At 43.2% G+C, this 57,671-nt stretch carries 52 protein-coding genes and 1 other annotated feature (1 of these 53 running past the window's edge); of the genes, 35 read left to right on the top strand and 17 right to left on the bottom strand.

Translation table 11 applies throughout. From position 1 onward, the window contains the following. The first annotated feature begins 196 nt into the window (after window positions 1-196). Entirely contained in the window at window positions 197-1,642 is a 1,446-nt protein-coding gene (gene cls, locus ACI3E5_RS14060; RefSeq protein ID WP_005228785.1) for a cardiolipin synthase, read from the top strand. 64 nt (window positions 1,643-1,706) lie between these two features. On the opposite strand, the gene ACI3E5_RS14065 is transcribed toward cls, so the two are convergent. Continuing rightward, window positions 1,707-1,826: a DUF4044 domain-containing protein gene (locus tag ACI3E5_RS14065; RefSeq protein WP_005237290.1), complete on the bottom strand. Its 120-nt coding sequence runs from the start codon at window positions 1,824-1,826 to the stop codon at window positions 1,707-1,709. A gap of 332 nt (window positions 1,827-2,158) precedes the next feature. Here ACI3E5_RS14065 and ACI3E5_RS14070 point away from each other — a divergent pair, with 332 nt between their 5' ends. From ACI3E5_RS14070 to ACI3E5_RS14160, 19 genes are all read left to right on the top strand, one after another. Then, window positions 2,159-2,527 carry a DUF3397 domain-containing protein gene (locus ACI3E5_RS14070; protein ID WP_005228786.1) on the top strand — a complete coding sequence of 123 codons (369 nt, stop codon included), beginning with the start codon at window positions 2,159-2,161 and terminating at the stop codon, window positions 2,525-2,527. Between the two features lie 198 nt (window positions 2,528-2,725). Beyond that, window positions 2,726-3,157 (top strand): division/cell wall cluster transcriptional repressor MraZ, encoded by a 432-nt coding sequence (gene mraZ, locus ACI3E5_RS14075; protein ID WP_005228792.1) that lies wholly within the window; start codon window positions 2,726-2,728, stop codon window positions 3,155-3,157. 25 nt (window positions 3,158-3,182) lie between these two features. Next, window positions 3,183-4,142 (top strand): 16S rRNA (cytosine(1402)-N(4))-methyltransferase RsmH, encoded by a 960-nt coding sequence (rsmH, locus tag ACI3E5_RS14080; protein ID WP_005228794.1) that lies wholly within the window; start codon window positions 3,183-3,185, stop codon window positions 4,140-4,142. Between the two features lie 5 nt (window positions 4,143-4,147). Next, window positions 4,148-4,567 (top strand): cell division protein FtsL, encoded by a 420-nt coding sequence (gene ftsL / locus ACI3E5_RS14085; protein WP_005228796.1) that lies wholly within the window; start codon window positions 4,148-4,150, stop codon window positions 4,565-4,567. Beyond that, entirely contained in the window at window positions 4,568-6,763 is a 2,196-nt protein-coding gene (locus ACI3E5_RS14090; protein ID WP_087627818.1) for a penicillin-binding transpeptidase domain-containing protein, read from the top strand. 19 nt (window positions 6,764-6,782) lie between these two features. Further along, window positions 6,783-7,745: a phospho-N-acetylmuramoyl-pentapeptide-transferase gene (mraY, locus tag ACI3E5_RS14095; protein ID WP_010749769.1), complete on the top strand. Its 963-nt coding sequence runs from the start codon at window positions 6,783-6,785 to the stop codon at window positions 7,743-7,745. A gap of 12 nt (window positions 7,746-7,757) precedes the next feature. Continuing rightward, window positions 7,758-9,116: a UDP-N-acetylmuramoyl-L-alanine--D-glutamate ligase gene (gene murD, locus ACI3E5_RS14100; protein ID WP_142964654.1), complete on the top strand. Its 1,359-nt coding sequence runs from the start codon at window positions 7,758-7,760 to the stop codon at window positions 9,114-9,116. Between the two features lie 15 nt (window positions 9,117-9,131). Next, window positions 9,132-10,226 carry an undecaprenyldiphospho-muramoylpentapeptide beta-N-acetylglucosaminyltransferase gene (gene murG / locus ACI3E5_RS14105; protein ID WP_010749767.1) on the top strand — a complete coding sequence of 365 codons (1,095 nt, stop codon included), beginning with the start codon at window positions 9,132-9,134 and terminating at the stop codon, window positions 10,224-10,226. Window positions 10,227-10,312: 86 nt separating this feature from the next. After that, window positions 10,313-11,296: a cell division protein FtsQ/DivIB gene (locus ACI3E5_RS14110; protein ID WP_221693226.1), complete on the top strand. Its 984-nt coding sequence runs from the start codon at window positions 10,313-10,315 to the stop codon at window positions 11,294-11,296. Window positions 11,297-11,449: 153 nt separating this feature from the next. Further along, entirely contained in the window at window positions 11,450-12,772 is a 1,323-nt protein-coding gene (ftsA, locus tag ACI3E5_RS14115; RefSeq protein ID WP_005228814.1) for a cell division protein FtsA, read from the top strand. 31 nt (window positions 12,773-12,803) lie between these two features. Beyond that, the gene (ftsZ, locus tag ACI3E5_RS14120; protein ID WP_005228816.1) at window positions 12,804-14,048 is read left to right on the top strand and encodes a cell division protein FtsZ; all 1,245 of its coding nucleotides are present in this window, start codon (window positions 12,804-12,806) and stop codon (window positions 14,046-14,048) included. Between the two features lie 12 nt (window positions 14,049-14,060). Then, window positions 14,061-14,732, top strand: coding sequence for a YggS family pyridoxal phosphate-dependent enzyme (locus tag ACI3E5_RS14125; protein ID WP_074536072.1), 672 nt, complete (start codon window positions 14,061-14,063; stop codon window positions 14,730-14,732). Between the two features lie 16 nt (window positions 14,733-14,748). Further along, a complete protein-coding gene (locus ACI3E5_RS14130) occupies window positions 14,749-15,402 on the top strand; it encodes a cell division protein SepF (protein WP_221693224.1) in 654 nt (217 codons plus the stop codon). 26 nt (window positions 15,403-15,428) lie between these two features. Continuing rightward, entirely contained in the window at window positions 15,429-15,692 is a 264-nt protein-coding gene (locus ACI3E5_RS14135) for a YggT family protein (protein WP_005228822.1), read from the top strand. 18 nt (window positions 15,693-15,710) lie between these two features. Next, entirely contained in the window at window positions 15,711-16,493 is a 783-nt protein-coding gene (locus ACI3E5_RS14140; protein ID WP_010749763.1) for a YlmH family RNA-binding protein, read from the top strand. A gap of 20 nt (window positions 16,494-16,513) precedes the next feature. Next, a complete protein-coding gene (locus tag ACI3E5_RS14145) occupies window positions 16,514-17,269 on the top strand; it encodes a DivIVA domain-containing protein (protein WP_121260852.1) in 756 nt (251 codons plus the stop codon). Next, window positions 17,265-17,493 (top strand) — a binding site (T-box leader). Its footprint overlaps the gene before it by 5 nt. A 358-nt stretch (window positions 17,494-17,851) precedes the next feature. Then, window positions 17,852-20,647 carry an isoleucine--tRNA ligase gene (ileS, locus tag ACI3E5_RS14150; protein WP_498821961.1) on the top strand — a complete coding sequence of 932 codons (2,796 nt, stop codon included), beginning with the start codon at window positions 17,852-17,854 and terminating at the stop codon, window positions 20,645-20,647. A 366-nt stretch (window positions 20,648-21,013) separates the two neighbouring features. Then, complete coding sequence (gene gltB, locus ACI3E5_RS14155; RefSeq protein WP_325815952.1) at window positions 21,014-25,519, top strand: glutamate synthase large subunit; 4,506 nt, start codon at window positions 21,014-21,016, stop codon at window positions 25,517-25,519. 1 nt (window position 25,520) lies between these two features. Continuing rightward, window positions 25,521-26,960 carry a glutamate synthase subunit beta gene (locus ACI3E5_RS14160; RefSeq protein WP_121260856.1) on the top strand — a complete coding sequence of 480 codons (1,440 nt, stop codon included), beginning with the start codon at window positions 25,521-25,523 and terminating at the stop codon, window positions 26,958-26,960. An 83-nt stretch (window positions 26,961-27,043) separates the two neighbouring features. On the opposite strand, the gene vanS is transcribed toward ACI3E5_RS14160, so the two are convergent. From vanS to ACI3E5_RS14215, 11 genes are all read right to left on the bottom strand, one after another. Next, window positions 27,044-28,174 carry a vancomycin resistance histidine kinase VanS gene (gene vanS, locus ACI3E5_RS14165; RefSeq protein ID WP_325815951.1) on the bottom strand — a complete coding sequence of 377 codons (1,131 nt, stop codon included), beginning with the start codon at window positions 28,172-28,174 and terminating at the stop codon, window positions 27,044-27,046. Then, window positions 28,164-28,859 (bottom strand): vancomycin resistance response regulator transcription factor VanR-C, encoded by a 696-nt coding sequence (gene vanR-C, locus ACI3E5_RS14170; protein WP_005228837.1) that lies wholly within the window; start codon window positions 28,857-28,859, stop codon window positions 28,164-28,166. Before vanR-C ends, vanS begins: the two co-directional genes overlap by 11 nt. Before the next feature lie 98 nt (window positions 28,860-28,957). Continuing rightward, window positions 28,958-31,060, bottom strand: a complete 2,103-nt coding sequence (gene vanT, locus ACI3E5_RS14175) for a membrane-bound serine racemase VanT (RefSeq protein ID WP_498821964.1) — start codon at window positions 31,058-31,060, stop codon at window positions 28,958-28,960. Further along, the gene (vanXY, locus tag ACI3E5_RS14180; RefSeq protein WP_325815948.1) at window positions 31,057-31,629 is read right to left on the bottom strand and encodes a D,D-carboxypeptidase/D,D-dipeptidase VanXY; all 573 of its coding nucleotides are present in this window, start codon (window positions 31,627-31,629) and stop codon (window positions 31,057-31,059) included. Before vanXY ends, vanT begins: the two co-directional genes overlap by 4 nt. Beyond that, window positions 31,626-32,678, bottom strand: coding sequence for a D-alanine--D-serine ligase VanC (vanC, locus tag ACI3E5_RS14185; RefSeq protein WP_074536066.1), 1,053 nt, complete (start codon window positions 32,676-32,678; stop codon window positions 31,626-31,628). Before vanC ends, vanXY begins: the two co-directional genes overlap by 4 nt. Before the next feature lie 339 nt (window positions 32,679-33,017). Beyond that, the gene (locus ACI3E5_RS14190) at window positions 33,018-33,566 is read right to left on the bottom strand and encodes a TIGR01440 family protein (RefSeq protein ID WP_015510154.1); all 549 of its coding nucleotides are present in this window, start codon (window positions 33,564-33,566) and stop codon (window positions 33,018-33,020) included. 5 nt (window positions 33,567-33,571) lie between these two features. Continuing rightward, a complete protein-coding gene (locus ACI3E5_RS14195; RefSeq protein ID WP_015510153.1) occupies window positions 33,572-34,051 on the bottom strand; it encodes an ECF transporter S component in 480 nt (159 codons plus the stop codon). Then, window positions 34,048-34,836, bottom strand: a complete 789-nt coding sequence (locus ACI3E5_RS14200) for a bifunctional hydroxymethylpyrimidine kinase/phosphomethylpyrimidine kinase (protein WP_005237263.1) — start codon at window positions 34,834-34,836, stop codon at window positions 34,048-34,050. Before ACI3E5_RS14200 ends, ACI3E5_RS14195 begins: the two co-directional genes overlap by 4 nt. A 103-nt stretch (window positions 34,837-34,939) precedes the next feature. Then, complete coding sequence (gene zwf, locus ACI3E5_RS14205; RefSeq protein ID WP_395997429.1) at window positions 34,940-36,466, bottom strand: glucose-6-phosphate dehydrogenase; 1,527 nt, start codon at window positions 36,464-36,466, stop codon at window positions 34,940-34,942. A 9-nt stretch (window positions 36,467-36,475) separates the two neighbouring features. Then, a complete protein-coding gene (efaR, locus tag ACI3E5_RS14210; RefSeq protein WP_015510150.1) occupies window positions 36,476-37,123 on the bottom strand; it encodes a transcriptional regulator EfaR in 648 nt (215 codons plus the stop codon). Between the two features lie 143 nt (window positions 37,124-37,266). Further along, complete coding sequence (locus tag ACI3E5_RS14215) at window positions 37,267-38,502, bottom strand: aminopeptidase (RefSeq protein WP_015510149.1); 1,236 nt, start codon at window positions 38,500-38,502, stop codon at window positions 37,267-37,269. Window positions 38,503-38,733: 231 nt separating this feature from the next. On the opposite strand from ACI3E5_RS14215, the gene ACI3E5_RS14220 reads away from it, so the two are divergent. Continuing rightward, window positions 38,734-39,309 carry a TetR/AcrR family transcriptional regulator gene (locus ACI3E5_RS14220; RefSeq protein WP_005228861.1) on the top strand — a complete coding sequence of 192 codons (576 nt, stop codon included), beginning with the start codon at window positions 38,734-38,736 and terminating at the stop codon, window positions 39,307-39,309. A 55-nt stretch (window positions 39,310-39,364) separates the two neighbouring features. Here ACI3E5_RS14220 and ACI3E5_RS14225 read toward each other — a convergent pair whose 3' ends face one another. Beyond that, the gene (locus ACI3E5_RS14225) at window positions 39,365-39,811 is read right to left on the bottom strand and encodes a flavodoxin (RefSeq protein ID WP_015510148.1); all 447 of its coding nucleotides are present in this window, start codon (window positions 39,809-39,811) and stop codon (window positions 39,365-39,367) included. A 176-nt stretch (window positions 39,812-39,987) separates the two neighbouring features. Between ACI3E5_RS14225 and map the strand changes: the two genes are divergently transcribed. The 8 genes from map to ACI3E5_RS14265 all read left to right on the top strand — a co-directional run bounded on the left by map (window position 39,988) and on the right by ACI3E5_RS14265 (window position 48,285). After that, a complete protein-coding gene (map, locus tag ACI3E5_RS14230) occupies window positions 39,988-40,752 on the top strand; it encodes a type I methionyl aminopeptidase (RefSeq protein WP_005228863.1) in 765 nt (254 codons plus the stop codon). A gap of 79 nt (window positions 40,753-40,831) precedes the next feature. Beyond that, entirely contained in the window at window positions 40,832-41,755 is a 924-nt protein-coding gene (locus ACI3E5_RS14235) for a YihY/virulence factor BrkB family protein (RefSeq protein ID WP_498821971.1), read from the top strand. A gap of 19 nt (window positions 41,756-41,774) precedes the next feature. Continuing rightward, window positions 41,775-42,995, top strand: a complete 1,221-nt coding sequence (locus ACI3E5_RS14240; protein WP_311953028.1) for a glycosyltransferase family 4 protein — start codon at window positions 41,775-41,777, stop codon at window positions 42,993-42,995. Window positions 42,996-43,269: 274 nt separating this feature from the next. Continuing rightward, window positions 43,270-44,256 (top strand): aldose epimerase family protein, encoded by a 987-nt coding sequence (locus ACI3E5_RS14245; protein ID WP_498821973.1) that lies wholly within the window; start codon window positions 43,270-43,272, stop codon window positions 44,254-44,256. Between the two features lie 141 nt (window positions 44,257-44,397). Continuing rightward, a complete protein-coding gene (locus ACI3E5_RS14250) occupies window positions 44,398-44,844 on the top strand; it encodes a CopY/TcrY family copper transport repressor (RefSeq protein WP_008377382.1) in 447 nt (148 codons plus the stop codon). Between the two features lie 37 nt (window positions 44,845-44,881). Then, window positions 44,882-45,091, top strand: a complete 210-nt coding sequence (gene copZ / locus ACI3E5_RS14255; protein WP_005228873.1) for a copper chaperone CopZ — start codon at window positions 44,882-44,884, stop codon at window positions 45,089-45,091. A gap of 126 nt (window positions 45,092-45,217) precedes the next feature. Further along, window positions 45,218-47,656 carry a heavy metal translocating P-type ATPase gene (locus ACI3E5_RS14260; protein WP_498821975.1) on the top strand — a complete coding sequence of 813 codons (2,439 nt, stop codon included), beginning with the start codon at window positions 45,218-45,220 and terminating at the stop codon, window positions 47,654-47,656. A gap of 101 nt (window positions 47,657-47,757) precedes the next feature. Then, on the top strand, window positions 47,758-48,285 hold the full coding sequence (locus ACI3E5_RS14265) for a hypothetical protein (protein ID WP_010749742.1): 528 nt from the start codon (window positions 47,758-47,760) through the stop codon (window positions 48,283-48,285). 163 nt (window positions 48,286-48,448) lie between these two features. Here ACI3E5_RS14265 and ACI3E5_RS14270 read toward each other — a convergent pair whose 3' ends face one another. After that, complete coding sequence (locus ACI3E5_RS14270) at window positions 48,449-49,168, bottom strand: DUF2087 domain-containing protein (RefSeq protein WP_395997426.1); 720 nt, start codon at window positions 49,166-49,168, stop codon at window positions 48,449-48,451. A 178-nt stretch (window positions 49,169-49,346) separates the two neighbouring features. Between ACI3E5_RS14270 and ACI3E5_RS14275 the strand changes: the two genes are divergently transcribed. Further along, window positions 49,347-50,516 carry a pyridoxal phosphate-dependent aminotransferase gene (locus tag ACI3E5_RS14275; protein ID WP_081116389.1) on the top strand — a complete coding sequence of 390 codons (1,170 nt, stop codon included), beginning with the start codon at window positions 49,347-49,349 and terminating at the stop codon, window positions 50,514-50,516. A gap of 194 nt (window positions 50,517-50,710) precedes the next feature. Then, a complete protein-coding gene (locus ACI3E5_RS14280) occupies window positions 50,711-51,619 on the top strand; it encodes a phosphate ABC transporter substrate-binding protein PstS family protein (RefSeq protein WP_016608721.1) in 909 nt (302 codons plus the stop codon). A gap of 146 nt (window positions 51,620-51,765) precedes the next feature. On the opposite strand, the gene pnpS is transcribed toward ACI3E5_RS14280, so the two are convergent. Together pnpS and ACI3E5_RS14290 are read right to left on the bottom strand one after the other, a co-directional pair. Further along, window positions 51,766-53,502 (bottom strand): two-component system histidine kinase PnpS, encoded by a 1,737-nt coding sequence (gene pnpS / locus ACI3E5_RS14285; protein WP_395997424.1) that lies wholly within the window; start codon window positions 53,500-53,502, stop codon window positions 51,766-51,768. Then, window positions 53,499-54,206 (bottom strand): response regulator transcription factor, encoded by a 708-nt coding sequence (locus ACI3E5_RS14290; RefSeq protein ID WP_005228895.1) that lies wholly within the window; start codon window positions 54,204-54,206, stop codon window positions 53,499-53,501. Before ACI3E5_RS14290 ends, pnpS begins: the two co-directional genes overlap by 4 nt. Window positions 54,207-54,356: 150 nt before the next feature. Here ACI3E5_RS14290 and ACI3E5_RS14295 point away from each other — a divergent pair, with 150 nt between their 5' ends. The 4 genes from ACI3E5_RS14295 to ACI3E5_RS14310 all read left to right on the top strand — a co-directional run bounded on the left by ACI3E5_RS14295 (window position 54,357) and on the right by ACI3E5_RS14310 (window position 57,185). After that, window positions 54,357-54,830 carry a 2-thiouracil desulfurase family protein gene (locus ACI3E5_RS14295; protein ID WP_325844571.1) on the top strand — a complete coding sequence of 158 codons (474 nt, stop codon included), beginning with the start codon at window positions 54,357-54,359 and terminating at the stop codon, window positions 54,828-54,830. Continuing rightward, window positions 54,820-55,158, top strand: coding sequence for a putative DNA-binding protein (locus tag ACI3E5_RS14300; protein ID WP_005228897.1), 339 nt, complete (start codon window positions 54,820-54,822; stop codon window positions 55,156-55,158). Before ACI3E5_RS14295 ends, ACI3E5_RS14300 begins: the two co-directional genes overlap by 11 nt. A gap of 14 nt (window positions 55,159-55,172) precedes the next feature. Then, a complete protein-coding gene (ffh, locus tag ACI3E5_RS14305) occupies window positions 55,173-56,591 on the top strand; it encodes a signal recognition particle protein (protein WP_005228902.1) in 1,419 nt (472 codons plus the stop codon). Window positions 56,592-56,984: 393 nt separating this feature from the next. Next, the gene (locus ACI3E5_RS14310) at window positions 56,985-57,185 is read left to right on the top strand and encodes a CsbD family protein (protein WP_005228904.1); all 201 of its coding nucleotides are present in this window, start codon (window positions 56,985-56,987) and stop codon (window positions 57,183-57,185) included. A gap of 46 nt (window positions 57,186-57,231) precedes the next feature. Here the strand turns inward: ACI3E5_RS14310 and ACI3E5_RS14315 are convergent, their stop codons facing one another. Beyond that, on the bottom strand, window positions 57,232-57,671 hold the end of the coding sequence (locus ACI3E5_RS14315) for an ABC transporter permease (protein WP_325844570.1). The gene runs 721 nt beyond the window's last position; 440 of the gene's 1,161 nt are visible here — the last part of the coding sequence; its start codon lies beyond the right edge, outside the window; the stop codon is at window positions 57,232-57,234.

Below are 57,671 nucleotides of genomic sequence, written 5' to 3' on the forward strand. Positions count from 1 at the left end.
TTTGCTATCTTTTTTTATAAAAAAAGTGTCAGTAGAAAATCCGTAGATTTTCCACCAACACTAAATATTGTAGAACCTGTTTTCTTAAAGTCGATCGTCAAGATCGGCTTTTTTTGTTTCATCACAGTGTTTCTTTACTTTAGGTACTATTTTTTGATATGCTTTAGTAGCGGGAAATCGGGGAAGAGGTGGAGAAATGGTTGTAATGGATAATTTGGTAACCATTTTATTTATAGTCAATATTTTGTTATCAATCATTATCATTTTCAGAGAAAGGCGGCAGACTGCTCAAACGTGGGCCTGGCTTTTGGTCTTGATGTTCATTCCAATCGTTGGCTTTGTGCTTTACTTTTTCTTTGGTAGAGGGATCTCTAAGGAAAAGATCTTTGATATGCGCTCACAGGCAAAGGTGGGGCTGAATGTTGAATTAGAAGAACAAAAGCAAGCCCTCGCTCGTCAGCTGTTTCCGCATCCGCCGACCGCGCAGGTAGAAGTGCAGCAGCTGGTCTACCTGTTGACAGTCTTTGGGCAATCCCTGTATACGACAGCGAATAGTATGACGCTTTATACCGACGGACGGCAGAAATTTGATGCCTTGATCGCGGATATCGAACAGGCAAAAAATCACATTCATATGGAATATTACATTTATCGCAGTGATACATTGGGAAATGAAGTCAAAGAGGCACTGGTGCGCGCGGCGAAGCGGGGCGTAAAAGTAAGAGTCTTATTAGATGCTTGGGGCAGCACCCAAGTATCATTGAAGTTTTTTGATGAGTTGCGTCTACATGGCGGTCAAATTGCCTTCTTCTTTCCTTTATTCGTTCCTTATGTCAATCCGCGAATCAATTATCGAAATCATCGGAAAATCGTGGTGATCGATGGAGAAATTGGCTATACAGGCGGTTTTAATGTGGGAGATGAATATCTAGGGCAAGTGGAAAAATTCGGTTATTGGCGAGACAATCACTTGCGAATTGCCGGTTCAGCTGTCTATTCGCTGCAAAATCGGTTTTTGATGGATTGGAATTCACAACATGCGTTGGAGATCAAATATGATCCTTCCTTGTTTCCTGAAATTAAACAAGTCGGGACAGTTGCAGCCCAAGTCATCACGAGTGGTCCTGATACGGAACATGAAGAAATCAAAATGACCTATCTGAAAATGATCAACTTAGCCAAAAAGGAAATCTTGATCCAAACACCTTATTATATTCCGGATGAAGCCATTCACAATGCCTTGAAATTGGCACTGCTTTCTGGGGTGAAAGTTCATATACAAATCCCTAACAAACCGGATCATCCCTTGGTATATTGGGCGACCTATTCCTTTGCGGCTGAGCTACTGCATTTTGGGGCAGTCATCGAAACCTATGAGAAAGGGTTTATGCATGCAAAAACGATGATCATTGACAGTGGGCTCGTTTCGATTGGTTCAGCAAATATCGATGTCCGATCGTTTCGTTTAGACTTTGAGGTCAATACGATCATCTACGATGCACAACTCGCGACGCAAACGAAAGAAGCGTTTCTGGCGGATTCGATCGATTCTAAGCACTTAACGATCGAAGCGTATCAGCAAAGAAAGCTGACGATCAAAATCAAAGAAGGCTTGGCACGCCTTGTGTCACCCTTGCTGTAAAAAAAGTGCCCTTTTCCAAAAGATGGAAGCCATCATTTTGGAAAAGGGCACTTTTTTAATAGGATTAACCCATAATACTTGTGTATGCTGCTAAGAAAATCGAGCCAACAGTGAGAATAAGCATAGTCCAGATCACGACTTGCGTGATTTTTGCAAAGGTACTTTTTGGTTTTTTCTCGTTCATTCTAATCCACCTTTTAGAGTTATTCTAGTGACAGTTTACCCTCAAATACACAAGAACTCAAGTTGAACCAAGGAGAAATTAAGAAATTTTCAATTTCAGGACAAAAAAAATCATTAGAATGGCAAGATAGACTTGTTGAAGATACGCCCTTCTGTTTTAATAGGTAAAGAAATGCATTCTTCAAGACTTTCAAAAGTCAGCTGGTGAACAAAGAGGCTCCTTAAAAAATTTCATGACTGTCTTATTCCAGCTCAGATTTTTAAAAGAACTGAAACACGGATGTAAAGAAAATAAAGTATAGTGACACTAGTTGTTAGAAAGGATTTTGCTGTATGTCTGGATTTAATCCAATCGTTTTGTTTTGGTATATCTTCCCTGTGCTCGTCTATTTCGCCTGTCGGTTCATTGTTTCCGCGTTGTCCTTGAATGATCGTTACCACGTGAAGGCACCGGATTTAGCAGTACCGTTTTTGATGGTCGGGATTCATCAATTATCAAAGTATACTTTTGATCAAGCGATCACATTGTACTATTTGATCTCCATTTTTTTATTAGGGATTCTGCTGGCAGTTTTTCAGGCATATTACTATGAGGAGATCCAATATGGTCGCTATTTAAAGATGTATTGGCGTAGTATTTTTCTATTTACGATCATTTTTCATGTCGTTTTGATCATTCTAAATATTGTTAGTTACTTATAGTGTTTTGACTCTTGATAAACGCCCATTTTTTCACTTAAAGTTTTTTTAAAAACTTTAAGTAGTCGGTTTTCCTCTTTTTCCTCATTTGGTAAAGAAAAGTCAAACAACTTCCCTTTCAAATTTCATATAATTTGTGGTAGAAAGTGGGGGATTGTGGTAGACTGTGAATATCAGGTGGAGATCGGGGGTTATTTATCGATGTTTATGGGTGAATTTCAACATTCGATAGATGCAAAAGGCCGACTAATCGTCCCTTCAAAACTACGAGAAAAACTCGGAGAAAAATTTGTTGTGACACGTGGATTAGATGGCTGTTTATTTGGCTACCCCTTATCTGAATGGGAAAAACTTGAAGAAAAACTAAACGAAATGCCTTTAGCGAAAAAGGACGCTCGGACATTTGTCCGCTTCTTTTATTCTGCTGCAACAGAGTGCGAAATCGATAAACAAGGACGAATCAATATCCCTGTTACATTGAGAAATCATGCAGACCTTACCAAAAGCTGTGTGATCATCGGCGTTTCAAACCGAATCGAGATTTGGGATGAAACGCGTTGGCAAGCATTCTCTGAAGAAGCAGAAGAAAACTTTGATGAAATTGCTGAAACAATGATTGATTTTGGCTTATAGGCTTGATAGGAAGAGGAAAAAACACATGGCAGATTTTCAACACTACACCGTTATGCTACAGGAGACCGTTGATGGGTTAAAGATTCGTCCAGAAGGCGTCTATGTCGATTGTACATTAGGTGGAGCCGGTCATAGTGAATATTTATTGTCGCAACTGTCTGAAGAGGGACATCTCTTTGCTTTTGATCAAGACCAAACTGCTATCGATCATGCGAAAGAACGTTTAGCACCATATGTTGCTAAAGGAATGGTTACGTTCATTAAAAGTAATTTCCGCTATTTAAAGGAAGCATTGCATCAACACGGTGTGAGCCGAGTCGATGGGATTTTGTACGATTTAGGTGTTTCCTCACCCCAATTAGATGAAGCCGAACGCGGCTTTAGCTACCACCAAGATGCACCGCTGGATATGCGGATGGATCAAACTGCAGCATTGACTGCCTATGAAGTAGTCAATCAATTCGACTACCACCAATTAGTCAAAATCTTCTTCCGTTATGGAGAAGAAAAATTCTCGAAACAAATCGCTCGTGAAATCGAGCGGGTGCGACAAGATCATCCAATCGAAACAACGGGTGAGTTGGTCGATATCATCAAAACAGCCATTCCTGCGCCAGCAAGAAGAAAAGGCGGACACCCTGCAAAACGGGTTTTCCAAGCCATTCGCATTGCAGTCAATGATGAGCTAGGTGTGATTGAAGAATCACTTGAACAAGCGATTCATCTTTTAGCAGTCAACGGACGTGTGAGTGTCATCACGTTTCACTCTTTAGAAGATCGCATCGTGAAATCGATGTTCAAGGAATACAGCACACCGAAGGATATGCCGCCAGGTTTGCCGATGATACCAGAAGAATTCCAACCAACACTTAAACTTATAACAAGAAAACCACTACTTCCAACTGAGGAAGAAGTAGCTGAAAATAATCGTTCTCGCAGTGCGAAACTGCGAATCGCGGAAAAAATCAAGGAAAGCGAAGGGTAACAACTATGGCAGAACTAAAAGTTCATGACTATGAATTCAGAGAACCACTTGAATCACAACCTATGGAACACTCTGAACCGACAACTGAAAAACTGCCTACTGATCCCCAGCGTCCTGAGGTCATCCGCGTACCAGCATCTCCGGCTCGTCGGTTAAAAAGCATTTCTACTCTGGAAAAACTGATCGCTGCCTTTGTGATCATCTCTGTATTGACGTTGGCGATCTTGACCATCAATATTCGAACCAATATCAGTCAAGTCGAACACGATATTTCTTTGATCCAATCGGATATCAATGAAAAAACAACACAAGCAGAACAGTTGGAACAAGAGAAAAATGAACTTTCTAAAACCGAGCGCATCCAAAAGATTGCTGAGGATAATGGATTGTCGATCGATGACGGCAATTTAAGGAAAGTGGACTAAATGAAGTTAACAGATAAATTCAAGCAATACTTAAAAAAGAACAATCAAACTACAACGAACAATCGCAAAAAAGTAGGTATTATTCTCTTTGCTACGAGTATTGGATTGTTCTTTTTGTTTGTCACGCGTTTGAGCTACATCGTCATTGTCGGAGATGTCGCTGGGACTTCCTTAGCTGAAAAAACGAAAAATCTTTATGAAGGCAGTGAAGTCATCAAAGCGAAACGTGGAACGATCTATGACCGCAATGGGATTCCAATTGCTGAAGATGTGACTTCCTATTCAATTTACGCTGTTTTGAACCAAAATTACAAAGATGGCAAAAAGAATCTTTTTGCAGAAAAAGCAAACTTCAATAAATTGGGCAAAATCTTGTCGGATGTATTGTCCATCGACCAAGAAACAGCAGTCAATACATTAGAAGAAGGGCTTGAGCAACAATTATGGCGTGTTTCTTTTGGAAGCAAAGGGAACAATATTACATTAGAACAAAAGAATGCGATTGAAGATGCAATGGAAAAAGAAGGGATTGCTGGCTTTCATTTTGACAGTCATCCAGCTCGTCTTTATCCGAATGGTGTCTTTTCTTCTCACTTTATCGGGTATGCTGTTGCCAATGATGACGATACTGGTCTAGTTGGGAAAACGGGACTAGAAGCTGCGTACAATGACGTGCTTTCTGGGACCGATGGCGAGATCGTTTATCAAAAAGATAACAATCAAAATCCGTTGCCAGGAACCGTAGCCGAAACTGTTGCAGCGGTGGATGGAAAAGACGTCTATACGACCATCGATAGTCGAATCCAAAGCTACTTGGAAACGCTGATGGACAGTGTCTTTAAAGAAAACAAACCAGAAAACTTAACAGCGAACTTGATGGATGCAAAAACTGGTGAGATCGTGGCGATGGCGCAACGACCAACCTATAATCCAGAAAATTTGGATTCCATCAATGATTGGCAAAACCTATTAGTTGAGGACAACTACGAGCCAGGATCAACCATGAAGATCTTAACGACGGCAGCAGCGATCGATCAAGGGATCTTTAATGAAAACGAAACTTTTACCCCAAGCCCTGATGGAATGAAACTTTATGATGCAACCATCAACGACTGGGACTTCGGTCAAAAAGGAACACTGACGATGCGCCAAGCACTTTCATGGTCGAGTAATATTGGAATGGTGACCTTGGAACAGCGAATGGCAGATCGTTGGCAGCAATACTTAAAAGAATTTGGTTTTGGTCGCAGTACCTATTCAGGATTGCCTAACGAAAATACTGGGATCACACCAGAGGATAACCCTGTCAGCCAAGCGATGACGTCATTTGGTCAAGCGATTGGTGTGACGAATTTCCAAATGATGCAGGCCTTTACGTCGGTGGCAAATAACGGAACGATGTTGAAACCACAGTTTATTAGTAAAATCGTTGATGGCAATACAGGAGAAGAAACGGTCACACAACCAGAAGAAGTTGGCCATCCCATCACAGCAGAAGCGGCAACAAAAGTACGGGAATATATGCGTGATGTTGTCGAAAGTGAAAATTACGGAAGTGCTTATGGTGTCTATGAACTACCGGGCTACAATATTTCCGCGAAAACGGGGACAGCCCAAGTAGCCGATCCAACGACCGGTAAGTATTTGTCTGGGGGTACCAATTATCTGTATTCTGTTGTTTTGATGTTTCCTTCAGAAGAACCTGAATATATTTTGTATTTGACGATCAAATTGCCAGAGAAGCACGAAAGCACCGTGTTGGGTGAAATTGCCAATCCATTGATGAAACGAGTCATGGATCTGAAAAATTCTGCATTAGAAGATAGTACAACCTCTGGTAGTGAAACGACTGTAGGGGATTATCGTAATCTTGATACAGAATCAGCGGCAACTGACGTTCAAAAAGCTGGGTTGACCCCTGTTGTCATCGGTGATGGCGAGAAGGTCATCGCACAGTCCGTTGACAGCGGCACTTCTATCATGCCTGGCGGACGGGTACTGCTGATTACGGATAGCGACAAGTATTACATGCCTGATACGACCTCCTGGTCCAAAGCAGATTTGATCAAATTTGGCAGTCTGTTGAATGTGGACGTCAGTTTTGAAGGGGACGGCTATTGTACCAAACAGAGCGTGGAGCCTTATACTGAGTTATCGGGACAATCGATCAAGTTTACACTAAGCGAAAACGAATAGAATAATAGGAGAGAACGATATGGAATGGACAGAGATGATATTACCTTTGGCAAGCGGCTTTGCGATCGTAACAGCCGCAATGCCTTTGTTTATCGGCTATTTTCAAATGAAGAAATACGGACAGGAAATACGTGGTGACGGCCCTAAATGGCATAACGTAAAGGCTGGTACACCAACGATGGGTGGGTTTGTATTTTTGATTTCTGCAATGATCACTGCAATTTGGGTAGGGGCATGGCAAAATCAACTGACTGCTTCATTGTTCATTCTTTTGTTCATTACCTTGGTTTATGGTGCATTAGGATTTCTTGACGATTTCATCAAGATTTTCCGCAAAAGAAATATGGGCTTAAACTCGCTGCAAAAATTGATTGGACAAATTTTAGGCGGACTCGTCTTTTACTTTGTTTTTCGAGCGGAAGGCAATGCAGACGTGTTAAATTTCTTTGGGATCGATGTGCCACTGTCGATCTTTTACGGAGTGTTCGTCATCTTTTGGCTGGTCGGTTTTTCAAATGCAGTCAACTTGACCGACGGTATCGATGGTCTGGTCGCAGGACTGGGCACGATTTCTTTTTCAACTTACGCACTGATTGCTTGGCGGCAAGATCAAATTGATGTATTGATCGTTTGTCTAGCAATCATTGGCGGATTGATCGGCTTCTTTCCGTACAATCGCAAACCGGCTAAAATTTTTATGGGGGATGTCGGCTCGCTGGCTTTAGGCGGTCTGCTGGCAGCAATTTCGATTCTTTTACACCAAGAATGGACCCTCTTGCTTGTCGGACTGGTCTATGTTTGTGAAACAGCAAGCGTGATGCTGCAAGTTGCCTCATTCAAATTAACGGGCAAACGAATCTTCAAGATGTCACCCATCCACCATCATTTTGAAATGAGCGGATGGTCTGAGTGGAAGATCGACACTGTTTTTTGGTGTATTGCGTTAGGTTGCTCGTTGCTCACAATAGCCCTTGTATGGTAGGAGATGAAGAAAATGAAAAAAATTAAAACATATCAAAATAAAAAAGTTCTTGTGCTAGGATTAGCGCGTAGTGGATTCAGTGCGGCCAAATTGTTACATGATTTGGGCGCACTTGTGACCGTTAATGACGGCAAGCCATTTGCTGAAAATCCCGAAGCACAAGATCTTTTGGCGTTAGGGGTCAAAGTGATCACTGGCAGCCACCCAATCGAATTATTGGATGAAGGCTTTTCGTTAGTTGTGAAAAATCCAGGAATCCCTTATTCACAGCCCCTTGTTCAAAAAGCTTTAGAGAAAAAAATTCCTGTAATCACGGAAGTGGAGCTAGCGTATCAAATCTCTGAGGCTCCGATTATCGGCATTACTGGTACGAACGGAAAAACCACCACAACGACCATGATCGCCAATGTCTTAAACGCCGGGATGCAAAAAGGGCAGGCACTGCTTTCTGGGAACATTGGGTTTCCTGCAAGTTCCGTTGCTCAAACGGCCAAAGCGGAAGACCGATTAGTCATGGAATTGTCTAGCTTCCAATTGATGGGGATCGATACTTTGCGACCAAAAATCGCCGTGATCACCAATATTTATGAAGCCCATATCGATTACCATGGCAGTCGTCCAGAGTATGTCCTAGCAAAGTGGCGGTTGCAACAGCGAATGACTGCAGATGATTATTTGGTGATCAACTGGAACCAGCCAGAACTAGAAGCACTGTCGGCAAAATCAAACGCGCAAATCATTCCTTTTTCCACCAAGGAAAAAGTAGCAGGCGCGTACATGCTTGACGGTATCCTCTATTATAAAGAAGAAGTGATTATGGCAGCTGATGAACTTGGCGTGCCAGGAGATCATAATATTGAAAATGCATTAGCAGCGATTGCTGTCGGTAAACTTTGCGATATGCCAAACGAAGCCATTAAGCAAGCGTTACAAACCTTTACAGGCGTGCCCCATCGGACTCAGTATGTCACCACCATCAATCAGGTGAAATTTTTCAATGACTCCAAAGCAACAAACATTCTAGCCACAGAAATGGCATTAGGCGGCTTTGACAATGAGAAACTGATTTTATTGGCAGGTGGTCTGGATCGGGGGAACAGCTTTGATGACTTAGTTCCCGCACTAAAAGGGCTAAAAGCCATCGTGTTGTTTGGTGAAACAAAGGAAAAATTAGCCGCTGCTGCTCAAGCAGCAGGGGTAAAAACAATTGAAATGACAGACAATGTTGAAACAGCCGTCCCATTAGCCTTTTCTTTAAGTGCTGCTGGAGATACGATTTTATTGTCACCTGCGAATGCAAGTTGGGATCAATACCCTAATTTTGAAGTTCGCGGCGACAAATTTATGGCGGCAGTAGCAGAACTTAAATAGAAATGAGTGACGGATATGAAAATACTTGTGACTGGCGGCGGTACTGGCGGACATATTTATCCAGCGTTGTCTTTTGTCGATTATGTAAAAGAGATTGACCCGACAGCCGAATTTTTATACATTGGTGCAACAAGGGGCTTGGAAAATAAAATCGTCCCTCCAACAGGTATTCCTTTTAAAACATTAGAAATCCAAGGCTTTAAGCGTAAGTTGTCCTTCGATAATGTAAAAACGATCCAACTTTTCATGAAAAGTTATTACGCAGCCAAAAAAATCATCAAGGAGTTTCAACCGGATGTGGTGATCGGCACCGGCGGCTACGTTTCTGGCGCGGTGGTCTTTGCTGCAGCGAAGTTGAAAATTCCTACAATTATTCATGAACAAAATAGTGTTCCCGGGATCACGAATAAATTTCTAACCAAATATGTGGACAAAATCGCCATTGCCTTTCACGATGCGTCCCAGTACTTTCCAGCGAAGAAAACGGTGCTGGTGGGGAATCCCAGAGGTCAAGAAGTACGCAACAGTCAAAAGTCAGCGATCTTGTCTTCCTACGATTTAAATCCGGCGAAAAAGACGGTCTTGGTTTTTGGTGGGAGTCAAGGAGCACTGAAAATCAATCAAGCGATCATTGATGCGCTGCCGCTGTTTGCTCAAAAAGAGTATCAGCTTCTCTATGCGTCAGGTGAACGGTATTACAAAGAGATCGAAGAAAAAATCGGCATGTCAAAAGATGCCTTTCCTAATATCAGTATTCGCCCTTACATTGATCAGATGGCAGAAGTGATGGCAAATAGTGATTTGTTGATTGGACGAGCAGGAGCCACATCGATCGCAGAATTCACTGCATTAGGGATTCCAGCGATTTTGATTCCTAGTCCTTATGTGACCAATGACCACCAAACGAAGAACGCCCAAAGTTTAGCCAATGCAGGAGCAGTCAAAATGATTGCCGATCATGAACTAAACAGTCAAAACCTCGTGGAAGCAGTAGACAGTATCATGCAAGATGAAGCCCTTCGTAGTAAGATGGCAAAAGCCTCAAAAGAACAAGGGATCAGCGATGCCTCAGAACGATTATTTCGACTTGTGCAAGAGGTAATCAAATAGTACAATGTGTGGGATAGAAAGGAGCGATTATCATTAGTAAAGACAAAACACCTCATGATGATCAAACCCCCTCGTCAACGGAAGAGTTGACCCCTTGGCAAAAAGAAAATCTAAAGTATTTGCAAGAAAAAGGCAATCAGCCAGCTTGGTCTTCTCCTGCTCCTGAAGAAACAGAAGATACGTCCAAAGACCATGAAGACGAGCAAGAAGAAACATTTTTTGAAGCAGATGAAGCAATGGAAGAGTCTGTTGATGAGAAGGAAGCATTGCCAGAGCCAGAAAAGAAGGCCCGCTCCTTTGCTGATCGGCTGCCTAACCTAAAGGCGTACCGCAACCAAGTGTTGATTCGCCGTTTAGCCTTGATTATTGGATTGTTGATGATTCCTTTATTGATTGTTTTGTATTTCGTTTCGCCCCTTAGTCGTTTGGCGAATGTGGTCGTCAAAGGCAATCATGAAGTATCCGCAGAAGCAATTCTCGAAAATTCGGACCTAACCGTCAATGAAGAGATGTGGCCGCAATTTTTCGAACGTAATCAAAGCGTGTCTGCCATCAAAAAAGAATTGCCACGTATAAAAAATGCCTCAATTTCTCTATCTGGTATCAATCGCTTCGATATCACTGTCACTGAATTTCAAGAAGTTGCTTTACTAGCCCAAGATGGTGGCTATGCGCCGGTTTTAGAAAATGGCGTTGTGTTAGATGAAATCAGTGAGCAGCCAGTGGAAGGATTGCCGGTTTTAGAAAATTTTTCGGCTGAAGATAAAATCAAAGCAACACTTAGTGCCTATCAAGAATTAAGTTCAGAAATTCGCGATGGCGTTTCTCAAATCAAATATACCCCCCGTGACAGCAATGATGAGCTGCTGACTCTCTTTATGAATGATGGCAATCAAGTGATCGTCAACATTTCGAATATGGTGAGTCAAATGCAGTATTATCCGCAAATTGCCAAAGATTTGACCGAGGACAGTATTGTGGATATGGAAGTTGGAATCTTTACTTACCCAATTTCAAATACACAAGAAGACGATGCAGACGAAAATCAAACAGCTGGTAGTGATTCTTAGGAAAAATTCAAGAGTTTTTTTCATTAACTTGTTTCTAAAAAGCGCCATTATATGGTAGAATTGGTAACAGTGAACAAATTATTCGAATGAACTCTAAAAACGGACTGTGATGGTTCGCTATATATCCAATTTAAGTAGGAGGGAACCCCATCCATGGCAAAAACGGGAATGTATGTTGGCCTTGATATCGGTACGACATCTGTAAAAGTTGTAGTAGCCGAATACGTTGACAGCCAAATGAATATCATTGGTGTAGGTAATGCAAAATCAGAAGGAATCAACCGTGGGATCATTGTAGATATCGATAAAACGGTACAAGCCATTCAAAGAGCAGTAAGACAAGCAGAAGAAAAAGCAGGAATTCAAATTCGCAGTGTAAGTGTTGGTGTACCAGCCAATCTTCTTGAAGTGGAAAATTGTCAAGGAATGATCGCTGTCAATAGTGAATCAAAAGAGATCACCGACGAAGACGTGCGTAATGTTGCCTCCGCAGCACTCGTTCGTTCTACCCCTCCTGAAAGACAGATCATTGCTATTTTACCGCAGGAATTTACCGTTGATGGTTTTGAAGGAATCAAAGATCCTCGTGGCATGATCGGGGTTCGCCTAGAAATGTTTGGTGTTGTGTATACAGGACCAAAAACCATCATTCACAACATTCGCAAATGTGTTGAAAAATCTGGTCTGATTGTTAATGAAGTAGTCATTACGCCATTAGCACTAACGGAATCGATTTTATCAGACGGTGAAAAAGATTTTGGTACGATCGTCATCGACATTGGTGGCGGCCAAACAACCACAGCAGCGATGCACGACAAGCAATTGAAATTCACCCATGTGAACCAAGAGGGCGGCGAATTTGTCACAAAAGACATTTCGACGGTTTTAAATACCTCTTTCAACAATGCAGAAGCATTGAAGATCAATTATGGGGATGCGTATCCTGAACGCACTTCAGCCAGTGAAGAATTTCCAGTTGATGTGATCGGGAAATCAGAACCAGTGAAAATCGATGAACGCTATTTATCAGAAATCATTGAAGCCCGTATGGAACAAATCTTCACCAAATCAAAAGAAGTCCTAGACGAAATCGATGGGCTTGATTTACCGGGTGGCGTGATCTTGACTGGTGGCGCTGCAAGTCTTCCTGGTGTCGTAGATCTTGCTCAAGAAGTATTCGAAACAAACGTCAAGCTTTACGTTCCTAATCATATGGGACTTAGAAATCCTGTTTTCACGAATGTGATCAGTATCGTTGACTATTCGGCAAACTTAAGCGAAGTGTACCAGCTTGCCAAAAGTGCGATCACTGGTGAAAAAACAGTGGCGCAACAGCCCGTTGCTATTCAACAACAAGAAGTGCATTACGAACAATATGAAGCGCCAGAAGAAACTTATGAAGAAGCAGAAGAAGAGAAAAAAGGTGAGTCGATCACAAACCGAGTAAAAGATTTCTTCTCAAATATCTTTGAATAATCTAAAACGATTCTCAGGAGGAAGATAAATTATGGAATTTTCAATTGATAATAACATCAATGACGGCGCTGTGATCAAAGTCATCGGAGTCGGTGGCGGTGGCGGCAACGCAGTCAATCGTATGATCGAAGAAAATGTCAAGGGCGTAGAATTTATTGCAGCCAACACTGACGTTCAAGCGTTAAAAAACTCAAAAGCAGAAACAGTCATTCAATTAGGCCCTAAATATACCCGCGGACTTGGTGCTGGCTCTCAACCAGAAGTTGGTCAAAAAGCAGCGGAAGAAAGTGAAGATTCTATTCGCGAATCATTAGAAGGCGCAGACATGATTTTCATTACCGCTGGTATGGGTGGCGGAACCGGAACAGGTGCTGCACCGATCGTAGCGAAAATCGCTAAAGAAATCGGCGCGTTGACAGTCGGTGTCGTTACTCGTCCGTTTACTTTTGAAGGACCAAAACGTGGCCGTTTTGCGGCTGAAGGCATCGCTAAATTAAAAGAGAATGTCGATACCTTATTGATCATCTCAAACAACCGTTTATTAGAAGTTGTTGACAAGAAAACGCCAATGCTTGAAGCATTCCGTGAAGCAGACAATGTCTTGCGTCAAGGGGTTCAAGGGATCTCAGACTTGATCACTGCACCTGGCTATGTCAACTTAGACTTCGCTGATGTGAAAACAGTAATGGAAAATCAAGGCACAGCCTTGATGGGAATCGGTGTTGCTAGCGGGGAAGAACGTGTAATCGAAGCAACGAAAAAAGCGATCTCTTCACCATTACTAGAAACGTCGATCGATGGCGCAGAACAAGTGCTATTGAACATCACTGGCGGATTGGATATGACTTTATTTGAAGCACAAGATGCTTCTGATATCGTCGCTCATGCGGCAACAGGCGACGTAAACATTATCTTAGGTACATCAATCAATGAAGACTTAGGCGATGAGATCCGTGTGACTGTCATTGCAACCGGCATTGACCCTTCAAAAAAAGAACGGGGTTCTCGCTCTAGCAGACAAAGCCAAGGTCAAATTCATTCTATCCCTCAAAAACCAACATTAGATATGGATCAAGCACGGCCAGCGCAAGCAGAAGAAAGCAATGGTTTCGGTGATTGGGATATCCGTAAAGAACAAAATGTACGACCTAAAGTAGAAGAAAACACATTTGAAAATGTAGAAAAGAAAGAATTCGATACCTTCAGCCGTGATGAAGTACGTTCGAATGATGACGACGAATTAAGCACACCACCATTTTTCCGTCGTAAACGCTAGGGGGCAGAGCACATGATTTCTGAGAACTTGCACAAGATTCAGCAAGAGATACAGGATTCCTGTGCTCTTGTTTCTAGAAATGCCAATGATGTCTGTTTGACAGCTGTGACAAAATCCGTCGATACAGAAACAACAAGAGTCCTTTTAGAAAATGGTGTGCGGGATTGTGCAGAAAATCGAGTAGAAAAACTACTTGAAAAGAAGGCAGCACTAAAGGATTATCCAGATGTCCGTTGGCATTTTATTGGCAATTTGCAACGCAGAAAGGTAAAATCAATTATAAATGAGATTGATTTTTTCCATGCGTTAGATTCAATCAAACTGGCACAAGAAATTCAAAAACGAGCAGAGCATCCGATCAACTGCTTTGTGGAAGTGAATGTTTCGCAGGAAGCAACGAAACAAGGGATTTTTGTTGAAGAGGTAATGGCTTTTATTGAAGCACTTGCTTCGTTCGACAAAATTCGTGTTGTTGGATTGATGACGATGGCCCCGCTCACTGCTTCCAAAGACGAGCAGCATCAGATTTTTAAAGAATTAAAAAGGATTCAACAACAGATCGCTGACCTGCATCTTACACATGCCCCTTGCTTAGAAACGAGTATGGGAATGAGTAATGATTTTCCCATTGCGATTCAAGAAGGTGCAACATTTATTCGTGTAGGAACAGCATTATTTCAATAAAAAAGGAGGTTGACCGATGTCGCTCAAAGAGAAACTGACCAATTTTTTTGGATTGACTGACGAAGAAGATTACTACGAAGAAACATTTGCCACGGAAGAACCGGCACGCACAGCGTCTAAACAAGCTGTGAACCAAGGAGGAGCTTTTACAGCCCCCAGAGCAACCACGAATACGTATGCATCTGGCCAAGCGGCAACACGTACAACAAGTCAACCACAAAATCAAGCCTATCAATACAGACAGCAATCACAAGCAGCTGTCTATCAACAAGCCTCAGCTGCGGCTGAACGGGTAAGACCGGTGACGAAGACGGAAGAAAAAGTCGTTTCGATGGCACAACAAAGAAGCAATACGAGAGTCAAAGAAACAAAAGCAAAAGGAACACCCGCACAAGCAGCTGGTAAAATAACGATCGTAGAGCCACGCGTCTATTCCGAAGCGATGGGGATTGCCAAGCAGGTCATCAATGGGGATGCTGTACTTGTTAATTTTCATTTAATTGAAGAGTACCAAGCTCGTCGAATAGTTGATTTTTTAACAGGAACAGTGTACGCTGAAGATGGTGATATCAAGCGTGTTGGCGATGAAATTTTTCTTTGCACGCCTAAGGGTATGGAAATTGAAGGCACTGCCCAAACATTAGCAGATACCAATTTTTTTGATATCTAAAGTGAGGAGGAACGCCAATTTTATTTTTGAGATTCGTTAAATTACTAAGTGATGCTGTTTATCTGTATACCATTTTATTAGTGATCTATGCACTTTTGTCTTGGTTTCCAGGAGGGTATCAATCCGCTTTTGGACGTTTCTTAGCAAAAGTGTGTGAACCGTATTTGAGTTTATTTGATCGATTGAAATTAAGTTTTGCTGGTATTGATTTTACGATTGCGTTTGCAATTATCGTCTTACAGCTAGCATCACAAGCATTGATATTGATCTTACAATCAATTTTATTTTAACGTAAGGGGTGGTTATCGGTGAACGCAAATGTCTATCAACATTTTCGAAACGATGAACGCCCTTTTATTGATTCCGCTCAAGGATGGATCGAACAAGTGCAAATGCAGTATGCGCCTTACTTAACTGATTTTTTAGATCCGAGACAAGCGTATATTTTAGAAAGCTTGATTCGTCAATCAACGGATTTAAGCTTCCGCTTTTTTGGTGGTTACGAAGCTGCTGAAAGACGACGTTGTTTGATTTATCCCGATTATTATGAGCCCACCACCGATGAGTTTGACATGACTTTGTTTACGATTCAATACCCGAAAAAATTTACGGTGTTGAGTCATGGAAAAGTTTTAGGCACGTTAATGGGGACTGGAGTCAAGAGGGAATACTTTGGAGACATTCTTTCCGATGGTGAAATATGGCAAGTATTCGTTGCCGCTGAAGTCAGTCATTTTATCCAACTCCAAGTGGATAAAATCGGAAACGTATCGGTGCGCTTGGAAGAAACAAAATACACCGAGTTGATCGTTCCTAAAGATGGCTGGACCGAGGAAAGAGAAACGGTTAGTTCATTGCGTCTTGATACAGTGATCTCTGCCGTATACAACATCTCACGTCAGCGTTCGAAACAGTTGATCGAATCAGGAAAAGTAAAAGTAAACTGGACAGAAGCACTACGACCAGATTTTGTTCTGGATTTACTGGATATCGTTTCAGTAAGAGGATTTGGTCGGATTCAAATACAGGGGTTAGAAGGAACCACGAAAAAAGAAAAAGTTAGATTGTTATTAGGTGTATTACGTAAATAAATCAAAGAGGTGTATAGAATATGGCATTAACTCCATTAGACATTCAAAATAAAAACTTTTCAGTAAAAATGAGAGGATACAACCAAGACGAAGTCGATGACTTTTTGGATATGATCGTCCGCGATTATGAAGAAGCGGTTCAACGCAATCGCGAGTTAGAGAAATCATTGAAACACGCCGAAGAAAAACTAGAGTATTTCAATGAACTGAAAGACGCCTTGAACCAATCCATCATCGTGGCTCAAGATACCGCGGATAAAGTAAAAACAAGCGCAAGCAAAGAATCAGAAGTGATTGTTACGTCTGCGCAAAACCGTGCGGATGAAATGGTTGCTACTGCAGAAAAACATGCCCATGCCTTGATGACCTCAGCAGAAGAAAAAGCCAAAGAGATTTTGACAGATGCAACAAATAATGCACGTCAATTGGCGACAGAAACAAATGACTTGAAGAAGAAAACCAGAGTCTTCCACAACAACTTATTGGTTATGTTACAAACCCAATTAGAACAAGTGAAGAGCCCTGAGTGGGAAGAAATTTTGGCGCCATTTTCAAGCTATGTGCAAGATTCCCATCAAGTAATCAGAGAAGTTTTATCAAAAGAACTTGACAGTGAAAATGGTTCTGGAGTAAACTCAGAAGCAGTGGACACATTTGATGTGGACGTTGTTGAATCAGATGAAAAAATCGTCGATGTAAGCGAAAGCCCTGAAGTGAAAACATTAGATGATGCAAGAAACTTATTAGACGAATTGAACAAAACAGATAACAACTAAGACACAGAACAGAAAAATTTCTTATAATTTTCAAGCGAGTTTGGGAGAGTGGAAGCCAAATAAAACCCTGTAAGAAATCAGATCATCTGTGAGTTGCGTTCTTTAAAGAGCTGACTTTTTAAAGACTCGAGTAGAGAACGACGCCTGATCCCGTTACCGATCATCAAAGAATTGTCAAATGACAATTAAATTTGGGTGGTACCACGAACACGTTCGTCCCTTGCCAGGGACGGACGTGTTTTTTGCTGTGAATCACTATGATTGGCTTGCGAAGCAAGACAGAATAGATGATGAACAGTACTAGGCGACCGCCGGGAGCGTAGTAACCTTACTAGGAATCACTAGGATTGGTCCGCAAAGCGGAACAGAGCAGATGATGAACAGTACTAGGCGACTGCTGGGAGCGTAGTAACCCTACTAGTAATCACTAGGATTGATTTTTAAAATCAGTGGGACCTAAACAAAAGAAAGTCATGGCAACCTATCCATTTTGATACGTTCAATAGAAGCAATTGATTGGTCGAGTCAATGGATTTAGAAATTATACGGAAACGTAGTGAGACGAAAAGGAGCGAAACAAGAATGAAAATGAAAGAAACACTGCATCTTGGAAAAACCGCTTTTCCAATGCGAGGCAACTTGCCGAACCGCGAAGTGGATTGGCAAAAAGAATGGGAAGAAAATCGATTGTATCAACGCCGTCAAGAATTAAATGAAGGCAAGCCAACCTTTGTCTTACACGATGGTCCTCCTTATGCAAATGGGAACATCCATATTGGACACTCATTGAACAAAATCAGTAAAGACATTATCGTACGTTCCAAATCAATGTCAGGTTTCCGTTCCCCTTATGTACCTGGTTGGGATACCCATGGTTTGCCGATCGAGCAAGTGTTGACGAATAAAGGAATCAAGCGTAAAGAAATGAGCTTGGCAGAATACCGCAAAAAATGTGAAGAATATGCTTTGACACAAGTGGATACACAAAGAGCTGACTTCAAACGTTTAGGGGTTTCTGGTGATTGGGAGCACCCATACATCACACTGACGCCCGATTATGAAGCTGCAGAAATTCGCGTTTTCGGAAAAATGGCAGAAAAAGGCTATATCTACAAAGGATTAAAACCAATCTACTGGTCACCATCTAGTGAATCATCACTAGCAGAAGCCGAGATCGAATACAAAGATGTGAAATCACCATCGATCTATGTTGCTTTCCCAGTCGCAGATGGCAAAGATCTGCTTGATTCAGATACATCTTTTGTTATCTGGACGACGACGCCATGGACCTTGCCAGCGAATCTAGGAATCTCTGTGAATCCAACCTTTGCCTATGTTCAAATCTTGGCTGATGGTCGTAAATTTGTCGTGGCAAAAGATTTATTAGAAACCGTGACGAATGAGATCGGTTGGGAATCTGTCGAAGTATTGCAAGAATTGGCAGGCGATCAATTAGAAAAAATGACGGCGCAACATCCTTTCTATGACCGTACGTCTCTGTTGATGTTAGGGGATCATGTGACATTGGATGCCGGTACTGGTTTGGTCCACACTGCACCAGGACACGGGGAAGATGACTACATCGTCAGCAAAAAATATGGGCTAGATGTCTTATCACCAGTCGATAGCCGTGGGGTCTTCACAGAAGAAGCACCAGGATTTGAAGGGGTTTTTTATGACAAAGCTAATCCAATGATCACTGAGCTTTTAGAAGAAAAAGGGGCGCTATTAAAACTAAACTTCTTTACTCACAGCTATCCACATGATTGGCGGACGAAAAAACCAGTCATCTATCGGGCAACGCCACAATGGTTTGCTTCAATTGATAAGTTCCGTCAAAACATTTTGGATGAGATCGAAAAAGTAGATTGGATCATTCCATGGGGCAAAACCCGTTTATACAATATGATTCGCGATCGTGGAGACTGGGTGATCTCTCGTCAACGTGCGTGGGGTGTACCATTGCCAATCTTTTATGCAGAAAACGGCGAAGCCATCATCACGCCTGAAACGATCGAGCATGTGGCAAACTTGTTTGCTGAACATGGTTCAACGATTTGGTTTGAAAAAGAAGCCGAAGAATTGCTGCCGGCTGGCTTTACGCATCCAGGCTCACCAAACGGTAAATTCTCGAAAGAAACTGACATCATGGATGTTTGGTTTGATTCAGGTTCTTCTCACGAAGCCGTGTTACGTCAACGTCCAGAATTGACGTTCCCAGCTGACATGTATTTGGAAGGTTCTGATCAATATCGCGGGTGGTTCAACTCAAGTATCACAACTAGTGTGGCGATCAATGAAGTCGCACCATACAAAGCCGTCTTGTCTCAAGGCTTCTCCTTAGATGGCGAAGGCCGTAAGATGAGTAAATCTCTTGGAAATACCATTGCTCCAGAAAAAGTGATCAACCAAATGGGTGCGGATATTTTGCGCCTTTGGGTCAGCAGTGTTGACTACGAAGCGGATGTTCGAGTGTCTATGGATATCTTGAATCAAGTATCAGAAGTCTATCGAAAAATTCGCAATACCATGCGTTTCTTATTGGCTAACACGAATGATTTTGATCCAGCAAAAGACAGCGTACCATTTGAAAACTTGCGTTCTGTTGATAAATACATGATGGTTCGTTTGAATCAAACGATCAAAACGATCCGAGAAGATGGTTATGAAAAATACAACTTCTTGCATATTTACCGAACAGTCATCAACTTCTTGACAGTCGATATGTCATCCTTCTATTTGGATTTTGCGAAAGATGTCGTTTATATCGAAGCTGAAAATGATTTCCAACGTCGCGCCATGCAAACCGTCTTTTATCAAACAGCGGTTGCGTTGACGAAATTACTAACGCCGATCATTCCGCATACGGCAGAAGAAATCTGGTCACATTTGAAAGAAGAAGAGGAATATGTCCAATTAGCGGAGTTCCCTGGCTATGATACATTTGCTAACCAAGAAGAGCTGCTTGATTTATGGCGTGCTTTCCTTGATTTCCGTGACAATGTCTTAAAAGCATTGGAAGAAGCGCGTAATGCAAAGCTGATCGGGAAATCGTTTGAAGCAAAAGTGACTGTCTATCCAACCGAACCGGTTGCGGCATTACTAAAAGCCATTGATTCAGATATCGCTCAGTTGCTGATCATTTCACCGGACTTCTTAACGATCAAAGAAGCAGGTGAAGCAGCACCAGAAGCGGCCTATCAATTCGAAGACGTGGCGATCTTAGTGGAAAAAGCCGAAGGTGAAGTCTGCGAACGTTGTCGTCAAGTCCGTGTGGATGTCGGTGTAGAAGAGCAGCTACCAACACTTTGCGGCCATTGCGCAGCCATTGTCAAAGAAAACTATCCTGAAGCGGTTGCAGAAGGCTTTGAAAAATAAAAAAACGGAAAAAGATGATCCTATTGTGGGTCATCTTTTTTTTGAAATCAATTAAGCTTGTTCCTTGAAAATGGGACATAAGCAGCTGTTTGTGACATCCAAATGAGAAAATCCGCGTTAATTGATAACGATTCTCATTTGTTTGCAATAATTTTACGATAGTTTATTGTATAATAAAAAAACCTTATTAGACGAAGATTCCTGCCTGTGATTTACAAGTAACTACTTGTTCAATGGATGTAAGTAACCCTTGAAGGAAGAAAGCAACGAGATCGGATCAAGTAAAAAAAACTTGCCAGATAGAAAATCAGGTTGTAAACTGTTAAAAATCGGAATATTCAGAAAATTGAAAGAAAGTGTGATTCCATGAGTGATTTAGAGATGATGAAAACAACGAACCAAACGATGTACGATACCGCTTTTGAAAAAGATGCTTGTGGGATGGGGTTCATTGCTCAGAAAAATGGTCATTATTCCCGAGAGCTCGTCCAAAATGCCTTAACGATGTTAGAACGGATGAATCATCGAGGGGGAACTGGCGCTGAACCTGACACGGGGGACGGAGCAGGAATCTTGATGGCGATGCCAGATCCTTTTTTTCAGCAGCGGGCAAAAGAGGCAGGAATCCCATTGCCTGAAAAAGACGCCTATGCTGTTGGGATGTTTTTTTTACCGAAAGAAAAGCTCCGAGCAGCACAGGTCCAAGAAGAAGTAACTAAAGACATTCAACAAATGGGTTTTACGGTTTTATGGCAGCGCGACGTTCCATATGATTATTATCAGTGTGGGCCGGGGGCGCAAAAAGTCATGCCATCTTTTGTGCAAGTCTTTATTGAAAAGCCTGTCGATGTAGCTGCTGGCCGTCCCTTTGAAGATCAGCTTTATCGGCTACGGCGTAAACTGGAAAAAACATATCATACCGATGAGCTGTCTATCTGCAGCTTGTCCAGTAAGACAGTTGTTTATAAAGGGATGCTGCATGCCTATCAAGTTGGCTTGTTTTTCAAAGATCTTCAAAGCCCAGAAATGACTTCGAGTATTGCTTTGACTCATTCTCGTTTTTCAACGAATACCTTTCCAAGCTGGAGTCGGGCGCAACCTTTTCGTTTCTTAGCCCATAATGGCGAAATCAACACGTTACGCGGGGCGGAAAATTGGATGCATGGACATCAGATCGAAGTCTACGATGACGAAAACTCCGATTCTGCGAAGCTGGAAAATTGTATGGAATACTTGTATCGTCAAGGTCGAGACATTCCCCAAGCACTGCTGATGATGGTGCCAGAAGCGTGGTCTAAAGAAGCTGGCTTGACGCCAGAACTGACGGCTTTTAATGAATACAATGCAAGCTTTATGGCTCCTTGGGATGGTCCAGCAGCTTTATGCTTTACCGATGGGGAGATGGTGGGAGCTGCCCTTGATCGTAATGGATTGCGACCATCTCGCTACTCGATCACGAAAGCTGGTTTTGTTGTCGTGGCCTCTGAGTCAGGAGTGGTGGATTTACCAGCGTCGGAAGTGATTGAAAAAGGGGTGCTTGGACCAGCAAATATGTTTTTGGTGGATACCCAAAAAGGGATGATCTTACGAAATCAAGAAATCAAAGCGCATTATGCGAATGCCCACCCTTACCAAGAGTGGCTAGCGGAACACCTATTGACACCAGAGCTGCTTCCTGGGACTGAGAAGCAGGAGGAAACAGCAGACGATGCGATCCAGACTCTTTGGAAACGAAATGGCTACACGGATGAGATCATACGCACGTTGATTTTACCAATGGCTCAAACGGGAGAAGAACCAGTGATCTCCATGGGGTTTGATTCACCCTTAGCTATTTTGAGCGAACGTCCCCAATCCTTGTTTACGTACTTCAAGCAACAATTCGCCCAAGTGACCAATCCACCCATTGATGCGATTCGCGAAAAATTAGTGATCGGTACCGAGCTGTTTTTAGGTCGAGATGGGGATGTTTCAAAGGACATCCGAATCAATTGTAATAAGCTGAAGATTGCTAGTCCTGTGTTAAAAACGAGTGAATATGAAAAGATCAAACAGTTAAATCAAAATGGTCAAAAAGCGGTTTTACAGTCGATTCTTTATGATTATGTACCAGAAAACGGGGTAGCTTTGCAACAAGCGTTAGAAGCGCTTTTTAAAGAAACGGAGCAAAAAATCGATGCTGGGGCAACGATCATCATTTTAAGTGATCGGGAAGTCATCCAAGCGCAAGAAGGAAAAGTGGCGATTCCGATTCTCTTGGCGGTATCAGGCCTGCACAATTATTTGGTGCGAAAAGGCAAACGTTCCTTGGCATCGATCGTTGCGGATACAGCGGAAGTCTGTGAGGTCCATCATTATGCCATGTTAGTCGGCTACGGAGCAAGTGGGGTTCATCCGTATGGGGCTTACCAGACATTGGCGCACTTTGAGCTTTCAGAGAAGATCGAAAGTTACCGCAAGGCATGTGAAAAGGGCATTGTCAAAATCATGTCACGAATGGGAATCTCAACGATCGCCGGTTACCACGGGGCACAATTGTTTGAAGCGGTTGGTATCTCTGAGAAAGTCATCGCTGAATATTTTACCGGCACGGTTACCCGTATCGGTGGTCTCTCGTTAGCGCAAATCGAGCAAGAATATCTGACGCGTTATGAGGCCGCATATGGTGAAAAACGAATGGATTATCTTGATTCTGGCGGTAGTTTCCAGTACAAAGCCGATGGGGAGCATCATTTGTTCAATCCAAAAACGATCTATGGGTTCCAAAAAGCCGTTCGCACAGGCAGTTATGAGCTTTATAAAGAATATGCGGCGGAAATGAATCAAGAGGCATTGGACAATCCAACGACGTTACGGTCTATGTGGACCTTTACGAACACAAGACGCAGTATTCCGTTAGCTGAGGTGGAGCCTGTCGAAACGATCGTCAAACGATTTAAAGTCGGGGCGATGTCCTACGGCTCACTAAGTGAAGAAGCGCATCGCTGTATTGCTGAAGGAATGAATGCGATCGGGGCAAAATCCAACAGTGGAGAAGGTGGCGAAAACCGAAATCGTTTCAAACCAGTGGAGGGCATTAATTATAATAGTCGCATCAAACAAGTAGCTTCTGGCCGTTTTGGTGTCAACGCCGAATATTTAATGAGTGCAGATGAACTCCAGATCAAAATGGCGCAAGGGGCGAAACCTGGAGAAGGCGGTCAATTACCAGGCAATAAAGTCTTCCCGTGGGTCGCCGAGATTCGAGGGTCCACGCCTGGTGTTCGATTGATTTCACCGCCACCACATCACGACATTTATTCGATTGAAGATCTAGCCCAGCTGATCTATGACTTAAAAGCCATCAATCCGTATGCACGGATCAATGTCAAATTGGTTTCTAGTACGGGCGTGGGTACGATCGCTACCGGTGTCGTCAAAGCTGGCGCAGACGTAGTCGTGATCTCAGGCTATGACGGTGGGACTGGTGCTTCTCCGAGAAATTCGATCCGTGATGCCGGCTTGCCTTGGGAGATGGGGCTTGCAGAAGCCCATCAAACGTTAGCTATGAATCATTTGCGGCAGCGAATGACCTTAGAGACAGATGGAAAATTGATGACGGGTCGGGACATCGCCATTGCTGCTCTTTTAGGAGCAGAAGAATATAGCTTTGCCTCTTTAGCGCTAGTTGCGATTGGTTGTGTCATGATGCGGGTATGCAGTATCAATACATGTCCTGTGGGAATTGCTACACAGAACCCAGCGTTGCGAAAATTTTTTGCTGGAAAACCTGAGCACATCATCAACACGATGTACTTTTTAGCAGAAGATCTACGGGAAACGATGGCTGAGTTAGGCTTTCGTACCATCGATGAGATGGTAGGACATGCGGAATTGTTGACACCACGCTTCGTTGCTAAAGGCAAAGCAAAATCATTAGACTTTTCGAAAATGATTGGGACGACGATCCCAATCGAACGCAAAGTGACCGATCCATTCCTTGAGAAACGTCAATGGCCAGAATTAGATGCTTTTGCACAAGCTGCTATCGACAACAATCAAGAAAGCGTGACGAATCATACGATCAATAATGTTCAACGCTCAGTCGGCGCGCGTTTAGGAGGCTGGATCGCGGAACGTTTTGGCAATTATGAAGTTACGCCAGGTCTGTTACAGTTTACGTATCGAGGTATTGCTGGACAAAGCTTTGGGGCTTTTGCCACCCAGGGCATCCAGTTGAAACTGATCGGTGAGGCCAACGATTATGTAGCCAAAGGGTTGAGCGGTGCCCGCTTGATCATTGTGCCACCTGAAGATGCCGCTTATGACGCAGAGCATTCACCAATTGTTGGTAATGTAGCGTGCTTCGGGGCAAATCGAGGCGAAGGCTATTTCCGAGGCATTGCTGGCGAACGCTTTTGTGTTCGTAACAGTGGAGCCAATGTCGTTGTCGAAGGTGTTGGCGATCATGGCTGTGAGTACATGACTGGCGGTGTCGTGGTGATATTAGGAAAAACCGGCCGCAACTTCGGTGCTGGAATGTCCGGTGGCGTGGCGTATGTTTACGACCCCGATCAAACCTTTGCCGATAAATGCAATCGGGAAATGGTTGATTTATATCGGATTGGCGAAAGCGGCGATGACCACCAACTAAAAGAGATGATCCAGCAGCATTTCGCCTATACAGATTCATTGAAGGCGGCTGAGATCCTAGAAGATTGGGAAAATCAGCAGCACCATTTCATCAAAGTCTATCCGACAGAATACCATCAGATGATCCAAGCGACGGAGACCTTGGCGGACCAAGGGTTTGTCGGAGATGAACTTGTGACGAAAGCCTTCGAAGCTGTCGTCGGTCCACAATTGACCATCCCAGGAAAGGAGCGTGACTAATATGGCAGATCCATTTGGTTTTTTAAAGTACCCAAGAGTAGAAAATCCTACCCGACCAGTGGCAGAACGAATCGAAGACTGGCAAGAATTACAGACGCCATTGCCTGAAAATGAGCGTCAAGAGCAAGCAGCACGCTGTATGAACTGCGGGATTCCTTTTTGTCATACCGGTTCTTTTTACGGGGGGCAACGAGCGGTTTCAGGTTGTCCCAATGACAACCTGATTCCTGAATGGAATGACTTGGTTTATCAAGGGCGTTTCCAAGCCGCTTTTGAGCGTCTTGCCAAAACCAACCCATTACCTGAAATGACTGGTCGTGTTTGTCCAGCTCCTTGTGAAAAAGGCTGTACCGAAGCACTGAATGGCTCAGGTGTCACGATCCACGACAATGAACGCTTTATTATCGATACTGCTTTTGAAAATGATTGGGTCAAAGCCTCGGGATTGCCTCAAGAAGCGACTGGGTTCAAAGTTGCCATCGTCGGCAGCGGACCAGCTGGTTTATCCGCTGCATGGCGCTTGAATCAACTAGGGCATCAAGTGACGGTCTATGAACGCAGTGATCGCTTTGGCGGTTTACTGATGTACGGTATTCCAAATATGAAATTAGATAAAGACGTCGTTCAGCGACGGATTGACTTGATGGCAGAGCTAGGCGTGACCTTTGTCGCTAATACGGAGATCGGTCGTGACTTGTCAGCAGAAGAATTGGCCGCTCAGTATGATCGGGTCATCTTGGCAACAGGAGCTAGTGTTCCTCGTGACTTGAAGATTCCAGGTCGTGAATTGACTGGGGTGCAATTTGCAGTCGATTATCTGACGGAAGCAACCAAAGATGTGTTAAAGCATGGCAAAGCGGCAACAAGTAAAAAACTTGCTGGCAAGCATGTTATCGTGATTGGTGGCGGCGACACTGGAAATGACTGTATTGGTTCAGCGATTCGGCAAGGAGCCGCTTCTGTGCGTCAATTGGAGATCACGCCCCAACTGCCATTGACACGGACCGACAGCAATCCTTGGCCAGAATACCCAATGACAGCTCGCACAGGATATGGGCAAGAAGAAGCGGCTGAAGTGCTACAAACACAAGTGACGTATCATGGAGTGTCCACAACGGCCTTTATCGGCGCCGAACGCGGCCAGTTGATCGCCATCGAAACGGTCTCAGTAGATCAACAGTTTCAGCCGATCCCTGGCACAGAGCAAGTGATCCAGGCGGATTTGGTCTTGCTGGCAATGGGCTTTGTTGGTGCAGAGACCCAACTCTTCGATGCCTTTGGTGTGCGAGAAGTGTACGATGATTACACGACGAACAATGAACGAGTGTTAGTCGCAGGAGATGCCAAACGAGGACCGAGTTTAGTCATCTGGGCGATTCGTGAAGGACGCTTAGCGGCAGAAAAAGTCGATCAAGCGTTACGATCGTTGGTGTATCAATAAGCAATCAATAAAAAACAACCTGAGCAGCTATTCCTCCTTCTGAATTAGAAGGGGAGCAGCGAAATGCTCAGGTTGTTTGCCTGTTAAGCGATTGGTTCAGATGGATGGGGCTTAGACAGCTGTTCATTTTTTTCCATTGCTGCCTTCGGTAGGCGAATCGAAAAGACGATGGTTTCATCACGGCTTTCCGCCCAAATCTTTCCACCTAATGCTTCAACGATTTCTTTAGCGATCGGCAAACCAAGACCCGTCCCACCCGTCGCTGTTGCTCGGGAAACATCCATGCGGTAGAAAGGCTCAAAAATCAAGCCGATCTTTTCAGCTGGGATCGTTTTTCCTTGATTGGTCAAACGAATCAGGATATCATCAGACTCGCTGATGGCTAATCGCAAAGGGGAGTTAGGATAGCTATAATTGATGGCATTGCGGATCAAGTTGTCAAAAACGCGTTCCATTTTCTCCGTATCAACGGTCGCAAAGACTTTTTTCTGTAGCTGAAGTTGCCAATGGAGATTTTTTTCTTCTAACAGCGGCAAAAATTCAAACGTCAACTGTTCCAGCATCAAGCTCAAATCCGTGGTTTCAGTTTGCAAGGCGATCGTTGTAAGATTAAAGCGGGTAATTTCGAAAAATTCGCTGATCAATAGTTCCAGCCGTTGGGCTTTTTGCAAGGCGATCTTCGTATAGCGTGCGCGTAGTTCGGTAGAAAGCTGCGGTTCCTCTTCTAAAAGCGTCAAATAGCCGATCACACTGGTCAAAGGCGTTCGTAAATCATGTGCGAGATAGACGATCAAATCATTTTTTCGTTGTTCCGCTTCTTTGGCGGCTCGTTGATCCTGTAAGTTTTTCTCTCGCAACTGGTTCATTTCTTCTTGCACATCAATCATATTGCTGGAAAGAACGATTCGCTTCGTGGGTTCGGCAATCAGTTGGTTTGTGGCTTGGATCGTTTCATTCAAATAACTGATAGCTTTACTCATATAATAAATCGTTGTGCTCACCCAAATCAGTAAGGCCCCGATGGCTAAGCAAAGAAGCCAATAGTCAGCAAAAAGTCGTAAAATTTGATAAATGGGTTCATAGCCATACCAGACCCTCATTCCAGCAACGAAGCGTACTGCGAAAGGAATGATGATCAAGATCGCCATCAAGATGCCCGTGGTGATAAAGTATTGGGTCAAGAGCTTGCGGATCAATGGACTTCTATTTTTCAATGATATAGCCGACCCCCCATACGGTTTTGATTAATTTCGGTTTGCGGGGTTGTTCGTTCAGTTTTTCCCGCAAACGGGCGATATGTGCCATCACTGTGTTATTGTTGTCTAAATACTTTTCTTTCCAAACTGCTTCAAAAAGGGTTTCCGAGGCAACGACCGATCCTTGGTGTTCAAATAAGTAAAGCAAGATTTTAAATTCGATGGGGGTCAAGAAAACCTCTTTGCCATAAAGAAAACATTGGTGGCTGTTGATTTTCAACAGTAAGCCTTCCTTTTCGTATTCTTCAATCTTCTGGGGATTCGCTGACTGGTTGTAACGCTGGTATCGCCGCAGCTGCGTTTTGACCCGAGCAACGACTTCTAAAGGATTGAAGGGCTTGGTCACATAATCATCTGCCCCAAGGCTTAGACCGGTGATTTTATCCAAGTCTTCCCCTTTTGCCGTGAGCATCAGTACTGGGAAAAAGTGGGTCTTACGAATTTGCTGCAACAGCTGGAAGCCGTCGATATCCGGCAGCATCACATCTAAAACCGCCACGTCGACCGTTTCTTTTTCAAGATAGGCCAAAGCGCTCGTTCCATCATAAAAAGGTTCTACTTGGAAGCCTTCATTCCTTAGAAACGTCGTGACTAACTCCGCGATTTCTTTTTCATCATCAACAACAATTATTTTTTCTGCCATCCTTGATTCACTCCAACTATCTACGATCATTTTTCATTTACACTACCATTTACTCTACACTCATCATACCGTAATCGGTAAGCGAATGCATTCGTTTTCTACTTTGAACTAGAGGTGATGCGGGAACCTAGGCGGCTGATCAATTCATTGGTAATGGTTTGTGCTTGATCAGCGGTAGTCGTCCAATCGCTGATTACTTCGAGCGAACTTTCGACCGCCAGTTCTGGATAGTCCGTTAAATCGATCAAGAGCATATCCATACAAACCAACCCAATCTGCGGGAGTAAAGCACCCTGATAAGAAAGTTGGAACCCTTGGTTTGATAGGGCACGTGGAACCCCGTCACAGTAGCCGATGCTAACGATCCCGATCGTGGCTGGTCGATCAAAAACAGTGCCTAATCCATAGCCGATCGCTTCACCAGCGGCAACTGTTTTTTTGTCTACCAGTAAGGCTTTGAGTGTCAAAATTGGCTGTACGTTTATCTTCTGCTTCGTTGGTTCGTTCGGGACGCTCAATGAACCAGTTAGAAGAATACCTGGACGTACATAATCATAGTGTTTCTCTGGGTAATTCAATATTCCGTAGCTGCTTTGCAGATGTGTTAGTCCATAGACGATATTTCTAGCGGATAAGCCAGCCAACAGATCATCAAAACAAGTGATTTGGGCTTGTGTCCGCAAGATACTTGTCGTATCCAGCTGATCTGAAGAGCCTAGATGGGAAAAAATGCCCGTAATCTTGAGAGATGGCAAGGCGTAAAGTCCAGTAACTGTCTCAAGATCAGGTGCAACGCCTAAGCGGTGCATACCAGTATCTACCGCTAAATGGCATTCGATCGGAATGCTTGTTTGGGCTAAAGCATGCCCATGGGCCTCACTAACGATGGTTTGAATCAAGGAATAATGTTTCAGCTCTTTGGCACGTTGGGCAGAAGTGTACCCTAAAATCAGTAAGCGACTTTTGATGCCAGCTCGCCGTAATTCAATGGCTTCTTCAAGGGTAGCAACGGCAAAGAAATCAACGCCGGCTCTTTCTAGGGTACTGGCGACCGTCTTCGCATCACAACCATAAGCATCCGCTTTAACCACCGCCATCACTTTTGTTGTTGCTGGGATCAATCGCTTGATTTCCTGCAGGTTGTGCAACAAAGCGGGGGCGGAAAATTCTTTGGCTGCGCGCTGCAATTTGGGCGGCGTTTTTTTCGAAAACGGGAACAGCTTTTGCAAAGCAAAGAGACCTTGCACCACCCCAATGGTCAGTCCTAAGACCACGAAGAAATTGATCAGATTGTTTTGCAGCAAGGGCAGCTTTTGACTAAGAAAATGGGTCACTGCAATGGTATAAGGATGGAGCAAATAGAGCCAAAGGGACAGTCGACCCGCTTGTTTCCAGATTATGGGTGCTTGCCATTGCTGGATGATCGGAAATAAAAACAACAGGACGAAGGGCAAAAAAACATACATGCTGTCATGTTTCGGCGTGGTAAAGTGATGCAAAAGGTAACTTTCCAAAAGCAAGCAAATCAGACTGATCAGCAGATAACTATAGCGATGGGGAGAAGCTGGTTTCTTGGAAAATCTTCTGGCTAGTACCCCTAAGATCAAAAACAAAGGAGCAAAGAAAATGCCGTTGCGAGTTCCATCCAATAGTTGAAAAATCAGTGAATAGAGTGGCGTAATGGGTGTTTGTGCAGCCAGGCCAGACCAACTGTCCCCACCTAAACCAACCACATACAAACCGACAGCAATGAAAAACACTTGCTTGAAAGAAAGCCGTGTCAAGAGGCCCATCACTAGTAGACTGCCGGTAATGATCGCAGGAAAATACCAAAGATGGTAAAGAATGCCAGTGACCAACAATGTTTGGATAAAGGTGCCCAGCGGCATGTTCAACCCAAGCATGCCGCTGTACCAAGCAAGCGGCAAAAAGAGCAGTGTGGCTATGAGGTAGACTTGCAGCTGCTTTTTAATAAACTGCCAGACACGCTGTCTGGCAGGATAGCTGTTTTGGGTGGCTAAGTCGCTGAACACGTAATATCCGCTGATCATAAAAAAGAAGGGGACGGCAATTCTGAAGAGCGTCAACGTGATCAGGATATCACCGTCAGGCCATAAGCGGTGAAGAGGCAGACAGTGGATCGCCACCACCATCATCGCCAAAATCACCCGGAATTGCTCGATTCCTTGATTCTTCTTCATGCGAACTGCCTCGCAGTTTGTTCAAGGTGTTGATGGTATTCTTCCAAGGTCCACTGTTGACTGGCGATGATTTGACTATGAGGCAGACCAACATAACGAAAATGCCACGGTTCATAGCCAATCCCTGTAATTTCCTGTTTGTCTGCGGGATAGCGTAAAATAAACCCATAGTTCATCATTTCCTGGGTAAATAAATCAGCGGCTGCGCTGTCACGAAATCGTGGGCAGATCAAATCATCCTGGCTGCCCTTTAAACCAACATCGATCGCTAAGCCTAACTGATGTTCACTGCAACCGGGCAACGCCACAAATTGTTTCGTATAGGCTAGCCCATTTTCTTTCAAGGAATATTCCCATAAATACCGTTGCTGCTTTTCGGTTCGGTAGCCATCTAATAAGCAGATCTCGTCTTCAAGCTTTAAAGCTTTGACGAGCCGTTCCCATTGTTTGGCTGCTTCTGGCTGCAAGTAAACCTCGTCTTCGCTGAAGGCAGCAAGGACTAAATGAGGGGGTTCTTGGTTTTTTTCTAACGGAAATTCTTTGCTAACTAACTGTAGATAGGGATTCATTTGACTTCCTCCTTTGCTAAGACAAGCAGTTTTTGTAGTAGTTCTTGATAGGATAAGCCGACCGCTGCCATCATGGCAGGATAGCGGGAGTGACTCGTAAAGCCCGGCATAGTATTGATTTCATTCAAGTATAGTTCTCCTTGATCCGTGACAAAAAAGTCGATGCGAGCAAGACCTTTAAGACCAAGACTACGATAGAGCAGCTGAGCTTGTTCTTTGACCTTGGTTTCAATCGTTTCAGGCAATGGCGCAGGGACGGTGATTTTGGCGCTGATCAGCTGGTACTTTTCTTCAAAATCGAAAAAGCCGTCTACTAATGAAATGGCGTCACAAGCACCGACAGTCAAAGAGTCGTTGCCCAAAATACCGCAACCGATCTCAACACCGGCAATATTTTTTTGTAGGAGCACTGCGGAACAATAAGTAAAGGCTTCTTTTAAGGCAGAAGCGATTTCTTCAACGCAGGTGACTTTAGTGATCCCTTTTGAGGAGCCCGCTTCATTAGGCTTAAAGAAAACTGGAAAGCCATGGGTCTGGATAAAAGCTTCGATTTGTTCTTGCTGGTTGGCTTGATTTGTCAAGAGAATCGTAGGAGCACTTTGTACGCCAATGGCTGCTGCAGCTTGATGCAGCAGCCATTTGTTCATACATAAGGCAGAGGCTGCCACCCCGCAACCTACATAAGGCAGCTTCATCAATTCAAACAATCCTTGGATACTGCCATCTTCCCCATATTTGCCATGCATAATGGGAAATAAAACATCAGGTACCAACGTTTGCTGCTCTTCACTTAGCCAAAAGCCGTTTCCTTCAAATAGCGGCTGTATTTTCTGTTTATGTTTCGTATCCAACAACCACGTGTCTTGTCGGATGTTTTCCAGTTCTCCTGTATACAAGTACCAATCCATAGCATCTGGGGCGATCCCGATCAAAGAGAGGTCGTAGTCATAGGGAGATGATTGGAGTGCTTCGATTGCGCTAGTTGCTGAAGCTAAAGAAACGGTGTATTCCGGTGAATTGCCTCCAAAAATAATGGCGATTTTTTTCATGTTTTTCTTCCTTCCGCTTTTCGATTCTTACTACATTTAGTCTATCAAGGAAAGAAAAAAGAAATTTGCGGGCTTACTGGTATCTTTCTTTTCTTTTTGTGATGAAATTCTGACGAATTTATGACAAAAGGAAAGCGACAGCTGCCGCTCCTTTTACACCAGAAAGAAACTTGCCTTTGAAGTAGAAAAAGCTGCCATAAGATGGAGTGGAAAAAATAGTGAAAAAAAAGCACTCTGAAGGAAAGGGGGAGGCAATAGCAGGAACGGTGACACAAAAAAAGCACGCAAAAGCATGCTTTTTCTTTTTGATGAGGGCTTTTCGATTATTATACGATTCGCTTATTGTGCGTAATGCGCACGAGGACCACCAATATATTTGGGCCGTGATCCCAGAGCTGTGACATGGGCAGCGCCGAGTGACTTGATAGAGGGACGGATCGGGATTTGAACATGTTTGACATGCATGCCGATTGCTGTGTCGCCAATATCGATGCCAGCTTTTGCTACTATGTGCTCCACTTCAATAGGCTCATCGAACAGCTGGAAAGCGGCAACTGAGCAAGCACCGCCTGCATGCAACTGGGGCACTACTGCGACTTCTTCTAATTGATATAGTCGAGCCGTTTCACGCTCAACAGCTAAAGCCCGATTGAGATGTTCACAGCCTTGAACGGCTAAATGAATATTTTTGGGACGCAAGATCGCTCGTAGTGTTTCAACGATAACCATGCCTACTTCTTGACTGGAATTTTTGCCAATCAAGCCGCCCACGACTTCACTTGTTGAACAACCAAGGACAAAAAGATCATTTTCACCAACATTCGCTGTCGTAATGACTTCTTCAACGATCGTAGTTAAATCCGTTTTTAATTGATTGATATCTGTCATAAGAATCACCTTTCATTTAAAGAAAACTTTTTCGTGCGGCGCAAGGCATGCGTCAGGGGTAAAGCAACGATGCTGCCAAAGACCGTTTGGATCAAATTACTTGGGATCGAGGCGATCCCAGCGCCTAAACCGAATAGCAAAACCGTTGCTGCTGCATAGCCGGCGATCATGATTAAACTGCCGACAATGACGGCTGCTAGTGGCCGATGGCTCATTCTACCTACGATCCAGCCTTGCACACCATGGATCACGATGGAAAAGAAGGCCCATTCAGGGTAACCTGATAGAAAATCAATGATGCCGCCGCTCATTCCACCGACGAAGGCACCCGCGCTAGGTCCGAACAAAAGGGCCGAGATATAGATCCCTGCTTCACATAAGGTCACAAAGCCCTTCGTTTGAGGAACAGGAATGATAAAGGTCAAAGAAAGTGCACACGTGAGTGCCGTCAGCATAGCGATCGTCGTTAGGTTTCTTACTTTCATAGGTGTTCCTCCTTTTTAAAATAGGCGAGCTGATTGACGTTGCCAGAGGTACCTAAAGGCAAACCGTCTTCAATCCCTGCCCAAACAAATGCTTTTGCGGTTTGGATAGCTGCTTCCAACGAAGTGCCTTTAGCAAGCATTGCGGCAATCGCTGATGAGAGGGTACAGCCAGCACCGTTGGTTGTGGTTCGCGTACTTTTTTCTGCCTCAAAAACGGTAAATTGTCCTTCTTGATACAAAACATCATAGGCTGTTTCCCCAGTTAGTCGACTGCCACCTTTGATCAGAACATTTGGGGCACCAAGCGCATGGATTTTTTTTGCCGCCGTTTTCATCTCTGCTAAAGAGGTAATGCTTTGTCCAGATAAGTGTTGTGCTTCGAGCAGATTAGGTGTCACTAATGCTGTGTAAGGAAACAATGAGATCAATCCTGCTTGATAGGAGTGGTTAAAGGCAGTATCTCCTTCTTTGAAGGCGAGAACGGGATCGAGCACGATCGGTCCGGTAAATGTTTGTAAAAAATCTCGCAGCAATTCAATGATGGCCGTTTGATGAAGCAGCCCGATTTTGATTGCATCTAGGGATACGACCGAGCGCAGTGAATCCAGCTGTGCTTGGATCACAGGCTCAGGGAGATCATGGAACATAAGATCATCCTTGATGGCGACCACACATGTTAATAGGGCATGGCCAAACACCCCGAATTCCTCAAATGTTTTCAAATCAGCCGTCATGCCGCCACCTGCCAAACTGTCGAGACCGGCGATCGATAAGACTTGTTTCATGTCTGCTGCTCCTTTCATTTCTCATTTCTTTCTATTATAAACAGTCGGTAAAAAAGAAAAACGGCCAATTGGATGTTTTTTCCTCATCCAATTGACCATTTGCTTATTTCTCATTTAGTAAATCTCGCTCACGATACCATTCATCGGGACGCCAGATCCATTCAAAGCCATCGGCAGCTAAGAGATCATAGGCTGCTTGGGGGCCCATCGTTCCTGCGGCATAGTTTGGAAAATCAGGTGTTTCTTGGTCCCAAGCGTGACGGATCACATCAACGATGCGCCAAGATTGGGCAACTTCATCCCAGTGGGTAAAGTTAGTGCCATCACCGTTCAAGGCATCTAGAATCAGTTTTTCGTAAGCTTCAGGGGTGTTTTCGACGATTTCAGTACTATTTCGGTAATCGAGCTTCACTGGCAATGTCTCAAACCCTTGGCCAATTTCTTTTCCGTTCAAGGAAAGAGAGAAGCCTTCCGTCGGTTGAATGTAAATCGTCAGCACATTCGGTGCCAAACTCTCGATTTGCTTTTGTTCATTTAGGTCTTGCTTAAAGACATTGACTGGGACTTGTTTAAAGACAATGTTGATGCGAGTGCCTTTTTCCGTCAACCGTTTCCCAGTGCGCACATAAAATGGTACGCCGGACCAGCGGAAGTTATCGATCAAAAATTTCCCAGCAACGAAGGTTTCCGTTGCCGATTCTTCATCCACATTGGCTTCTTCACGGTAGCCAACAAATTTCTTTTCTTCTAATTGTCCCTTATCGTATTGACCACGTACGAAGTGTTGTTTCACTTCTTCTTCGGAGTAGATACGGATCGCATTTAAGGCTTTGATTTTTTCTGTCCGTAATTCTTTTTCAGAAAAAGCCACTGGCGGTTCCATGGCTAATAAGGAAAGAATCTGCAGAATATGATTTTGGACCATATCCTTCAAGGCACCGCTCTTATCATAATAGCCGCCGCGTTCTTCTACGCCTAAGTTTTCTGCGATATTGATCTGAACATTGTCAATGTAACGATTGTTCCACATTGACTCAAAAATGTTATTGGCAAAACGAATCGCAGAAATATTTTGGATCATTTCTTTTCCTAAATAGTGATCGATTCGGTAGATTTCTTGTTCCGTAAAGACTTGATTGATCTCTTCATTCAATTCTTTTGCTGAATTATAGTCGCTTCCAAACGGTTTCTCGATGATCACCCGATGGTAGCCGTCAGTATCCAGCATTCCTTGGGATTTTAAGTGAGAAACGATCGTCCCAAAGAAATTAGGGGACATTGCTAAGTAAAAAATCTGATTGCCTTCTAAATGGTATTTCTGATCTAAGGTTTCCGCCAAATCCTTTAATGAATCATAATGGCTCGTATCTGTTACATCATGTGATTGGTAGTAGAAATGAGAAGCGAATGTCTCTGCTTGTTCTTGTGAGTCACTCAACTCTTTGATTGTACCTATCACCACTTCACGATAGTGTTCATCCGACCAAGGACGGCGTGCAGTACCAATGACTGCAAAATCTTCTTTCAAATCGCCTTTTTTGTACAACCGAAACAAAGAAGGATATAGTTTGCGTTGGGCAAGGTCGCCCGTACCGCCAAAAATCGTAAAAAGGACCTTTTTTTCCATCATCTTCACTCCTTACAGTTTATCGACAAAAATCGTGCTGGCGGCTTTGTAGCTGACAGCAATTTCTTTTGTGTCATTTTTGATCGTAATCGGACCCTCGTATGCTGCCGCATCGATGATCTCGTATTCTTCATGAATATTCAATTTGATCGAAACGAGATAATCCAGCAGTTCTCGTTCGTCAAGGACACGGGCGATACGAATCTTGGTTCCTACCGGATAAGAACTCATGGTGTTTTTTTCGCCTTCGTGAATGAGTTCTCCTTGTTCAGGAATCATTCCCCCATGTGGGCAATACCGAGGATGATCAAGGTAGGCTTCTAAGCGGCTCGCCAACGTTTCTGAGGTGACATGTTCTAAAACTTCTGCGTCATCATGAACTTCATTCCATGAATAATGCAGGTGCTCCACAAGAAAGACTTCCCATAAACGATGCTTACGAATGAGGGCACTTGCAGAAGCTAAACCAGTTTCAGTCAACTGTACCCCTTGATAAGGTGAATGTTCCACTAAGCCTTCTTTTAATAATTTTGAAATCATTTCACTTACTGAAGCTGCTGAGACGTCCAGACCTGACACGATTTGTTTGTTATTGATCTTCTTTTGGTCACCACCAAGCTCTAAGATGAGCTTTAAATAATCTTCACGATTTGGTGTCATCGGATCCATCCTCTCTTATCAAAGACTATCAAAGTAGATTTTATCAAAAAAGCCAGCTGATTACTATGAAAAAAGCCGCCGGTTCTCAATATTCTATGTAAAAAGAAGACCGAGGGGAGCTACTCCACCTCAGCCTTTTTTTATTAAGCCCAATCACCATTGCGGAAGACAGGAACTGTGGTGCCATCTTCTTTGATGCCATCGATGGACATTTGGTCAGAGCCGACCATGAAGTCTACGTGGGTTTGGCTGCGGTTTAAACCAGCCGCTGCCAGTTCTTCTTCACTCATCTCAGTGCCGCCTTGTAAGCTGAAGGCATAAGCAGAGCCTAAAGCCAAGTGGTTTGAGGCATTTTCATCAAACAACGTATTGAAGAAGATGATGCCAGATTGTGAGATAGGGGAAGGGTCAGGGACTAAAGCGACTTCACCTAAAGATTTCGCTCCTTCATCGATCGCTAGCAATTTGCCTAACACTTCTTCGCCTTGTTCTGCAGAAAAGTCCACGACTTTACCGTCTTTGAAGGTGAATTTCATGCCAGAAATAATCGTTCCTGCGTAGCTCAATGGTTTCGTACTTGAAATATAGCCATCGATGCGACGATTATCTGGGGCAGTAAAGACTTCTTCTGTCGGCATGTTCGCCATGAATTTTTCATTGCGGGTGTTGTAGCTGCCAGCACCTTCCCACAAGTGATTTTTTGGTAGGCCGATGATCAAATCGGTACCCGGTGCTGTATAGTGTAATGCGCTGAATTGTTCTTTGTTCAATTCTTCTGCCTTGACTTGCAGTGTTTCATCATGTTTTTTCCAAGCAGCAACAGGATCTTCTTCGTAGATACGCGTCGTTTTGAAAATTTGATCCCATAGCTTGTCTTGTGCTTCTTCTGGGGAAGCATCAGGGAACACTTTTTGTGCCCAATCTTGACCTGCAGCAGCAACAACGGTCCAGCTGACTTTGTTGGCTTGTGTTGCTTGACGCAGTTTCATCATCGCCTTACCAGAAGCTGCTTGGAAAGCGGCGACCCGATCTGAGTCAACGCCCGCTAACGCATCGGGATTGGCAGAAACGACACTGATGCGGCTCGCACCTTTTTCGACCCAATCTTCTGTTTGATCAATTTTGTGTTGAGGGATCGTAGACAAACGATCCTCAGCTGCATGCGCAAGAAATTCTTTTTGAACCACATCGTCGGTCCATTGAACGATTACTTCATCAGCGCCTAGCTCATACGCTTTTTTTGTCAATAGTCGAGCTAACGGTGCTTGGTCCACGGCGATTTGGATGACGATGGTGTGCCCTTTTTGGACATTCACACCAACTTCTGTGATCAGTTGGGCATATTTTTCAAGGTTCTGATTAAAGTTTGGTAAAACCATTAAAATTCCTCCATTTATTCTAAAATTATAACTGTCTTCATGATAGCACTAAGTATTTTTGAAAACAAACGAAAAAGAGAGCAAAAAAACAGAGGTCTTCAAATTGAAAAACTAGAAACACTAGGGGCAATAATTTTAAAAGTTTTTTTGCAAACTTAAAAAAACATGATACAATAAGTAAAAGGTATTTCTGAAAGCGATGTATAGCAGAATTAAGGAGATTAAAAAATTATGGCAAGAAAGAAAACTATTACTAGAGACCAGATTTTAAAAGCTGCCTATGAAGTTGTCGCAACCGAAGGATTTACACGTTTTACCGCACGCAATATCGCAGCGAAGATGAAATGTTCAACGCAACCGATCTACTTAGAATTTAAAAATATGGATGACTTAAAAAATGCATTGATCAATCAGATTTACGACTACTTAGCGACAGAAGTTTTTCCAGTTGAAAGACGGGGAGATGTCATCGTTGACTTAACGTTAAATTATATTGGCTTTGCAAATAAAGAAAAACGATTATACCGAGCGCTATACTTAGAAGAGCATGGTGGTGGGGATTCCATGCAGCAGTTTTCATTTGACCTTTTTGTGAAATCAGTAAAAAAAGAACCAAAGTATCAAGATCTATCGGACGTGAAATTACAGTCCTTGCATACTGGTGTCTGGATCGTCGCTACTGGCTTAGCGGCATTGATGTCTTCGGGGATCATTCATCCCACAGAAGATCAGATTGCTAAGCTGATGACGGAAACCACCGATAATATTTTAGCAAGAGAAACACCCATCGATATCAGTTATCATTAAGCAAACAAGAAAACCTCCGACAGAAACAAGTGATTTTGTCAGAGGTTTTCTTGTTTTATTCTGCAAATGCTTCCGCTAGCTTTTTGGCAAAGGCTTCTAAGTTTTGAATATCGTCTTCTTCCGCAGCCAAGTCGACCTTGACGCTATCTGCCCCTTTTGTTGCACCTGTCTTACTAAAGACGGCTTCAAAGTCATCGACGGACTTACAAAAGTCATCATAAAACGTATCGCCAGAGCCGCAGACCCCAAAGATTTTGCCACTTAAATCAAGTTCTTGCAAATCTTCGTAAAAATCGACGATCTCATCAGGCAATTCACCGTCACCGTATGTATAGGTTGCGACGATACAGATATCGGCGTCTTCAAACTCATCGGCATCCACTTGGGTACACTCATTCATTTCAACTTCCATGTCAAGATTTTCAAGGGCTTCAGAAACGATATCTGCAATTTCTTCCGTATTCCCCGTCATACTCGCATAGACGATTTTTGCTAAAGCCATGGGCTTTTTCCTCCAATCTCATTCCTATTCTCAAGGAAAACTCTCTTACAGATTATAGCAAATGCACGAAAGATTGAAAACAAAACTTGAAAAACTCTTTACAATGTCTGTGAATTTTGTAAAATAAGGGATTTCTATGGTAAAATAAGAGGAATTTAATTAAGGGAGACGAGAACATGATTACATTAAAATCTGCCAGAGAAATAGACCGCATGGCCGAATCCGGCGCGCTGTTAGCAGATGTCCACAAACAATTACGCAGCTTCATCAAACCTGGTATCACCAGTTGGGATATCGAAGTGTTTGTCAGAGATTATATTGAAAGCCATGGCGGAATTGCCGCCCAAATTGGTTTTGAAGATTACAAATATGCCACTTGCTGCAGTATCAACGATGAGATTTGTCACGGGTTCCCCCGAAAAAAACCATTGAAAGATGGCGATCTGATCAAAGTTGATATGTGTATTGATTTAAAAGGCGCCATTTCTGATTCTTGCTGGAGTTATGTGGTAGGAAACTCGACGCCTGAGATCGATCGTTTAATGGAAGTAACCAAAAAAGCGTTGTATCTAGGAATCGAACAAGCCCAAGTTGGCAACCGAATCGGTGACATCGGTCATGCCATTCAAACCTATGCGGAAAAAGAAGGCTACGGTGTCGTGCGCGATTTCGTAGGACACGGCATTGGCCCAACGATCCATGAAAGTCCGATGATTCCTCACTACGGAGAAGCCGGCAAAGGCTTACGTTTAAAAGAAGGAATGGTTATTACCATCGAACCTATGATCAATACAGGGACGTGGAAAATGAAAATGGATCCTAACGGCTGGACCGCCTATACTCTAGATGGTGGCTTAAGTTGCCAATACGAGCATAGTTTGGCGATCACCAAAGAAGGGCCACGCATTTTGACTTCTCAAGGAGAAGAAGGAACCTACTAAATTTTGGCGGTAGGAGACTTCTGATTGTTACGTATGACAAAGAAAAAAAGGCAGATGATTCGCTGGCGGAGGAAGAAACATGAAAATCGTTGATAAAGTAAAAAGCAATCAAAAGCTGATGCGTTTCATTGAAACAACGCAAAATAGAATAACCGATTCAGAGATGGGGACCACATCGGTCGTCGTCGCCTACTATTTATTGCTTTCACTTTTCCCGTTAATGATTGCGCTGGGAAATCTGTTGCCTTATTTATCGATTGATCCGAACACGGTTTTATCTTATGTACAAGAATTGATCCCTAGTCAAATCTATGACTTTATCGGACCAGCGATCGAAAACCTCCTCACCACAAGCTCTGGCGAGTTGTTATCGATCTCCGCCTTGGCTGCGTTGTGGTCTGCGAGTCAAAGTATCAATGCTTTGCAAATTGCGATGAACAAAGCCTTCGGTGTGGACCAACGTTCCAATTTTATCGTGGTGCGCGCAGTATCATTTGTGATCATCCTGCTTTTTATGATTGCGATCGTTGGTGTTACGATGGTATTTGGGCTTGGAAAAATCATTCTTGATTTTTTGCAGCCGATTTTTAAGTTTCAAGACAATCTGATCGATACGTTCCAAACAGTCAAATGGCCAGTCACGATCGTTGCTTTGCTGTTTATCATGATGCTGATCTATTGGTTAGTGCCGAATGCAAAGGTCAAGTTGCGTTCGACTTTGCCAGGGGCGATCTTTGCAACGATTGGCTGGATGTTGCTGTCACAAGTGTTTGGCTTATACGCCCGTTACTTTGCTGCGAAAATCATTGGCTATCAAATTATTGGAAGTTTTATTGTTTTAATGATCTGGTTGAATCTTGCTGCGACGATTATTATCTTGGGTGGAATCATCAACGCAGTGGTAGAAGAGTATGTGTCGGGACAAGAGATCAAAGAACGAACAGATCCTGTTCAGCGGATTTCTTCGAAAATCGAAGATACATTTACCAATAAAGAGAAATAACGGAAAGCGAGAATAAACGATGGATTTTGCATTCAAATTTGTAATGCGCTTATTTATAACAATGATCGTGTCTTTATTATTGACACCAGTCATCAAATTGATATCTTGCAAGATTGGTGCAGTTGATCGTCCAGGAGAGCGTCGGATCAATACGAAGACCATGCCTTCAGCTGGGGGATTAAGTATTTTTTTAGCCTTTTCCTTTGCGCTGCTTTGGGAATTTCGAACAATGATTCCTTTCAACTTCGTTTGGCCGATTCTTTTAGGTGCAACAATAGTGGTGATTACAGGATTGTTGGATGATATATTTGAACTGTCGCCAATGCAAAAATTAATAGGTCTGACATTCGCAGCGCTGGAAATTTATTTCGTTGCTGGAATAAAAATCAGCACAGTCACGATTCCTTATTTTGGCTTTATTGATCTGGGATGGTTTGCCTTGCCTATGACTTTGATTTGGATACTGGCAATTACCAATGCGGTGAACTTAATCGATGGTCTCGATGGGTTGGCGAGCGGCGTCTCTATTATCAGTTTGACGACGATAGGGATTATCAGCTATTTCTTTCTGCCGAATTTTGTGGAAGTACCAATGGTCATTTTTACTTTGATCGCAGCAATCATCGGTTTCTTTCCATATAATTTTTATCCCGCAACCATTTTTCTAGGAGATACGGGAGCATTGTTTTTAGGATTTATGATCTCTGTGCTCTCACTACAAGGATTGAAAAACGCAACTTTTATTTCTGTTCTGACGCCCATGTTTATTCTCGGTGTACCGATCACGGATACCGTTTATGCGATGATCCGAAGAAAGTTTAATAAACAGAAGATTTCCTCTGCCGACAAAATGCACTTGCATCATCGATTGTTGTCGTTAGGGTTTTCTCATCGCGGCACAGTGTTAACGATCTATGCCTTAGCATTAGTCTTTTCTTTTATTGCTTTACTAATGAATTACGCGAGCAATACAGCGATTGTTTTATTAATCATTAGCACAGGATTTGGAATTGAGCTGTTTATTGAGCTGATTGGATTAGTCGGTGAAAATCGTCAACCACTCATGTGTGCGTTAAAATTTCTGGGAAATCGGCGATTCAGACAAAGTGTACTAACTGAACGTGCTGAAAGAAGAAATGCTGATCAAGAAAAAGAAAACAAAGATTTGGCTGCTAATGTTTCTCGGACTAAAGAAAAGCGGCGAAAGAGAAAACATTACCAAGCAAAACACAAAAAATAAACGATGACAGTTGCGGCAAAAGAACCCAACGGATGAAATGGATATTGATAGAAACCAAACGGTAAAAAATCAGGCCGGGAATCCTGATTTTTGCCGAGCAGCTGCGTATCAATGATTCATAAAAATCAGTGGGGTGCTCTTGCCGCTTTTTTGAAGTGGCAGAAGCAAAGCCGTTTCCTGTCGAATTCTTCCGTCTTGAATTGACGGATCTAGCCCTAAACGTCTATACTTAAAAAGAGCAGCAGACTAATCAAAGAAAGAAGGATATGAACGAATGCCAAATGTGAAACAACTGACGTCAGAAAGAATGGGAACAATTTATGAGCTTTCCAATGATAGCGGTACCATCGTAAAGCTAAGTCCTGAAGGCGCACGCTTATTGGATTGGGTCGTTCCAGTAGAAGAAGGTCGCGACATTGTGGTCGGTTATGACACGATCGAAGGACATCGCCAAGCACGTTATTATGGCGCAACGATCGGCCCTGTGGCGGGAAGGATCGCAGGTACTCGCTTTGAGATCGACGGACAAGAATACCAAACGGAAGACAATGATGGCGGCAATACGCTTCATGGCGGTTCAAAGGGGCTGGATACTGATACATGGATCACTGAAACCTATGAAGAAGCAGACAAAGCTGGGGTGATTTTTACTACCACACGGCAAGATGGCGATGGCGGGTTTCCTGGGAATGTTCGTTATCAAGTCACCTATACGTTGACGAATGACAATGAACTATTGCTTGCTTATGATGCCAACACTGACAAAGCGACTTTATTTAACCCAACGAACCACGGTTATTTCAATTTGACAGGTGATACCCAACAGCCGATCGATGACCACTTGGTTCAAATCAATGCCGAACATGTGGCTGAAACGAATGACGATGTGACGACGACCGGTGAAAAAACGCCTGTCGCAGGCACAAAGTTTGATTTTAGACAAGAACGCCCGATGGGAACGACGATGTTGGATGATCCGTTCTTATTAGACCATACGCAAGAGTGGGATCTAAAAGTAACCAGTCCCGATCAAAAAGTGCAGCTGACTGTAACTACTGACCGTCCTGCCGTTGTTATTTACACAACGGGTGAGGGAGAAGCTGGTGCATCAATGAAGACTGGTCCTTTTGCCAATCATGGCGGGATGGCGATCGAAACACAAGGTGTTCCTGGCTCTGAGAAATTTACCCACTTTGGTGAGATCGTGTTGCGTCCAGAAGAACCCTTCCACTCTGTGACGACGTATCAGGTCCACTTTTAAGCATAGGAACCAAATCATTTTTAATGAAATAGAAAAAAGCATTGTCAAAACGCAGAAAGTTTGGCGATGCTTTTTTTTGACAAAATCCGATTACAGATGTAAACTTAAAAATGTGAATCACTTATGAAAGGAAGTGGACAAATGCAATCTGTGGTCGAACCAATCAAAATCAGCGATTCTGAATGGGAAGTCATGCGTGTGATCTGGACATTAGGACAATCTGACGCGAAAGAGATCACCGCTTTATTGAGCGAAAATAAAAATTGGAAAGCAGCAACGGTCAAGACGCTTTTAGGACGACTCGTCAAAAAAGGCGTATTGAAAACAGAAAGCCAAGGGAAAAAATTTGTTTATTCGCCGCTTGTTTCCGAAGAAGCAACCGTTCGCAGCGCAGCTGAGAATCTTTTTTCTCATATTTGTGCCAAAAAAGTTGGGCAGACATTAGCAGAAATGATCCAAGAAGCAGCATTGACGGCAGAAGATTTGGCGATGCTCCAAGCAGCAGTCGACCAAAAAGTGCCAGTAGCAGCGATCTCATGTAATTGTATTCCTGGTCAGTGCCAATGCAAAACCCATGCAACAAAATAAGTAGCCAACGAACTGTTAAAAGAAATGAGGAATCGTAATGAAAAAAAACATGCAAATCAGCGGAATGAATTGTGCCCATTGTGCTGCAAAAGTTGAAAAAGCGCTTAGTGAAGTACCGGGTGTGAAAAAAGCCAAAGTGGACTTGAAAAAAGCTCGCGGAACAGTCAAGTTTGACGAGTCGCAAGTGACAGAAACAGCCTTAGTCAATGCGGTCACCGAAGCGGGTTATCAAGGGGTATTTGAGTAAGCAATGGAATTGCTAAAGTGAAAATGAAAAATCAAAACAAATGAAAAGTGTCCAGCCGCTTGAAGCTTTTGTATGAAGGAGCAAGACTGTACGCACATTCAGTGAAATAGGAAGGGGAATACTAGGATGAATCAGAAAAAAACGTCTTCCGCAAGTAGTAGTCAGACGTCAAGCCATCATAGGCATGAACCTGCTTTGAATGAGCGGGATAATGGTACACAGGGAAAAGAGCAACATGCGCAATCACAAGTGACAGAAGTCCCTGAGCCTAGCCATGAGATGAATGGGATGGATCATCACAAGGCGACATCAAAACAGCAGGAGCATGAAAGCTCCGATAGTAACCATGGTCCTATGGATCATGAAGTGTCCAGCATGGACTATAGCCATAAGGGCCATGAGATATCTGGCATGGATCACGGCCACAAGGACCATGAGATGTCTGGCATGAACCATAGTCACATGAATCATGAGATGTCTGGCATGGAACATAGTCACAAGGACCATGAGATGTCTGGTATGAATCATAGTCACATGAATCATGAGATGTCTGGTATGGATCATAGTCATATGGATCATGGAATGGGTGGCATGGATCATAGTATGCATATGGGAAATTTTAAGCAAAAGTTTTGGCTATCCTTGGTTTTGGCGATTCCAATCGTCATTTTATCACCAATGATGGGCATTGAATTGCCCTTTCAGTTCACGTTTCCTGGCTCAGATTGGGTCGTATTGCTTTTAGGAACGATCCTGTTTTTCTATGGAGGGCAGCCGTTTTTAAGTGGTGCGAAAATGGAATTGAAACAAAAAAGCCCAGCCATGATGACGTTGATTGCTATGGGGATCACGGTTTCTTATTTTTATAGTCTTTACGCGTTTATCGCCAATCATTTTCTCGCTGTTCCTCATGTAATGGATTTCTTCTGGGAACTAGCGACTTTGATCGTGATCATGTTGTTGGGCCATTGGATCGAGATGAATGCCGTTTCTAATGCTGGCAATGCATTACAGAAATTAGCAGAACTATTGCCAAAAGAAGTGATTCGGAAAAATGCGGATGGATCAGAAGAACAGATTCCATTAGAAGAAGTGACCAACAAAACACAGTTGATCGTTCGCTCAGGAGATAAGATTCCTACCGACGGAACGATCCTTGAAGGAGAAACAACAATCGATGAGTCGGCAGTGACTGGTGAATCCAGACGGGTACCTAAAACCGTCGGCAGTACTGTCATTGGAGGATCTGTCAACGGCAATGGTACCATCACGATGGAAGTCACAGGAACTGGGGAAGACAGCTACTTAGCGAAAGTCATGGAAATGGTGCGAAAAGCCCAAGCAGATAAATCCCGCTTAGAAGCACTTTCGGACAAAGTGGCAAAATGGCTGTTTTATATTGCGTTAGTTGCTGGTGTCTTGGCATTTGCTGTATGGCTGTTTGTTGCTGACCTACCGACTGCTCTTGATCGAATGGTCACGGTATTCGTCATTGCCTGTCCCCATGCGTTAGGGCTAGCGATTCCCCTCGTGGTTGCTCGCTCGACATCGATCGCTGCCAAAAATGGCTTGCTCTTAAAAAATCGCAACGCACTGGAGAATGCGCATCATGTTGATTATCTGATCCTCGATAAGACCGGTACGTTAACAGAAGGAACGTTTACCGTAACTGGCATCGAGGCGACAGGCAGTCTTTCTGCATCAGAAGTACTAGCTTACCTAGCAGGTCTTGAGAAAACCGCCAATCATCCGATCGCAGAAGGTATTTTAGCCCAAGCTGAAAAGGAAAACATCACAGCCAAAAAGGCGACTGATGTTCAAACAAGGACAGGGATTGGTCTGGAAGGCGTGATCGATGGACAGAAGTGGGTGATCGTCAATCAAAAAGGATTGGAGCAATTAGCCATTCAGTATCAAGGGAACTCCTTGGAAAATTATCAAGAACAGGGCAATACCATCAGCTATTTGGTTCATGACGGCAAAGTGGAAGGAATCGTCGCATTAGGGGATAAGGTGAAACCAGAAGCGAGTCAATTTATTCAAAAAGTGAAAGACTTAGGCATCACACCAGTTATGGCTACTGGAGACAACCAAGAAGCGGCGCAAGCCGTAGCCGATTACCTAGGAATCGAAGCCTTCCATGCGGCAATGTTGCCAGACGATAAAGAACGTCTAGTCAGTGACTATGTCAAAGAGGGCAAGCGCGTCGTAATGGTAGGCGATGGGATCAATGACGCCCCAAGTCTTGCAAGAGCGACGATCGGGATTGCGATCGGAGCGGGTACCGATGTAGCGATCGATTCAGCCGATGTCGTTTTGACGAATAGCGAACCTCAAGACATCTTGCACTTCTTGACTTTGGCGAAAAAAACAAGACGCAAGATGATTCAAAATCTCTGGTGGGGCGCAGGATACAATATTTTTGCCATTCCTTTGGCAGCTGGCGTCCTCGCACCGATCGGGATCATTTTGAACCCAGCAGTCGGAGCTGTCTTGATGTCTATGAGCACGATCATCGTTGCCATCAATGCAATGACCTTATCAATCGAAAAAAGCGGCGATTAGCCGCTTTTTTGTTTCTTTTCCTAGGAGCAGTGAAATACCTCTATAATCTGCTTCTGGATTTATGCTATAATGTGTTCGTTGAGACAAGGAGGACGTTGATTATGGAACTGAAGAAATTGGATGTTCCCACTACTTCAATTACTGAAGTAAAAAAATCTCCGATGGATGTATTTAATCAAGCGCGAGAAGCAGGAACAGCAGTATATGTATTCAATCGTGAAAAAGTGGCGGGGGTCATGTTGACACAAGAGCAGTATGAAACGTTATTGCAGGAATTAGATTATTTGCGTCAGCGACCGATGATGGAAGAAGAACCCGAACAGCCGCCAGTGGCAGGGCTAGAGGAATTCTTACAAATCATGCGGCAAGCGCTGATCACCGGTGCGAGCATCTCGGCAAAAAATTTAGATGAGCGAATGGTGGCGTTAGGGTTCATCACTCGTAAAACTGGTTTTGGCGGTGTCGTTGACATGGTGAACGAATTGAAAGAAACAGGCAAGATCGTTTACCAGCTACGTAAAAAACAAGATGGTAAATCGGTGACCGCTGAAGTCATTGGAGAACAAGACAATCAAACGCAATTATTTGATAAATTGATCATCAAAAAAATCTTTCTAAAAGAAAAATAAACGCTGGAACTTGTCCCAGCGTTTCAGACGGTAGACAAAGTACGGATGTGTTCGTACTTTGTCTTTTTTTCTATAAAATACTGGAGCTTGTTAATTTTTTTAAAACTGTGAAAGATATTGCTCATCCAACCAACAAAAGTTCCAGCCAGTTACAGACTAGGTTTTAAGTCAGCCAGTAAGTTTTCCCGTCTTTCGTCCGTTGCATAAATCCGTATTCGATCAAATAACGTCGGACAGTGACGTAATCGGTGATTGCTTGCTTTAATACATCGTTGACGGCAGCTTCTGAATAATTTTTCTTCGGATCAAATTTTTGTGCCAGTACACTCAAGACAACGATCTTGCGCTTTTCTTTGCTGGGAAACTGTTTGATAAACCCCGTTTCATCAAAATAAGTAGCAATGATCTTTTCTCTTTCACTAGCCGTAATGGCATAGCGATCATCAAGCATCGTCGCCCCTTTGTGAGGCGGCAGCAACGGGGTATCTTGCAACAAGGACATGATACTTAAAAAAACAGTCGCTTGTCGCTGTTTTTCTTTTAGTTTAAAGCGATGATTCCTGACGGTCGAAGAAGAGATACCTAAGCGCTGGGCAATCACAGTATCGCTAACATCTTGGGCAAACAGTTGTAAAATCTCCTGTTGGCTCTCTGATAAGCCTGTTTGTTCTTTGGGTAAAGCCAACAATGCGGATAAAACGGTTCCGTGATGCTCAGTGATATGCTGCATCATTCGTTTTTTTGCTGTAAAAAAGGCGCCATCAACGGGATAGATTTCTTCTTTGTCGAAGGTCTCCTGACAAAAGACGCAACAATAATCCGTTGGTGTTGCGACATATCCTTGCTGATAATCAGAAAGGGTAAACTCTTGATAAGGTTTCATTTTGGATTCTCCTTTTGTTGTTTAGATATATACTAACATAATTTGGATTTGTTTGTAAATAAGCAAACGGATTTATCGTTATTAGATTAATTTCATCCGTTGCTTAAAATCGTCGCCTTTTTGTGTTAGGATTAACAACAATAGCGAATGAATTTGCTTAATTCAAAGGAGTGATACTATGGCAGACGTAAGCCAACGCTTCAATCATGAAGTGTACAATATAGCTGTTTCATTGATTCGTAAATTTGATGAACGGGTTTCTTCAATTCCTGATATTTTAAAGTTAACGTTAGGCGAGCCGGATTTCAACACACCGGAGCACGTGAAAAAATCGGGTGTCCAAGCAATCGAACAAAATTTCAGCCACTATTCTGGAATGGCAGGCTTAGCAGATGTTCGGCAAGCAGCCAGTCTCTTTTTGAAAAATAAATATCAGCTTGATTACGACTTTCAATCAGAAGTATTAGTGACGATCGGTGCAACGGAAGCAATCTCAGCTTCGTTATTAGCTACGTTAGAACCTGGTGATAAAGTGATTTTACCAGCACCAATTTATCCAGGCTATGAACCAGTCATCCATTTAGCTCATGCCAAACCGATTTATCTTGATACGACGGATAATGACTTTGTTTTAGCGCCAGAAGTTTTGGAAGCAGCCTTAAAAGAACATGGGGAGCAAGTCAAGGCAGTCATTTTAAATTATCCTAGCAATCCAACAGGGGTCGTTTATACCCGAGAACAAGTCAAAGCATTGGCAGAAGTTTTAGAAAAATACCCCGTTTTTGTTATTAGCGATGAAATTTATAGTGAGTTGACTTATGATGAAACCCACGTATCCATTGCTGAATACTTGCGGGATCAAACGATCGTGATCAATGGCTTGTCGAAATCACACGCGATGACTGGTTGGCGCGTCGGCTTCATTTTTGCACCAGCAGCGTTGACTGCTCAGATCATTAAGGTCCACCAATACTTAGTGACCGCGGCATCAACGATTTCTCAAAAAGCCGCAGTGCGGGCATTGATCGAAGGCATCAACGATGCAGAAGTCATGAAAGCCGATTACCGTGAACGCCGAGATTACTTGTTTGAAAAGATGACTGCCCTTGGTTTTGAAATGGCGAAGCCATCTGGTGCATTCTACATTTTTGCCAAAATACCAGCAGGTTTCAACCAAGATTCCATGGCTTTTTGTGTCGACTTAGCCGAAAAGAATCAATTAGCAATCATTCCAGGGATCGCCTTTGGTCCCGAAGCAGAAGGCTATGTTCGTTTAAGCTATGCGGCAAGTATGGAAAACTTGGTGGAAGCGATGGATCGCTTGACACGCTATATGCAAAGCAATTGATTCTACAAACGTTTCTTTCGTTCATAAGTGTTAGATAAAGTAAGCCCCCTCTGATGGATGCAGCGGGGGCTTTTTTAGGCAATCGACAAACTTTACAAAAGATTTACATCGCTTTATCGATTCTTTACATGAAATCCATCAAGGGTTTACACCGCCTTGCTAAACTAAGCATATAACGAAAGGAGATTTACTAAATGAAAAAATTGGGACTTTTATTTTTTGCAACTGGATTATTATTAGCTGGCTGTGGGAGCGGTGGCGCAAGCACTGAGAGCAGTCAAGCATCAGGCGGATCTTCATCAGGTGCCGCATCAAATGAAAATGTAGAAATTTTAGCTGTGGGCTCAACGGCATTGCAACCCTTGGTTGAAGCAGCAGGTGAAAGCTTCTCAGCAGACAATCCCAATTATACAATTACGGTTCAAGGTGGCGGCAGCGGAACTGGCTTAAGTCAAGTAGAAGCAGGCGCGGTGACGATCGGCAATTCCGATGTGTTTGCGGATGAAAAAGATGGTGTGGATGCTAGCAAATTAGTTGACCATAAAGTAGCCGTAGTTGGTATGGCACCAGTGGTAAATAAAGACGCAGGCGTTACGGACCTTAGCCAACAAGATTTAATCGATATTTTTACAGGCAAAGTGAAGAATTGGTCTGAACTAGGCGGAGCAGATCAAGAAATCTCTGTAATCAACCGCGCATCAGGCAGCGGTACGAGAGCGACCTTTGAAAAATGGGGCTTAGATGGTGCAGAGACGATCCAAACACAAGAGCAAGATTCTTCTGGAACAGTCCGTAAAATCGTTGCTGAAACACCAGGAGCAATCAGCTACCTTGCTTTATCCTATTTGGACGATTCGATCCAAGCGCTATCTCTTGATGGGGTAGAAGCGACTCCTGAAAATATTGCAGATAACAAATGGCCAATCTGGTCTTACGAGCATATGTACACGAACGGCGAGCCAGATGCAAACGTCAAAGCCTTTCTTGATTACATCATGACAGACGATGTCCAACAAGGAATCGTTATCGAATTAGGTTACTTGCCAATCACTGATATGAAAGTAGAACGCAGTGTAGACGGCGAAGTAACGAATGTTGAATAGTGAAATGACCGAAGAAGGAGAATGCTCCTTCTTTTTTTTGTTTAAAGCATCAAGAAGATGCTATTGGCTGGTGCTTCATTTGGTAATGAAAAACAACTACAAAAACAGCCGATAACAATTATTCACCTGTTATCGGCTGTTTTTTATCAATAATCATCTTTTTCATGAAGCGGCAAAGTCACCGTAAAGGTAGAACCAATTTTGGGGAAACTGTCAACCTTGATGCTGCCACCTAATAATTTGGTATAGTCTTTAACGATAGCCAGCCCAAGTCCAGTGCCGCCAGAATTGCGGGCGCGGGCTTTGTCCACCCGATAAAACCGCTCAAAAATCCGTTCCTGATCTTCTTCATCGATGCCGATGCCTTGATCCTGCACTTGAAATAACAGCTGGTCGTCTTGCTCTGAATAGGATAATGTGATGACACCACCAGGTTTTGAATAGGTGACAGCATTTTCTACCAGATTTTTTACGATGGGCTGCAGCAGCTCTTTTTTGGTAGATAAAATGAAGGGTTCGGGTCCTTCAAATTGAAAGGTCAATTGCTTCATACCAGCTGCGGGACCATAGGTTTGAACGACTTGTTGCAGCAGCTTAGAAAAGTTGATCGGTTGGTCGACATACTGGAAAGAATCACTGTCTTGAGACAGTTGGATGATATCTTGTATTAGATTTTTCAAGCGATAAGCATCTTTTTGAATGATCTCTAAAAAGGTCTGCAATGTTTCTGGGTCTTCTTTGGCGCCGTCCAGCAGTGTTTCGGTAAACCCAATCAAGGAAGTTACCGGCGTTTTTAATTCATGGGAAACATTGCCGACAAAATCTTTTTGCATTTTTTCTAATTGTCGGATGCGCGTCAAGTCATAAGAAATACCAATCAACTGGTTTTCTTGGAAGCTTCGCAAGGTAACATCCAAGACTTTTGAACGTTCCCCGCTAAGGGTGGTTTCCGCATGGAAAATAGGGGTCTCGTCGTTAAATTGATAGATCAATTGGATCAGTTGTGTGTCATGAATCACTTCAGTGAAGGGCTGCGGCAAGGTTGGCGCAGTTTCCATCCCCAACTGTTCTTGCATCGTCGGATTCAACAGCAGCAGTTGATTTTCTTCATTAATGATAAAGACACCGATCATCAGTTCACTGAGCAAGCCGTACAGCTGTTGTTCAGATGCCGCATAGGCACGATAGGTCTGGCTCATTTGTTCGCTCAGCTGATTGATCAGTTGATACAACTCGTCATGTTCAGGGGTTTCTTGCATAATGATTGCTTGTTGATCGGGCGAGGTGATCATTTTTTTTACGACGGGCAGAATCGTTTGGATTGGACGATTCCGCTGACGCAGCGTGTGAAAAATCAGCAGGCTGATCAAGAAACAAAAGACAAGATAGACAATCAAGATCGATTGCTTGATTCCTTGGTTTTTCGCAAAAAAAGCAGCAGTCGGTTCTGCGATCCGCAAGATTTGAGTTAAGTTTCCATCTTCTTTGACAGGAATCGCCACGTAAAGCAATTCTTCATGCAAGGTGTCGCTTTCCCGCAACGATTGACCAACGGCGCTTCCGCGCAAAACGGCTTGAACTTCTGGACGATCGGAGCGGTTTTCATGGAGGGTATGATCATAAGTGTCGAAAATGATTTGGCCTTGATCATCTAACAAAGTGATGCGGCTATTGCTATCTTGAACATAGGCATCGGCAAATTGTTCGAGCGCTGCGGTTTGGTTATCTGAGAGATTCAAAAACACAGCGGCTTTCTCTTGCAGAAAATCCACTTGCTGGGCGATGACTTGCTGACGGTAAAAACTGCTTAGAACTTGCCAACACAGGAAAAAAATCAGCAATAGACCGATTGACCATAAACCATAGCCATAGCGTTTTTTCATTGGGTCGGCTCCTGAAATTTATACCCAAATCCTCGAACGGTCACCAAGTATTCTGGACGCTTTGGATCAGCTTCCAATTTTTCTCTTAAATGACTGATGTGAACATCCACGATGCGACTTTGTCCATCAAAGTCAAAATTCCAAATACGATTGAGTAAGGTATCGCGATCGATCACGCGGCCTTTACGTTTCATAAAGTAAACCAGCAGCTCGAACTCTTTCGGGGTCAGGAAGATTTTCTCCCCATCCACACTGACCTGGAAATTGGTCAGATCGGCTTGAATTCCGCCGATTTGCAAGATTTCTGCAGGTTGATCTTCTTCTCGTGCTTGTTGACGAGGTTCTAAGCGACGGAAGATGGCCTTCATTCGAGCCAATACTTCTCGAGGGCTGAAGGGTTTCGTCAAGTAGTCGTCAGCGCCGATCTCTAAGCCCAAGATCCGGTCGATCGGATCATCTTTTGCAGTCAAGACGAGGATCGGTGTCTCGATTTTTTCTTGACGTAATTTCTTTGTGATTTCGATGCCGTCCAAATTCGGCAGCATGACATCCAAGATGATAAAGTCAAAAGGTTTTGACAACGCCAAGTCGAAGGCTTTTTGACCATCTGAGGCGGAAACGACTTGGTAGCCCTCTTTTTCTAAATTAAAGGTTAAAAGTGTGACGATTGAAGGTTCATCATCGACAACGAGTATTTTTTTCATGATAGACTCCTTTCGTTTCTTTTTTTCAAGAAACGATTAAATTTCAACGAACAAGTCCTATTTTAGCATGAATAGACAATTGGTACTATTGCAACCACTAAATAAATGCTATAATAAAGGACGATTTCATAGGAAAGCTGAGGGTGCTAAATGATTGGAATCAGTGCGTGTCTAGGCGGTGCCCTTTGCCGCTACGATGGAAAACATCAAGCAGTACCACAATTGATCGAACTTGTTCGTGCGGGTCAAGCCATGATGGTCTGTCCAGAAGTTCTCGGCGGCTTGCCGATTCCACGTGAACCGGCCGAAATCGTCGGTGGCGATGGGTTGGATGTTTGGGCGCAGCGAGCGAAGGTCGTCACCATTTCAGGAGAAGACGTGACGGAACAATTTACTAAAGGCGCGAAAATTGCTTATCAAAAATTGCAAGAGCAAGGCATCACCCAACTGATCTTAAAAGAGAAAAGTCCCTCTTGTGGCAGTCAGACGATTTATGATGGCAATTTTTCTGGAATCAAAAAAACAGGGGTCGGTGTCGCTTGTGCCTATTTTCGACAACAAGGCATGACTGTTTTGTCCGATGTCGAATGGCTTGCAAAACAGGAGGAAGCAAATGGAAATTGAAAAGACCAATCGCATGAATGCGTTGTTTGAGTTTTATTCCACGTTATTGACGGAAAAACAGATGAATTACATGGAATTGTATTACGCAGATGATTTTTCTCTAGGAGAAATCGCTGAAGAGTATCAAGTAAGCCGTCAAGCAGTCTATGACAACATCAAACGCACCGAACGTATTTTAGAAGACTATGAAAAAAAACTACATATGTTTTCGGATTATATCATGCGGGAAGACTTGCTGGATCAGCTAAGCGAGTATACGAAAACCCACTATCCAAAAGACGAAACCTTACAGGGGTTTATTCAACAGCTCCAAGAAATTGAAGAATAAAGGAATGAAAAAAAATGGCATTTGAAAGTTTAACTGAACGCCTCCAGCAGGCAATGAGCAAACTGCGCAGAAAAGGAAAAGTATCTGAAGCAGATGTAAAAGAAATGATGCGTGAGATTCGTCTAGCTTTATTAGAAGCCGACGTCAATCTGCAAGTTGTAAAAGAGTTTACCAAAAATGTCCGTGAACGGGCAGTGGGGGTAGAAGTATTAGAAAGCCTATCTCCAGCGCAACAAATCGTTAAGATCGTTGATGAAGAATTAACCAAAACATTAGGATCAGAAACAGTTGGGATCGAAAAATCACCGAAGATCCCAACGATCATCATGATGGCTGGTTTGCAAGGGGCAGGGAAAACCACCTTTGCTGGGAAATTAGCCAACCATTTGATCAAAACCGAAAACGCACGTCCATTAATGATCGCTGGTGACGTGTACCGACCAGCTGCGATCGACCAGTTGAAAGTATTAGGTCAGCAATTGGATGTACCTGTTTTTGATATGGGAACTGATGTCAGCCCAGTTGAAATCGTCCGCCAAGGATTGGCTTTGGCTCGGGAAAAGAAAAATGACTACGTTTTGATCGATACGGCGGGTCGTTTGCATATCGACGAAAACTTGATGGAAGAGCTAAAACAAATCAAGGACTTGGCACAGCCAAATGAAATTTTACTGGTAGTAGATGCGATGACAGGACAAGATGCTGTCAACGTGGCGGAAAGCTTCAATCAACAACTGGGGATCACAGGGGTAGTCATCACCAAACTAGATGGCGATACTCGTGGCGGGGCGGCATTGTCGATTCGTCAAGTCACGGGCGCTCCAATCAAGTTCACTGGTACCGGTGAAAAATTGACCGACCTTGAAGTATTCCATCCAGATCGGATGTCTAGTCGGATTCTCGGTATGGGTGATATGCTGACTTTGATCGAAAAAGCACAGCAAGATTACGACGAGAAAAAAGCAGAAGAACTTGCTCAAAAAATGAAGGAAAACTCCTTCGACTTCAATGACTTTGTCGAACAGATCGATCAAGTTATGGGCATGGGCCCAATTGAAGATCTCTTAAAAATGATTCCGGGAATGAGTCAAATGCCTGGTATCGAAAATGTCAAAGTTGATCCGAAACAAATTGCTCGACAAAAAGCCATGGTTTATTCTATGACACCAGCTGAACGGGAAAATCCTGATTTGTTAAATCCAAGCCGTCGCCGCCGTATTGCTGCTGGTTCTGGAAACAGTGTCGTCGAAGTCAACCGTATGATCAAACAATTCAAAGAATCTCGCAAAATGATGCAGCAAATGAGTAAAGGGAATATGAACATTCCTGGCATGGATCAAATGTTTGGCGGCGGTGTCAAAGGGAAACTTGGAAAAATGGCCATGAACCGCATGGTCAAGAAACAAAAGAAGAAAAAGAAAAAACGCAAATAATCGTTTCACACTGATAGGAACTGAGAACTGAACCTTATCTTTGTGTAATTAAAAAACATGGTCTGAAAAGGCACCAAATCGAGAAGCTGTACCTGCTGATTCTAGCAACTGCAGCTCCTCAGATTGTCTTCTTCAGGTCATGCTTTTTTATGCTCACAGCGTCCTCTTTAAATGAACTCCTTCGAAGAACATCAAATAAAACATCTAGAGAACATCCTTTTTTATAGAGAAAGCCAGCTTTCTACCGAATATCTCAAATCGTCCAAGAGTCAAAAATAGCGATCAACTATCGTTGCGGACAACTCTAAGAATAGGATAGAAGCAGAACATTCGTGCTTTCTGTTAAATGGTGCTACTATTAAGTTATAGCAAGTATGAAAGGAGTTTTTTACGATGACAAACAAAGATCGCATTGAAGGAAAAGTAACCGAAACAAAAGGGAAACTTACAGGAGATGACTCCGAAGAATTAAAAGGCAAAACCCAAAATAAATATGGGAAAGCCAAAGATAAGGTTGAAGATTTTGCGGATGATGTTTCTCGTAAAGTAAATGACTTCTTTGACAAAAAAGACGACGACAAACCTAGACATTAAACTTAAAAGCATCCCTGCAACATGTTCTTGTTGCAGGGATGCTTTTTTATAGTCCACTGATTTGTTTGTTTTTTCGTTTGTACCACCAATTCATCAGCGCTTTAGGATAGACAAGCAGCAAACTGATGAATAAGCAGGCAACCAGTAATAAACCGAGCCGAAGGGCGATGTTCCAAAGACTGACATCATACCCCTCATAAAGATTACGGTAAAAAATTTCTAGTGGGTAATAAGAAATCATGGATAAATAGAACCAAGTTCCCAAAGAAAGCAGCCAATAAACTGGTGCGCGCAATTTAGGGATCGTTATATAATCACCGTCATTTTCTAAAGAGATTTTCGAGAACACTTTTTCGGCAGCAAGAATCAGCAAGCCGCTCAAGCCGAGGTAAAGGAGCAGCAGCCACCAAGGGTAGACATATCCTTGCGGCCAATCGATCCAGGTTTGAAAAGGAATCAGAAAATCCCCATGACCAAGAAACACAA

It is taken from the genome of Candidatus Enterococcus avicola (genome assembly GCF_047470845.1).
GTDB lineage: Bacteria > Bacillota > Bacilli > Lactobacillales > Enterococcaceae > Enterococcus_D > Enterococcus_D casseliflavus.

What these genes read in the sequence shown, in the direction of transcription:
- efaR (WP_015510150.1), bottom strand. Translation starts at nt 37,123, where the DNA reads ATGACACCAAATCGTGAAGATTATTTAAAGCTCATCTTAGAGCTTGGT.
- vanR-C (WP_005228837.1), bottom strand. Translation starts at nt 28,859, where the DNA reads ATGGCAGAAAAAATAATTGTTGTTGATGATGAAAAAGAAATCGCGGAG.
- ACI3E5_RS14065 (WP_005237290.1), bottom strand. Translation starts at nt 1,826, where the DNA reads ATGAACGAGAAAAAACCAAAAAGTACCTTTGCAAAAATCACGCAAGTC.
- ACI3E5_RS14160 (WP_121260856.1), top strand. Translation starts at nt 25,521, where the DNA reads ATGGCAGATCCATTTGGTTTTTTAAAGTACCCAAGAGTAGAAAATCCT.
- cls (WP_005228785.1), top strand. Translation starts at nt 197, where the DNA reads ATGGTTGTAATGGATAATTTGGTAACCATTTTATTTATAGTCAATATT.
- vanT (WP_498821964.1), bottom strand. Translation starts at nt 31,060, where the DNA reads ATGAAGAAGAATCAAGGAATCGAGCAATTCCGGGTGATTTTGGCGATG.
- gltB (WP_325815952.1), top strand. Translation starts at nt 21,014, where the DNA reads ATGAGTGATTTAGAGATGATGAAAACAACGAACCAAACGATGTACGAT.
- ACI3E5_RS14265 (WP_010749742.1), top strand. Translation starts at nt 47,758, where the DNA reads ATGGAACTGAAGAAATTGGATGTTCCCACTACTTCAATTACTGAAGTA.
- map (WP_005228863.1), top strand. Translation starts at nt 39,988, where the DNA reads ATGATTACATTAAAATCTGCCAGAGAAATAGACCGCATGGCCGAATCC.
- vanC (WP_074536066.1), bottom strand. Translation starts at nt 32,678, where the DNA reads ATGAAAAAAATCGCCATTATTTTTGGAGGCAATTCACCGGAATACACC.
- ACI3E5_RS14190 (WP_015510154.1), bottom strand. Translation starts at nt 33,566, where the DNA reads ATGACAGATATCAATCAATTAAAAACGGATTTAACTACGATCGTTGAA.
- ACI3E5_RS14090 (WP_087627818.1), top strand. Translation starts at nt 4,568, where the DNA reads ATGAAGTTAACAGATAAATTCAAGCAATACTTAAAAAAGAACAATCAA.
- ACI3E5_RS14240 (WP_311953028.1), top strand. Translation starts at nt 41,775, where the DNA reads ATGGATTTTGCATTCAAATTTGTAATGCGCTTATTTATAACAATGATC.
- ACI3E5_RS14295 (WP_325844571.1), top strand. Translation starts at nt 54,357, where the DNA reads ATGATTGGAATCAGTGCGTGTCTAGGCGGTGCCCTTTGCCGCTACGAT.
- ftsA (WP_005228814.1), top strand. Translation starts at nt 11,450, where the DNA reads ATGGCAAAAACGGGAATGTATGTTGGCCTTGATATCGGTACGACATCT.
- ACI3E5_RS14200 (WP_005237263.1), bottom strand. Translation starts at nt 34,836, where the DNA reads ATGAAACAAGTCTTATCGATCGCCGGTCTCGACAGTTTGGCAGGTGGC.
- ACI3E5_RS14280 (WP_016608721.1), top strand. Translation starts at nt 50,711, where the DNA reads ATGAAAAAATTGGGACTTTTATTTTTTGCAACTGGATTATTATTAGCT.
- ACI3E5_RS14310 (WP_005228904.1), top strand. Translation starts at nt 56,985, where the DNA reads ATGACAAACAAAGATCGCATTGAAGGAAAAGTAACCGAAACAAAAGGG.
- ftsL (WP_005228796.1), top strand. Translation starts at nt 4,148, where the DNA reads ATGGCAGAACTAAAAGTTCATGACTATGAATTCAGAGAACCACTTGAA.
- ACI3E5_RS14220 (WP_005228861.1), top strand. Translation starts at nt 38,734, where the DNA reads ATGGCAAGAAAGAAAACTATTACTAGAGACCAGATTTTAAAAGCTGCC.
- ffh (WP_005228902.1), top strand. Translation starts at nt 55,173, where the DNA reads ATGGCATTTGAAAGTTTAACTGAACGCCTCCAGCAGGCAATGAGCAAA.
- murG (WP_010749767.1), top strand. Translation starts at nt 9,132, where the DNA reads ATGAAAATACTTGTGACTGGCGGCGGTACTGGCGGACATATTTATCCA.
- rsmH (WP_005228794.1), top strand. Translation starts at nt 3,183, where the DNA reads ATGGCAGATTTTCAACACTACACCGTTATGCTACAGGAGACCGTTGAT.
- ACI3E5_RS14300 (WP_005228897.1), top strand. Translation starts at nt 54,820, where the DNA reads ATGGAAATTGAAAAGACCAATCGCATGAATGCGTTGTTTGAGTTTTAT.
- ACI3E5_RS14245 (WP_498821973.1), top strand. Translation starts at nt 43,270, where the DNA reads ATGCCAAATGTGAAACAACTGACGTCAGAAAGAATGGGAACAATTTAT.
- zwf (WP_395997429.1), bottom strand. Translation starts at nt 36,466, where the DNA reads ATGATGGAAAAAAAGGTCCTTTTTACGATTTTTGGCGGTACGGGCGAC.
- ACI3E5_RS14270 (WP_395997426.1), bottom strand. Translation starts at nt 49,168, where the DNA reads ATGAAACCTTATCAAGAGTTTACCCTTTCTGATTATCAGCAAGGATAT.
- ACI3E5_RS14260 (WP_498821975.1), top strand. Translation starts at nt 45,218, where the DNA reads ATGAATCAGAAAAAAACGTCTTCCGCAAGTAGTAGTCAGACGTCAAGC.
- ACI3E5_RS14225 (WP_015510148.1), bottom strand. Translation starts at nt 39,811, where the DNA reads ATGGCTTTAGCAAAAATCGTCTATGCGAGTATGACGGGGAATACGGAA.
- ACI3E5_RS14215 (WP_015510149.1), bottom strand. Translation starts at nt 38,502, where the DNA reads ATGGTTTTACCAAACTTTAATCAGAACCTTGAAAAATATGCCCAACTG.
- ACI3E5_RS14130 (WP_221693224.1), top strand. Translation starts at nt 14,749, where the DNA reads ATGTCGCTCAAAGAGAAACTGACCAATTTTTTTGGATTGACTGACGAA.
- ACI3E5_RS14275 (WP_081116389.1), top strand. Translation starts at nt 49,347, where the DNA reads ATGGCAGACGTAAGCCAACGCTTCAATCATGAAGTGTACAATATAGCT.
- mraY (WP_010749769.1), top strand. Translation starts at nt 6,783, where the DNA reads ATGGAATGGACAGAGATGATATTACCTTTGGCAAGCGGCTTTGCGATC.
- copZ (WP_005228873.1), top strand. Translation starts at nt 44,882, where the DNA reads ATGAAAAAAAACATGCAAATCAGCGGAATGAATTGTGCCCATTGTGCT.
- mraZ (WP_005228792.1), top strand. Translation starts at nt 2,726, where the DNA reads ATGTTTATGGGTGAATTTCAACATTCGATAGATGCAAAAGGCCGACTA.
- pnpS (WP_395997424.1), bottom strand. Translation starts at nt 53,502, where the DNA reads ATGAAAAAACGCTATGGCTATGGTTTATGGTCAATCGGTCTATTGCTG.
- murD (WP_142964654.1), top strand. Translation starts at nt 7,758, where the DNA reads ATGAAAAAAATTAAAACATATCAAAATAAAAAAGTTCTTGTGCTAGGA.
- ACI3E5_RS14125 (WP_074536072.1), top strand. Translation starts at nt 14,061, where the DNA reads ATGATTTCTGAGAACTTGCACAAGATTCAGCAAGAGATACAGGATTCC.
- ACI3E5_RS14070 (WP_005228786.1), top strand. Translation starts at nt 2,159, where the DNA reads ATGTCTGGATTTAATCCAATCGTTTTGTTTTGGTATATCTTCCCTGTG.
- ACI3E5_RS14235 (WP_498821971.1), top strand. Translation starts at nt 40,832, where the DNA reads ATGAAAATCGTTGATAAAGTAAAAAGCAATCAAAAGCTGATGCGTTTC.
- ACI3E5_RS14290 (WP_005228895.1), bottom strand. Translation starts at nt 54,206, where the DNA reads ATGAAAAAAATACTCGTTGTCGATGATGAACCTTCAATCGTCACACTT.
- ACI3E5_RS14250 (WP_008377382.1), top strand. Translation starts at nt 44,398, where the DNA reads ATGCAATCTGTGGTCGAACCAATCAAAATCAGCGATTCTGAATGGGAA.
- ftsZ (WP_005228816.1), top strand. Translation starts at nt 12,804, where the DNA reads ATGGAATTTTCAATTGATAATAACATCAATGACGGCGCTGTGATCAAA.
- ileS (WP_498821961.1), top strand. Translation starts at nt 17,852, where the DNA reads ATGAAAATGAAAGAAACACTGCATCTTGGAAAAACCGCTTTTCCAATG.
- ACI3E5_RS14195 (WP_015510153.1), bottom strand. Translation starts at nt 34,051, where the DNA reads ATGAAAGTAAGAAACCTAACGACGATCGCTATGCTGACGGCACTCACG.
- vanXY (WP_325815948.1), bottom strand. Translation starts at nt 31,629, where the DNA reads ATGAATCCCTATCTACAGTTAGTTAGCAAAGAATTTCCGTTAGAAAAA.
- ACI3E5_RS14145 (WP_121260852.1), top strand. Translation starts at nt 16,514, where the DNA reads ATGGCATTAACTCCATTAGACATTCAAAATAAAAACTTTTCAGTAAAA.